The sequence below is a fragment of the Bacillus sp. AFS088145 genome, assembly GCF_002564465.1.
In the GTDB taxonomy this organism is placed as follows: Bacteria; Bacillota; Bacilli; order Bacillales; family Bacillaceae_G; genus Gottfriedia.
In genome coordinates this window covers 288,356-346,026 of sequence record NZ_NUUX01000021.1, presented here as the reverse complement: position 1 = coordinate 346,026, position 57,671 = coordinate 288,356, and the positions used below count along the sequence as shown (strand labels likewise).

Sequence of the window (57,671 nt, the reverse complement as noted above, 5' to 3'; positions counted from 1 at the left end):
AATTTTATTTTTAGCCACTCGGGCTTTCTCAAATATTCTTCTTTTTTTGATGCCATTTGAAATTCCTCCAACGTTTATTCGTTTACGACATATTTCATTTTCTCTTCCAATAGTTTATATATTACTACATTTTTCGCGGATATGAAAAACTTTCGTTTGATTATCCCTATTATCCCTATAATTTCCATTTATGAAAGTCGCTCCTTTAACCAAACTATAGATGTAAATCAATTTAAAGGATGATGGATTTGAAAAAAATAATTGTACTTTTTTGTATGGTGGTTATCTTCATAATGCCATCATTTACAAATGCAGAAGAAATTGATCAAGCTCAGCTTAATAAAGAACGAATGGCCTTATATAAAAAAGGTGAAACGTTAACTTTTATCCCTTGGTATTACTTTGCAGCTATAGATACTTATGAACGAAATGTACGGAGTGTAAGGAACGATATACCAAAACGCGAAAATGGGGTCCTTTCGATCTATATCAAACCAGAGGATTGGAGCGGCCTATCAAATCCGGTTAAGAAAGACACATACGCTCCTACTATCCATTTATTTAGCGGCATTGGTTTAGATGGGAATAATGATGGAAAAGCTTCATTAGATGATGATGAGGATATTCTGTACACTTTCATTCATCGATTACATTTCTATGGCCCATCCAGGCAGTATATTCGAATGATGCTATGGGATTACTACCAAAGAGCAATAACTGTTGATATTATCGATGAATACGCTAGTTTGTATCAATATTACGGAAAATTAAATATAGAAGGTAATGCCTTCCCATTACCAATTCGCAGTACACATAGTTATCGTAGTACATGGGGTGCACCTCGAAGCTTTGGTGGACGAAGAGTTCATGAAGGTACTGATATTTTTGCAAATTATGGTACTCCTGTAAGGTCTACATGCTATGGAGTTATTGAGACAAAGGGCTGGAATCGAATTGGAGGATGGAGAATCGGAATTCGAGACTTATATAATAATTATCATTACTACGCTCATCTAGGTGGCTTTAACAAAGACCTTCAAAGAGGGCAAGTAGTAGAGCCAGGAACACTTATTGGCTATGTTGGAAGTACTGGATATGGACCTCCAGGGACATCTGGAAAATTCCCTCCACATTTGCACTATGGTATTTACAAAGACAATGGTTATTCAGAGTGGTCTTTTGATCCTTATCCAAAATTACGTCTTTGGGAGCGTCAGGATAGAAACAAATAAAGAAATCTCACCGATTGGCAAATTTCAGGTAAATTGAAACCAGTAATGAGAAAAAGCAGACTAATCCTAGTATACTAAGTTAGTCTGCTCTATTTTAAATTTATTTTTTTCCTTTTGTGTTTGATGGAATTAGCCTGAGTATTTGGAGTAAATGGAATATAACTTGGAACTTCCCCATCGATAATTTCTGTAGCAATTGGGACTTCTACTTTCACCTTTGTTGATTTTGTACTAAACGGGATAATTACATTCATATTTACTTCTACATTCATAATAATTTCGACTACAGAATTATCAAATCCAAATGGCTTAACTTCTTGTGTAACATTAGCCACTGCATCACCGACTACAGAAAAGCGAACTGGTATAGTAGGTCCAAGTTTCCCTAAAAGTACTGTATTAGTAACGACCCCAATCGGTACTTTTAAATAAAGCCCCTCATGATTCGCCTTCATTTTCTTCATTTCTGCTTTTGATAAAGATAAAAATGATAAATCCCCATTTTCAACTCTCCGTATATTTTCTTCAACATGCTGAGTAGTAGAACCAATTATTTTATTGATTAAATATGTATTCGTACTTATTATCGCCTTACCATTCTCATCAACATCCCGAATTATAATATCCTGCCCTTGCAGTTCCTTAGATGCCGATTCATACGCTTCATTGATTACTAAAGAAGCAATTCGTCTTGTTTGTTTCTCAGAATATTTTAAGATCGTTGGAGTGAAAATTTTATCAATTTCCCAAAAAGCATATAAGGAAAAAAATAATAGAACAATACAAATAACTACATATTTATTTGGAAATATATTACGAATTGTTTGTGTTATTTGAGTTGAATCAGTTTTAAATCCGCCGAAAGATTTTCTTTTTGAAACAAAGTATTTATTTTTTGGAACACGTCTGTACTTAAATCTCTTCATCGTATCCATGCCCCCTTACTAATGGGTATGCATGTCAATGCCTGTTCATTCTAATGGATTTGCACAATTCAAAATCGCTTTTTTTATTATTTGATCACACTCGATAATCTCTAATTTCAACTCATTATATAAATTCACTTCATAAGGAATACTTAATTTCCTTCTGTTTTCCTCAATTATCAGCACAACTGGACGATCTGTAGAAGCATCATTTTGACTAAAAACGATTCCCTGTCTACCATCACTCAATTTTACGTGTAATCCCGTTGGATAAATGGTTAGTAGATCGCTAAATATGCTGATTAATTTCGCATCGTATAATTTATCACTACCACTCATTAATAAAGTTAAACCTTCATGCGGGAGCATAGCTTGTCGATATACTCGATTTGAAGTAACAGCATCAAAAAAGTCGGCAATCCCAATAATCTTTGAGAAAAGATGCATTTCCTCACCAAATAAACCTTTTGGATAGCCGCTCCCATTGATCCTTTCATGATGCTGTAATGCACAGTCCGCAACAATTGGATGAATAGAAGGTACTTGTCGTATCATATCGTATCCAGCAATTGTATGTTGTTTAATGAATGCATATTCATCTTCAGTTAAACGGTCCTGTTTATTTAAAATCTTTTTTGGTATGGCCATCTTCCCGACATCATGTAAAAGTGCACCCAATCCAAGTAAATTAAGTTGGATTTTACTTAAATCTAATGCCGTTCCAATTCCTAAAGAATACATAGCCACATTTAGAGAATGCGTAAAGAGATACTCATCAAATAGTAATACATCAATCAATAAAGATAAAACATCCTTCTGTTGCCATAATTCGTATTGCAGTGATTTTATAATTTCTTTAAACCTAGATGAGTTTTTTTCTAAAGATAGCCCTCTTAAATAAAAATCTTCGCTAGTTAATTTAACAAAAGCATCTTCTATTTTTTTTGAGTTTTCAATGCGAAGTTCGTCTGAAATAATTGTCATTCCCTTTAAATGTTCTGATGATTGAGCATGTACTAAGACAAATGGAATAGCTAATTTATGTATTTGATTAATCATCTCTTCTGTTAAAGGAATATTTGCATTAACGATCATTTTTCCATGTTCATTATAAACCGGTTTTCTTAAGATCGTACCTGGAACAAGCGTTGATGCTTCAACAACTCTCATTGTTTTCTCCTTGACCAATTTTTTAATTAAATATATGGCTCTTCATACCAGTTAATACGTTGTAATAATCAATTTTTTTAGACTTCATTTACAAAGAAGCCACTAAAAAAATTTAGTGGCTTTTTTTATATCATCTTTAATAATGCGTCTCTTCCAATCATTCCTTTTTGAATACCTAACTTTTCTGCTTCAACAGTAATGGATTCTAAAGGCGCATTTAATAATTCTTCTATTGTTTTTACACCAACTGCTCGACCTGCAATAATTTGACGATCGCGCAATCTTTCATTTAATAAAGCTACATCTAATGCTCCGCACATAATATATCCGTTATCATTCATAACGACTAATAATGTAGTTTTTGGAAGTAAAACTGTAACAGCATTAAATATATGAGAATCTATTTTAATTGGGCTTAAATTGATCAAGTTCAACGCTCCTTTCTCATTCTAAAATATGAGAAAAAAACAAAAGTGTAACCTGTCTAATCTTGATAAATTTTATACATCTTTTAAAGCCGAAAATAACACATCACGTATAAATTCAGGCATAAAAAATCTTTTATGACTAGCATCTCGAATTGTAGGAATTAAATGACCAAACGTAAATAAATCCAAAGTTCCGATCGCATACATTCGATTTAAATCTAACATTTCACCATTAATAAATAGATCCTCTTTTTTTAAATGCTTTTTCTTATCTTTATTAACAATCGTGATTCCATCGTAAACCATTTTTCCAATTACTTTCCCTCTAAATCCAAAACCTTTCATCTTTAGATGAGTCAGTTCTTTTTCTTCACAACGATTTAAAACAATTAGTAATTCCTCACCAGACAAATTAACGACACAAGGATTAATAGGATGTGGGCAAATCCGATGAATGTCCCCCTTAGTAACAAGTCCATTGTTTAAACCTTCAAGTAAAATACCGGAATTTAGTATACTGATATCTGATTTAGTCCATCGGCGAAGTGCATTTGCTAATAATTTCAGTAATGGACTTTCTTTAAACCAATTTACACCCATGTTACTCGGTAGTTGTGTCACTGGTTCATTTAAAATTTCTTTACTTAATCTCATTAAATTAGCCAACATCATTTTCGTCATTTCATCTTGGTAATATGTTGGGACTGTATGTACTTCAGTAACTGAAGCTTCAGTATTTATAATGCTTTTCGTCTCTTTATTTACAGTAATTAATACCTCACCTAAATAGTTACCGTGTTTTCCTGTTCCACAAAGTAAAGTTTCACCAACATACTCCCCATTTGGAAATAAATGATGAGTATGTGCGCCTAAGATAATATCAACTCCTGAAAATTGTTCAGCGATTCTCTGATCGTCTCTCATACCTAAATGAGAAAGTATAATGACAATGTCTGATTGCGCTTTGACAATTGGCAATATGTTATTTAACATTTCAAACGGATCATTTATACTCCAACCTAGCGTTTCATAAAATACAGGATAAGCGACTGTTAAACCAATTACTCCTAGCTTTACTCCATTTTTTTCATATATTTCAAATGGCTTGCTAAAACTCTCGGTACCTTCATCTGAAATGTTTAAATTACCAACTAATACATCAAACTTTGCATCCTCGTAAAGGTTTAACAACTCACCTTTTGATAAGGTAATTCCTTCATTATTTCCTATTGTAATTGCATCAAACTTTGCATCATTTAAAAGTTCCACATTACCTTTTCCTAAAGTGGCCTCCGAAATTGGATGAAATCGATCAACGAAATCTCCAATATCAAAAGTAAGTGTGACCTCACCTTTTTCTTTAGCTAACTCTCTTTTAGACATCAACAAACCGACAATTGTTGGCCACGTTTCAAAATGGCTATGAATGTCATTTGTATGGAACAACCGAATATTTATAGTTTGATTTGTTTCCATTGTTCCACCATCCTTTTTTAAATATTTTCTATAATTAATTTTATGCCATAAAATAACACAACTAACCTTAAAATTAATGCGATTGTTTCAGTTTTTAATTTTTGATTAATATATGCCCCAATTTTTCCACCAAACCATGCACCAGGAATAAGTAGAAGAATGTAATAGAAATTTACTTCTCCTAATGTTATGTATGAAATCGAGCTTCCAAGAGTTGTAAACATAACGACAAACATTGAAGTCGCAACAGCTAACTGAGGTGGAAAACCAAATAAAAACGCCATCATTGGTACTAACAATATGCCTCCACCAATTCCAAATAACCCTGAGATGATCCCGATACAAATAGACAAAGAAATCGCTAATGGAAGACTATAGCTATATGTAAATGCCTCGCCTTCATCATTTGTATATGTTCGTATAATCCCTTTATGTACTTCCTTTGATTTTTTATTTAATTTTGAAGAAACAAATAGAAAGACTGATATACAGATTAAAAATATACCAAAAAATAAAGTAAACCGCTCTGTATTTAAAAGCGAATTGATGTATGTACCTAGTAAGCTACCAGGAACACTACCTATTAAAAATAAAATACCACTCTTATAATCGATTCGTTTTTGCTTATGATACGAAAGGGTGGATGAAAGCGATGAAAACACAATTGTAATCAGTGAAGTTCCAACTGCAACATGAATTGGTACAGTCGAAAAAGCGGATAAAAAGTGATCAATATTCAGTAGCATTGGAACAATAATAATTCCTCCGCCTAAACCAATCAATGATCCGACTGTTCCTGCAGCAAGCCCTATACTAATGAGTATAAGAATTTGTAGAATGATATCCAACCTAAATTTCTCTCCTTTTTAAATACACTAAAAATCTATTTTCTCTTTAGTTTACATAATATTTTAACATAAAAAAACTCGGAATTCCCCGAGTATAATTAATACCTTTTTATAAACACTGGCTATTATTTTAATATACTTAAATTTACAATCCAAGGTCCTACGTCAGTTTTGTATCTTTTTGCCATCACTCTTGTAATTTGAGTTATATGGGTTAGATCATGTACGACGAAAGTGGATAATAATTCTCTTAATTTAACAGGGCCCAAGTCAGGATGAATCCCTTCTAATTCTAGATGATTATTAGGGTCCACTAATAATTGTAGCTTTTTAATATTTTCCGTTCTTAAATTCTTAAATTCAAGCAGTCTTTCTTCTATTGATTTCTCTTGTTTTTCTTTTAAATGCGAAAAACGATCGAATGGCGGGAAATGATTGTTTCCTTCTTTATCAAGCATGCAGTTCAACCTTGGAATCCAATTTGTTTTTTCACACTCAATTAGATGGTCGATTACTTCAGAAGCATTCCAGGTTCCCTCACCTTCATTACACTGTAACCAAGATTCTGATAATCCAGTTAAAAAAGACTCTAATAATTCCGGTGTTCTTTCTAAAATTTCAATAGCTTCTTTAAGATTAAAATTCATAAAAAAACCTCCCCTTTGATACAGAACATGGACTTACAAGTTAAATTCTACCACAAATAGAACGATCTTATTTTATAAAAACCTTTATTTATCTGAACAATTGGGGAGGTTTAACGTAGAAGGATTTTTACCAAAAATACTGATTCACAAAAAAATTAATTCCGGCGCTATTGCATTAGGCGCAATATCGTTTACAATGGACACACTTCCTAGTTCACCACAAATTCAAAACATTATTCCAACAACCTTATTTCAAAACAAAGCATTCGGTCGATAGCCCAATTCATTTACAGATTATTTAGTCTCAGTCATACTTTTTCAACTCTGAACATCAATCTTAATAAAAAAAAAGAGACGAATTTCAAAACTTCGTCTCGACTAAATACTCTATTTTTCAATTAAACTATCTCTAATTTGATTAAAAATGGTCAAAATGTCTAGGAGTAATTTTTTGCATCTCGTCCAATTTAATCCATCTGATCCTTCTATCACTTTATCAGTGTACTGGGAACATAATAATCGCACCTAAACAGATCGCCAAAATACGGATTAGGTACATAGGTACTGAGAACAACCAGAACTGTGGAAGCTTATATTTACCCATACCTAAAATCATAGCTGGCATACCATCAATAGGCATGTACCCGCCGTTCCATCCAGATATTACAACTGCAGCTGCGGCAGCAACAGGATTAAGTCCTAAACTAATGCTGGTTGAAATAGCGACTGGCGCAAAGATGAAAACAGAACCCATATTTGAAACAGTAAAAGTAGAACAAGTACTAGTTAAAAGTGCGAAGATAAAGATGAGAACGAATGGATTGATATCAGTACCCAATGAATGCGCCACGGCTTTTCCAATCATAGCTGTAAATCCAGAGTTAGCTAGAGCGTCAGCAACGCCGATCACACCAGCCATCTTAAGGATTACAGGTGCACCCATATTATCTCGAACTTCTTTGAAATCAAGTACGTTGATTATAAGTAAGAATGCTCCTGCAAGACCAGGGATTACATAGGCAGCATTACCCAATACGTTCATAAGCATCATACCAATAACACTTAAGATAAATGCAGTGATGGTGCTGTATTCTTTCCATGCAGGCATAGCCACAACCCCAGCAGCAATCTCACTCTTACTCTTAGCATCTACCTCATCATATTCAGAAGCTTCCGTAATTGGATGATCAGGTAGAAGACGGTAAGCAACAAAGCTCCATACCAAGAAACCAAGTGTTAGGATGAAATTCACTACTGCAAATTTCGACATCGAAAGCCCACCGGTATAACCTGCTGTTCCCAGTACGCTGACAGTAACACCATACAAGAGTGCTACATTGAAAGGAATCAAAGGATGGTTAGTAGCAAACCCTTAAGGCATCATCAATTTTGGATGTAGGCATTTTTTTATTGTAAGGTATAGTAGATATCAATGATAGAATCAGTACATAGTAACCAGTGAAACCGGTACCTGCTAAACTGGCACCAAGCATTACTACCAAGAGCAAAAGAGCATAGTTCTTATACCCGCCCCTATTTACCAAAGCGAGCATAGAGGACTGAACCTTACCAATCTAGTCTTCATTAATCCCGCCATAACAACCATAAAACCGGCGACCATGATAACGCTTGGGTTCACGAAACCTGCGAAAGCCTCCTGAACAGTAGACAGACCGGTGACTACTAGCAGAAGGGATGATCATTTATGCTCATGGCCTCAAACATACAATTTCGATTTTGTTGCATGAATTAGGAGCCAGCCTTAAATATGTATTATATTACCAAAACAACAACAACAGCGGATAATTATTAAATATTACTAAAAAAAGAAGACGAACTTTAAAAGTTCGCCTTCACTAAAAACTCTATTAACCAATAGAACCTTCCATCTCGAATTTAATCAGACGGTTCATTTCAACTGCGTATTCCATTGGTAATTCTTTTGTAAATGGCTCAATGAAGCCCATTACGATCATTTCTGTAGCTTCTTGCTCAGAAATACCACGGCTCATTAAGTAGAATAATTGCTCTTCAGATACTTTTGAAACTTTTGCTTCGTGCTCAAGAGAAATATTGTCGTTTAAAATTTCGTTGTATGGAATTGTATCAGAAGTTGATGCATTATCCATAATTAACGTATCACACTCAATATTTGAACGTGATCCAGTTGCTTTACGACCGAAGTGTACGATACCACGGTACGTTACTTTACCACCATGTTTAGAAATAGATTTCGAAACAATTGTAGAAGAAGTATTTGGAGCTAAGTGAATCATTTTAGCACCAGCATCTTGGTGTTGTCCTTTACCAGCAATTGCAATAGAAAGTGTAAGGCCACGAGCACCTTCACCTTTAAGGATAACTGCTGGGTATTTCATTGTTAATTTTGAACCAATGTTTCCATCGATCCATTCCATTGTTGCGTTCGCTTCACAAACGGCACGTTTCGTAACTAGGTTGAATACGTTATTCGCCCAGTTCTGAATTGTTGTATATCGGCAGTATGCATCCTTCTTAATGATGATTTCTACTACTGCAGAGTGAAGTGAGTTTGTTGTATATACAGGAGCTGTACATCCTTCAACGTAATGTACGTGTGCACCTTCGTCAGCGATGATTAATGTACGTTCAAATTGACCCATATTTTCAGAGTTAATACGGAAATACGCTTGAAGTGGCGTATCAACTTTAACACCTTTTGGTACGTAGATGAATGAGCCACCAGACCAAACTGCTGAGTTTAATGCAGAGAATTTGTTATCTGTTGGTGGAATTACTTTACCAAAGTGTTCTTTGAAGATGTCTTCGTGTTCACGTAATGCAGTATCTGTATCAGTAAACAGAATTCCAAGGTCCGTTAAGTCTTGTTTCATACTATGATAAACTACTTCAGATTCGTACTGAGCAGAAACACCCGCTAAATACTTTTGTTCAGCTTCAGGAATACCTAATTTATCAAATGTGTTTTTAATTTCTTCAGGCACTTCATCCCAAGACTTTTCTGTTTTCTCTGATGGCTTTACATAATAAGTAATTTCATCAAAGCGTAAATCAGACATGTCTCCACCCCATTGAGGCATTGGCATATCATAAAAATGTTGTAAAGATTTTAAACGGAAATCTAACATCCATTGTGGTTCATTTTTCATGCGTGAAATTTCTTCAACGATTTCTTTTGTTAATCCACGTTCAGAACGGAAAATCGATACGTCACGATCATGAAAACCATATTTATAATCACTAATATCTGGCAAATTAGTAGACATTATTCTTGCTCCCTTCTAATAGAAGAGGAGGATTAAAGCTCAGAAGTTATTCTGATTTTAACCCCTTCTCCATCGCTTTCCATGCAAGTGTTGCACATTTAATTCGTGCTGGAAACTTTGAAACACCTTGAAGTGCTTCAATATCATCTAAATCGATTGATTCATCATATTCTTTTCCAAGCATCATATCTGAAAATATTTGAGCAAGCTGTAGGGCTTCCTCTATTTTTTTACCTTTAATTGCGTGAGTCATCATTGAAGCTGACGCCATTGAAATTGAACATCCTTCACCGTCAAAACGAGCATCTGATACAATTCCATCATCAACCTTTAAACGAAGTTCAATGCGATCACCACAAGTAGGGTTATTCATGTTTATTGTTACATCGTTTTCTGATATTGCCCCTACCCCTTTGTTACGAGGGTTTTTATAATGGTCCATTATCACGCGACGATATAATGCATCTAAATCAATGTTTCGATTAATAGACATCGCTGAAATACTCCTTCGTTTTAACTAATCCTCTTACAAAAGCATCTACATCTTCTTTTGTATTATACAGATAGAAACTTGCACGAGCAGTAGCAGATACCTTTAACCATCTCATTAATGGCTGAGCACAATGATGGCCAGCTCGAACAGCAATTCCTTCTACATCTAATACAGTTGCAACATCATGTGGATGAACATCTTCCACATTAAACGTTACTAGCCCTGCACGATGCTTCGGACCATAGATTGTTACTCCTTTTACAGTAGATAACTGTTCAAGTGCATAATTCGCAATCTCATGTTCATGCTTTTCGATATTATCCATACCGATTTCAGTTAAGAAATCAATAGCAGCGCCTAAACCAACTGCACCAGCAATGATTGGAGTACCACCTTCAAATTTCCATGGCAGTTCTTTCCAAGTAGAATCTTGTAAGTCAACGAAATCAATCATTTCCCCACCAAATTCAATAGGTTCCATGTTTTCAAGAAGATGTTTTTTACCATAAAGTACACCAATACCAGTAGGAGCACACATTTTATGACCAGAAAATGCATAAAAATCGCAATCCAAGTCTTGAACGTCGACCTTCATATGTGGAGTACTTTGTGCACCATCAACAAGCATGATTGCTCCATTTTGATGAGCAATTGCTGCAATCTCTTTAACAGGGTTAATTGAACCAAGTACATTTGAAACGTACATAATCGCAACTATTTTTGTATATGAGTTAATTGTAGCTTTTGCTTGCTCAATGCTGATTGAACCATCTTCTTCTAATGGTATATATTTTAATGTTGCGCCAGTAGCTTTAGCAACCTGTTGCCAAGGAATGATGTTACTGTGATGTTCCATATAAGAAATCACAATTTCATCTCCAGCTTTTAAGTTCGTTCTTCCGTAACTTGCAGCAACTGTATTAATTGCAGTAGTTGTACCTCTAGTAAAAATAATCTCTTCAATTGATGATGCATTAATAAATTTACGTACTTTATCACGAGCTCCCTCGTATGCATCAGTAGCTTTTGTTCCTAGAGTGTGTACACCTCTATGAACGTTAGAATTATATTCTTTATAGTAGTTAGCAACAGCTTCTATTACTTGAACAGGTTTTTGTGAAGTTGCAGCACTATCCAGATATACTAAAGGATGTCCATTTACTTCTTGATTTAATATCGGAAAGGCTTCACGGATTGCTTTAACATCCATTACTTAACCTTCCTCTCAATTACATCAACAAGCATTTTTTTAACTTCCTCAATTGGTAATTCCGAAACTACAGGTGCTAAGAATCCGTGAATAACTAAGCGCTCTGCTTCTTTCTTCGGAATACCGCGACTCATTAAGTAGTACAGTTGAGTAGGATCTACTTTACCAACAGAAGCAGCGTGACCTGCCATAACATCATTTTCATCAATTAATAGAATTGGGTTCGCATCTCCACGAGCTTTTTCACTAAGCATTAATACACGTGAAGTTTGTTGTGCATTAGACTTAGAAGCGCCGTGTTCAATTTTCCCAATACCATTAAAGATTGAAGTAGCAGAGTCTATTGATACACCATGTTTTAAGATCCAACCTTCAGATCCTTTACCAAAGTGAGTAATATTTGTTGTAAAGTTTTGAGTTTGCTCACCACGGCCTACAGTAACCATTTTCATGTCGCCGAAAGAACCGTCTCCTACTAGGTTTGTAACATTTTCGAAAACTGAGTTTCCATCGTTCATAAGGCCAAGTGCCCACTCGATTTTGCTATCGCGACCAGCGTGACCACGACGAACAACATAAGCAGTAACACCTTTTGCTAAAGTATCAACAGCACCATAACGAACTTTTGCATTATCTAATGTAATTACTTCTGTAATAACGTTAACAACAGCCGCATCTAAATCAGCAGATGTAGAAACATAGTTTTCAACATAAGTAACTTCACTGAATGCATCTGCAACAACTAAAACGTGGTTATATGCAGGTACGTTTTCACCATCTACAACAAAAATAGATTGGATTGGTTTTTCTAATACAACATTTTTAGGAATGTATAAGAAAGCTCCACCATTTACTAATGCTGCATGTAAAGCGATTAATTTATTTTCATCGACTTTTACAGCCTCTGTCATAAAATATTTTTTCACAAGATCTTCGTGATCTTTAATTGCCGTGTGTAAATCTACGAATACTACACCTTTTTCTTTTGCTTCAGAAGAAAGAGAGTGGTATACAGCAGAACCATTATATTGTACATAAACTGATTGATCAGTGTCTTCATTCATTAAAGATGTTACTGACTCTGGTAATTGATCTTTTGTAGGAACATTTCCAGCTGTAACATTAAATTCTTTTCCAAAGAAATCCCATTTAGAGATATTTGTTTTATCTGGCTTTGGAAGAGAAAGTGATTCAGCTTTTGCTAGTGCATTTAAACGGAACTCTGTGAAATATGCAGGTTCATTTAGCAGTGCAGAAAGCTGCTTAACTGTTTCTTGACTAAATGGAATTGTAGTACCAGTTGTCATGAGAATCCCTCCTATCCGATTAAGCTTCTTGCCCAACAGTCTCGTCTTCGATACCTAACTCTTGTTTAATCCAGTCATATCCTTCAGCTTCTAAACGAGCAGCTAATTCAGGACCACCTGATTTTACAATACGACCTTGCATCATTACGTGAACGAAGTCAGGAGTAATGTAGTTTAATAAGCGTTGGTAGTGAGTGATGATTAAGCAACCAAACTCTTCTCCACGCATTTCGTTAACACCTTTAGAAACTACTTTTAATGCATCGATATCTAAACCTGAGTCAATTTCGTCAAGAATAGCAATTTTAGGTTGGATCATCATCATTTGAAGAATCTCATTACGTTTTTTCTCTCCACCTGAGAAACCTTCATTTAAGTAACGTTGAGCCATTTCTGGATCCATTTCTAAGAATTCCATGTTTTTATCTAATGTACGGATAAATTTCATTAATGAAATTTCATCGCCTTCTTCGCGACGTGCATTCACTGCAGAACGTAAGAAATCTGCGTTTGTTACACCACTAATTTCACTTGGGTATTGCATAGCAAGGAAAAGACCAGCTTGAGCGCGCTCATCAACTTCCATTTCTAATACATCGTTGCCGTCAAGCTCAATGCTACCACCGATTACTTCATATTTAGGATGACCCATAATAGCAGAAGATAAAGTTGATTTACCTGTACCATTTGGTCCCATGATTGCGTGAATTTCTCCACCTTTTACTTCAAGGTTTACACCTTTTAAGATTTGCTTTCCTTCAATTGCTACTTGAAGGTCTTTTATTTTTAATGTAGAAGCTCCCATTTTACACCCTCCATAATATTACATAAAAATTCTATAAAATAGAAAATGGCTATTTTAAGTTCATTCTCATTTTATTCTCATTCTAATCTTAAAGCAATTAAAAAGTATTTTCAAGCTGTGCACTATTTTACCAAAAAAGTTTTATTACGTGTAACTTTTTTTCGCAAAAAAAGAATAAATAGAGATACTATATATATATAGGAAATAAAAATCTAATATCACAACTAAAAAAGAGGGGAATTTAATGTCTAAAACAACTAAGCTTTCATCAGATCAACAAAAATTTGCGATTAATCAACTACAAACGTATTTCTTACAAGAAAGAGACGAAGAATTAAGTGAATTAAGTTCAATATTGCTATTAGACTTTATATCACAAAAACTTGGACCTATGTTTTACAATAAGGGAGTTGAAGACTCACAAAGATTTATGTCCGAACGAGTTGAAGATCTTTATGCTTTATTATTAAAGGAACAGATTGAAGATTAAGTTGTTTTAGTAAACTTCTTTGCTTTTAGTTTTTACCGACCTTTAGCACACACTTTATTAATCGTACATACTCAATTTTAGATTATTCAATATTTATATAGTTGTTCAACTTATTCTTATATTGTTAAAACAAATGAATGACTCTACCATTATTTACGAAAAAGCTCTGTTTCATTATCAAATTATCAAATAAATAAAGAAAAGAACCTTTTGCATAATAATGAAGGTTCTTTTCTTTACGTTGTTCAAAAACAATCTTGTCAATTAATTACCAAATTTTGTAAAAGGAGCCCTCGTGGTTGATTTCCACTACAGGATGCTCGCTTTCCATTTGGCGAGACCTGAAGCCTCCTCGGCAAAGCCTGCGGGGTCTCAGGCTTCCCGCATATCCCATAGGAGTCGAGCATCCCTCCGTTCTAATCAACTTGTCCATCAAAGTAAAGTCTGCAATAAAAACCTAATCAAATTGCCTTTACTTAGAGTAAAATAAAGTTTATTAGTCAGTTTGTATGTCAATTAAGGTCGAACATCAACTTATAAACTAATCATTTGAAATTTTTTTTCTAAAATTTACTTTTAACTTCTGAAAAAAACACTAATTTATTGGGATATTAAAAATGTAAAATCATTAATAAATCCTGAAAAATGAATTTTAACATCAATAACTTCTACATATTTTAAAACATAAGAAAAACGAATTGATTATTGATAAACCTGCACAGGTATAAAGACTTCAGGCATGCCAGCAGCATATGCAGCTACTTCATATTCTTTAAAGATTAATTTAATTCCTGCATGGTCAAATGCCCATAATCGATTTTTGTCACTTAAGTCAATTTCGTTAGGAGATTTTATTAATACATATCCTTTATATTTCTTTTGTAATTGCTGATAAGCATATTCTTGGACGGATTTTGTATTTTCATTTATTAATTTAGATAGTGGAACTACATCACCAGTTTTCACGTCAAAATTAAATGTAGTACCCATTGTCATCCCATGTGCCCCACCTGTATATGAATACTCATTGTAAATAGCACTTAATTTATCAAGATTGTTATATAGTACTTTATAAGTAAAAACATATTCATAAGGTCTCCACGGCCCTTGGCTAGCTTCCCATTTTGCCTTAGCTTCCTTCTCGTCTTCTAATAGCTTCAAACGATTATTATTCGATAAATCAGCACCTTGTTTTAATATACTATTGATCTTTTGCTGTGCGGTTGAATTAGATGCTCCACTTATTTGTGGATACTTAATCGGTGCATCATTTAGTTTTTGTTCAGTAATTTTAATATGTCGCGGTAATGGGTTTTCATTGATTTGATCTTTATTATCCGCATTAACAAATTTAATAGTTCCCAAATTAATACTGCTAGTCATTATGATTAATAAGAAATAATATAGAAACTTTTTCACTAGACTCCTCCTATTTTCTTTATCAAAAAATAGTATGAGTATCTTTTAAATTATTTATGAAATATTTTATAAGAGTCTAGATTCTTACAATCAATTAACAGACTGTCCTCAACTCATTTTGTTAACTATTTTAAATAAGTTCATTGCTATTTTAAAAGTGCTTGGTTTTACCTTTTGACTATTAGAAAACACTATTACATATGTTTTTGAAACTGGATCAAAGAAATTCATACAATTAATTCCTGGAACTACCCCATGATTATATAAATATTTCCCTTTATTATAAATTCCGAATGCATAATGATTTTGATACGGTTTAATAAATTGAGTAAAACTTTTACCCAAAATAAGTTTATTTGAGATTAGTGCCTCGTCCATTTTTTGTAATCCTGAAACCGTTGAATAAATATCTCCGCAGCCTAGTAAATAGTTAAAATTTGGGATTTGTAATTGCTTCGGATCATTTTTAGATTGAATTAATGAATAACCTAGTGCACGATTCCTTATTTTATAAAAATCATTTCCTTGTCCAACTTCAGTCATATTCGCTTTATCGAAAATATGTGTTTTTATATATTCTCCATAAGAAATTCCAGTTACTTTTTCAATTACGTAAGCAAGTAAAACATAATTTGTGTCATTGTAATCCCATTTGTTCAACGGTTTATAGTGAGCATTTGATTTAACTATTTTCTTTATTAAATTAGTTGATGAAATTGGATTAAATAACTCTTTTTGCTTCTTAATCCCTGAAGTATGTGAAATTAAATGAAATAATGTTAATTTTGACCCATTTGGAAAGTCCGGTATATATTTTGAAATCGGATCATTAAATGATATTTTGCCTTCTTCTTTTAATTGCATTAAAAGCGTTGAAACAAAAAATTTAGAAATTGAGCCAACTGGATAATACGTATTCGATGTATTCAGTAATTGATTTGAGATATCTCGATAACCGTATCCACTATTAAGAATATTTTCTTTATTTTTCCTTACAAGAACAACTCCGTTAAAATGAATTTGATGTAAGTAGCGGTCAATCTCTCTAGCATTATTATTTTGATCATTCGTAATATCAACTTTATTCATCGTAGAGTGATTTGAAACTGTCACTGTAGAGTGATTCGAAATTGTCACTTTCGACTGGTCTTTATTCCAGATAAAACTACAATAAGGAGATATTATTAAAACAGTTAAGAAACTAGGTATCAATAACAAATAAATTTTCTTCATTAATTCACCAATCTCCCATATTGATGGGCCAAGAGGATTTTCCTATATTCCCTTTTTCCCATTTTTTTTACGTTCCCCTAATCACTATTCATTCTATATGAACCAATCACTTTTAGATTTGAACTAAAAACAATCGTTCACTTTACTAACTTATCCTAATTGTATTAACAATCTTGTCCATTAATCATTATAATTTAATTAAAAAAATTTTACTTAATCTTTAATAACTTATTATCTGTTTGTAATTTTAAAAGGTGTTTGGTTAATTTTTCATCTTTTTTTCGGTGTTATAATACGTCTAGCTAAAAATTAAGAAAGGTGAAAACAATTGGGTAAAATCCATATTTTCCGTTCAAAGACTTTAAGATTTTTATTTTATACTGCGTTTTATTTATCAATTTTACTTGCACTACTCTACTTATATGGATTTAAAGATTCATTTACAGGGACTTTTATATATAACGATTTTTAGGACGTGAACTGATGAATTCAATTATTGAACAAATAGATTATTGGGCAATTAACACCCCAGACACTATCGCATTTCAAAATAGTGATTATTCGTTAACATATAAAACTTTAAAGCAACAATCAGATGCGATTGCTAGCTGGATGATTAGAAATAATTTTACGAATAAGCCCATTATTGTGTATGGACATATGCAGGCAGAAATGATTTCTATTTTCCTAGGAAGTGTAAAAGCAGGTTGTGCTTATATTCCCGTTGATGAGTCTATTCCGTTTGAAAGACTCAAAAAAATGATTACAAATTCTGGAGCAACTTTATTAATTACACCAAAAGAAATTACTTTAGAGTTTGAATCCATTAAAATCATAAATTTTGGAGAACTACAGAAGATTATCGATTCTACAAATCTAGTCAAATCTTTAACTGATTTCAATGTGAAAGACGATGAAACATTTTATATAATCTATACTTCTGGTAGTACTGGAGATCCAAAAGGTGTACAAATTACTGAAAAAAACTTACGTAGTTTTACCGATTGGATATTGAAGGATTTTAATATACAAAAAGGACAACGCTTTTTAAATCAAGCTCCTTTCTCTTTTGATTTATCAGTAATGGATTTATATCCATCTTTATTATCGGGTGGCACACTCATCGCTGTTGAAAAATCTTTGATTGAGCGACCAAAAGCATTATTCGAATATTTAATGGAAAGTGATATCGAGGTTTGGACTTCTACACCTTCATTCATAGAGATGTGTATGATGAATCCAAATTTCAGCGAATTGTTACTACCAAACTTAAAGACTTTTCTTTTCTGTGGTGAAGTACTATCGAATAATAGTGCTAAACAGCTATTATCTAGATTTCCTAAAGCAGAGATTTATAATACTTACGGTCCAACAGAAGGAACGGTTGCTGTAACATTCGTCCAGATTAATGAGGAAGTCATAAACCAATATTCCCCATTACCGATTGGAACACCGAAAGACGATACAATTATCTACATTATGGATGAATTGGGGAACCCACTTCCAGATGGAGAAACAGGGGAAATTATTATAGCTGGTCCAAGCGTTAGTAAAGGATATCTTAATAATCAGTTAAAAACTGATGCAGCCTACTATCAAATAAATGGCATGCGCGCCTATAAAACAGGTGATTCTGGTTACTTTGATCACGGACTATTATTTTATAAAGGTAGGATCGATTTCCAAGTAAAACTACACGGTTATCGAATTGAAATTGAGGACATTGAAAATAACATTAGAAGATTACCATTAGTCCATTCTGCAGTTATTTTACCAGAGATGAAGGATGGTAAGTGTATAGATTTACATTGCTTAGTAGTCATTAAAGAACACGATTTCGAAAAGGAATATCATTTAACACGTTTTTTAAAACAAGAATTAAACAAATATATGCCGACTTATATGATTCCAAGAAAATTTAGTTATTTACAAACTTTACCAATGACGACGAACGGAAAAGTTGATCGAAAAAAATTATTGGAGCAAACTTACCAATGATTCCATACAGTAGTTTTACCTTTTTCGGTGTTTTATTTGTTCTGCTAATCCCAGCAGTCATATTAGGTTTTTTAGGAAGAAGATCAACTAACTACACGACATTTCTTTCTTTTGTGTTTTTATTATTAGTCTTTTCCTCTTCTAAAATACAAACCTTTTATCTAGTTGCTTATATACTTTGGGTAGTTATTTTAATAAAAGGTTATAGTGTTTATCGGAAGAATGCAAACCATTCAACTGTTTATTACTTATGTGTTTTGCTATCAATTTTACCTTTATTGATTGTAAAGGTTTCACCGATTTTTGAAAGTACTACACTTGTAGGCTTTTTAGGAATTTCCTATTTAACATTTAAAGCAACACAAGTTATTATTGAAATTCGCGACAACAGTATAAAGGAAATAAAGATTGTTGATTTCTTGAAGTTTTTATTATTTTTTCCAACGATCTCTTCAGGACCAATTGATCGTTTTAGAAGATTTCAACAGGATTGTCAAAAAAAGCTGACGTCTATTGAATACAAGGAGTATTTTCAAATAGGTGTTCATAAAATTTTTATTGGTTTTCTCTATAAATATATAATTGGTTATTTAATTAACGTTCATATACTTGAAACAAAGTTTACACTCGGGCATACATTTGTCTCAAATCTAACGTATATGTATGCATATAGTCTGTACTTATTTTTTGATTTTGCTGGTTATAGTGCATTTGCAATTGGCGTTAGTTATTTAGTAGGCATTAAAACACCCGAAAACTTTAATATGCCATTCATTAGTCGGAATATAAAAGACTTTTGGAATCGCTGGCATATGAGCCTATCATTTTGGTTTCGTGACTATGTATATATGAGAATGGTATTCTTACTGACTAAGAAAAAAATGATTAAAAATAGAAGAAATATTTCTTATATCAGTTACACTACCTTATTTTTACTAATGGGTGCATGGCACGGGATCCAAATAAATTACCTACTTTATGGTTTATACCAAGCCATATTGATGTGTAGTTTTGATTGGTTTGAACAATTCAATAAGAAAAAAAAGATTTGGAAAAATAATAAATTAACACATGTATTAGCGGTTATTATTACATTCCATTTTATTTGTTTCGGATTTTTAATATTTTCAGGACATCTAGTTAACTAAAGGAGAATTAGTATAATGGAAAATTTAAGAGCAGAAGTTTTAAAAATTTTAGCAGATTTATGTAATACAGATGAAGTGATTGAAAACCCAGATATTTTGATTTTTGAAGAAGGATTATTAGATTCATTTGGAACAGTTAGCTTATTAGTTGAAATCGAAGAACAAATCGGTATCAACGTGACGATTTCTGACTTCGATCGCGAGGAGTGGGCAACGCCAAATAAAATCATTTCGATTTTAGAGGCTAGAAAATGAAAAAAGTTCAATTTTTTGGGATGATAACAGCTATTTTCATTTTTTTACTAGCTTTGTATCTTCCAAATTCTTTTTACGAACTATTTATTACAAAAGAACGATTAAATAATACAGCAGCATCTTTAAACCCTGAAACATTTCAAGGGACCCTGCTTCAAGATAAAATGTTAAAAGACCCAAAATTCCTACCTATTTTTGGGTCTTCAGAACTTGCCAGAAGAGACCCTTTCCATCCTTCTAGATTTTTTATGGGAGAAAAAAATGAATTTACTCCCTATCTAATTGGTCGAGGGGGGTCACAAAGTCTCGTTCATTTTCTTGACTTAGCATCTTTAGGTGATGGAATAAAAAATAGAAAAATTGTGTTTGTTTTATCTCCACAGTGGTTTATTCCACATGGCATTGACGATACTCATTTTTCACCTAATTATTCTGCGCTTCAAACTTATTCATTCGTTTTTAATAATTCAATTGATATTTCAGTAAAGAGACAAATTGCAAAGAGACTTTTAACGCTATCAATTATAAAAAAAGACTCTTTATTAGTTACCCAATTAAATGCTTTTATTTCAAATAGCAAAAAAATTAAGTTCAAGGCTATGGCTGAAAAACCGTTAGCTTACACATATTTAAAAATACTTGAAAAGAAAGATCTTTTTGATACCGTTATAATGGATCCAGATAAAAACTTCCGATTAAAAAAATCAAAATATGAAGATTTATCCTGGGATCGGGTAGCTCAAGTTGCCGATAAAATTGGCAAACGCGAGTCAACTTCTAACCATTTCGGTATAATTAATAAATACTATATAAAGCACATTCAAAATCGTCTTCCAGCTTTAAAAAATTATAAACGAAATAGTAACTATGGTGTATCACCAGAATATGATGACCTTCAAATGGTATTAGCATTATTAAAAAAAGAGCACACAAAAGCGTTGTTTATTTCTGTTCCAGTAAATGGACCATGGTATGATTACGCTGGATTCCCTAAAGAAGGTAGAGACGTTTATTACAAAAAAGTAAAAAAACAAATTGAAGATGCTGGATTCCAAGTAGCTGATTTTTCTTCACATGAATACGATGAGTTTTTCCTAAAAGATACAATTCACTTAGGCTGGAAGGGCTGGGTATATGTAGATCAATCTTTAAATAAGTTTTATTCAGTAAAACGTACTCCCCCTACCGCAAGTTTAAATCATAGATATCAATGAAAAAAGCAGACTGTTGTCTGCTTTTTTTTCTAGCTGTTGAAAAACAACCATGTCAATAAATTATCAAATTTTCGTAAAAGGAGTCGAGCACCCCTTTCGTTCCAATCAACTAATTCATCAAAAAAAGTCTGTAATAAAAAACTATTCAAATATCCTTTACTTAGCGTAATCTAACAGCTGTATATTAATCAGTTTGTGGATCAATTAATATCAAACATTAATTTAAAAACTAAAAAAATAGCAATTGTTTTTCTAAAAATTAACTCGTAATATTTTTCAACCAAAGTACGGTGTACGTTTTCCCTATTGATCATTTTATATTTCAATACTCTGTGAAAAAAGCTGACTAGTGTCTTTTTTAAGTTGCTGACAGACCTTAAAAATAAATATATTCTTTAAACTGCCAAATACTAAATTAAACAAAAACTTGAAACTTCATTTATAATAAAAACATTAACATTCAATTATTAAACTGTTGAAAGAAGGTTTCTAATTTGGCACATATCTTGGTAGCGGGTAAAATCCCAGAAAAAGCTGAGCAATTATTAAAAGATCATCATGTCATTGTTTATGAAAATGAGCAATTAGTTACAGAAGATGAATTGTGTGAACTTGTTGGTGGAGTAGATGCAATTTTAAGTTTACTATCCACTCCGATCACAAAAAGAGTAATTGATGCTGCTAAAAATGTAAAAATTATTGCTAATTACGGAGCAGGATTTAATAATATCGATGTAGATTATGCAACTAGTAAGGGGATTCATGTTACAAACACTCCACTTGTTTCTACAGACGCAACTGCTGAGTTAACTTTAGGAATTCTCTTAGCTGTTTCCAGAAGAATAGTCGAAGGAGACGAACTTTGCCGTACAAAAGGTTTTGAAGGATGGGCTCCATTATTCTTTAGAGGAACAGAAGTATCAGGAAAAACTTTAGGTATTTTTGGTTTTGGAAATATCGGACAAGCAGTAGCTAAACGAGCTAGGGCGTTTAATATGAATATTATTTATCATCAACCAAGAAGATTAAGTAATGAACTTGAACAAGAATTAAATGCCACATACGTATCAATGGATGAATTATTACAGACTTCTGACTATATTACCCTTCATTGCCCTTACAAACCTGAGCTACACCATTTATTTGGAAAAGAAGAGTTTTACAAGATGAAAGATACTGCGTTTTTTATCAATGCAGCTAGAGGCCCTTTAGCGAACGAAAAGGAATTAGTAGACGCATTAAAAGATGGTGTTATTGCGGGTGCGGCTCTAGATGTATTTGAATTCGAACCAAAAATAACAGAAGAACTAAAATCACTTACAAATGTTGTATTAACACCTCATATTGGTAATGCAACATTTGAAACTCGTGATGCTATGTCTGAAATAGCAGCTGAAAATATTATTGAGGTTATGACTGAACGACCACCAATCTCACCTGTAAATCAAATCCTTGTGAAGAATTAAAAATAAAAAGGGGCTGTTTCATAAGTTAGATTCACTATCTTATGAACAACCCTTTTTTTATTATTAAAATTCATTTACGAGTACTTTGGTGTGGGAAGTATTTTCGTTCATTTGTTGTTTATAATCGATCTTTTTATAAATAATTAGCATATTTTTATTCGATTTAGAAAGGACTGGTCGTCTTTGCTAAACTTCCACATACAAGACTATATAATTGTACAATTTTTAGGGTCGCAATACCTTTACTGTCATAGGTAATTTTCTATTTTATTTGCGATTCCTTGGGATTTAATTGCAAATTCGCTAACTTTATTTGCGATTATCCAAATTTAATTGCAGTTTTGCCAATTTTATTTGCGATTTTTAAAATTCTTCTGCAGTGTATAGATTTTCAATAAAAAAAGAGGGTTCCCATAAAAGCACTTGGGATACCCTCTCTTTTCTTATTATTGACTTACAGGTACTACAGCACCTTTATATTTTTTAATGATGAAATCTTGAATTTCTTTAGAGTGTAATACTTTTACAAGCTCTTTGATTTCTTTTTTATCTTTATCACCTTTACGAACAGCGATAATGTTTACATAAGGAGATTCTTTACCTTCTAAAGCAATAGCATCCTTCATTGGGTTTAATCCAGCATCAATCGCGTAGTTTGTGTTAATTAACACTGCATCGCCTTCATTGTTTTGATACACTTTTGGAAGCATCCCAGCGTCTACATCAGCTTGGAATTTTAAGTGTTTAGGATTCTCAGCAATGTCTTTAATTTGAGCTGTAGTTGGATCTACTCCAGCTTTAAGTTTAATCAAACCTTCATGTTGTAATAAGCTTAACATACGACCATGGTCAGCTACTGAGCTACTCATGATAATTTTAGCTCCATCTGGAAGATCATCTAAGCTCTTATATTTTTTAGAGTAAACTCCGATAGGCTCGATGTGGATCCCGCCAGCGTTTTCAAATTTATAACCATTTTCTTTCATTTGAGATTCTAAGTATGGAATGTGTTGGAAATAGTTTGCATCTAATTCTTTTGAAGCTAGTGCTTTATTTGGTAATACATAATCTTGGAATTTAACAATTTTTAAGTTAATTCCTTCTTTTTTAAGGATTGGTTTAGCTTGTTCTAAAATAACTGCGTGAGGTACATTTGATGCACCAACCACTAATTCTTTATTTTTATCTTCTCCACCTTTATTACATGCTGCTAAAGATAATGCTAATACACCTGCTCCTAATAATCCTACGATTTTTTTGAATTTCACTGTCATTTCCTCCCTTATATGATTAAGCTCTTTTATCTATTTTTGTTGTAATTAAATCACCAATAAATTGAAGAATGAAAACGATTAATAAAATAATGACTGTCGCAACAAGAGTTACTTGGTTATTAGAGCGTTGGTATCCTTCCATAAATGCTAAGTTACCAAGTCCACCACCACCTACTACACCAGCCATTGCTGTATAACCAACAATTGCGATTGTCGTAACTGTTAAACCTGAAATAATTGCTGGTAATGCTTCTGGAATCAATACTTTTAGAATGATTGTAAAAGTACTAGCTCCCATTGATCTTGCAGCTTCGATTACACCTTTATCAATTTCACGTAATCCGATTTCGACCATCCTTGCATAGAATGGTGCAGCACCGATAATTAATGCAGGTAATGCTGCTTTTGCTCCAAGCATAGAGCCAAGTATAAAAATCGTAAATGGAATTAATAAAATAATTAAAATGATAAACGGTATTGAACGAAAAATATTTACAAACGCTGCTAGGATTGTATTAAAAAATTTATTTTCAAGAAGTTGATCTTTACTAGTTAAAAATAAGAATAAACCTATTATTAGTCCAAAAATGAACGTTGCAAGCGCAGCTATTACTGTCATGAATAATGTTTCTTGAGAAGCTAAAAGCATTGCATCCCAATCAACATTTGGAAAAAGTTGTGTCATCTTATGCTACCTCCACTTCAACTTGTTTTGATTCTAAGTAAGCAATCGCCTCTTTGATGTTATTTATGTCTCCAACAAGTTGAATCTTCATGGTCCCATAAGAGCCTTCAGCAGTTTGAACAATTTTTCCTTGCAAAATGTTAATCTCAATATCAAAGTGCTTAACTACTTCCGAAATATGCGGCTGATCTGCTTGACCATTCTTAAAGGTTAGCTTATAAGTATTATCCTTCCCATCACCTTGAGATATTACTTCACCTTCATCATTGCCTTTGATTTGCGTCACAAATTTCTTTGTAATTGCTTGTTTAGGACGAGTAAATACATCAACAACATGGCCTTCTTCTACTACATTTCCATTTTCCATTACAGCTACTCGTTGGCATATCTTTTGAATAACATGCATTTCATGAGTAATCAGGATGATGGTAATACCAAGCTGTTTATTAATATTAGTCAGTAAAGCTAATATCGAATCTGTTGTTTCTGGATCTAATGCCGAGGTCGCTTCATCACATAAAAGTACATCTGGGTTATTAGCAAGTGCTCTTGCAATTCCGACACGTTGCTTTTGACCTCCACTAAGTTCAGAAGGATAAGCATTTTCTCTACCTTCAAGTCCTACAAGTTTAATTAATTCTTTCGCACGATCAATGCTTTCCTTTTTTGGAACTTTAGCAATTTCAAGTGGGAAAAGTATATTTTCTAATACAGTTCTCGACCACAATAAATTAAAATGCTGAAAAATCATTCCTATTTTTTGTCTTGCTTTTCTTAACTGACTGGATGAGCATTTAGAGATCGATTGACCATTAATAATCACTTCACCTGATGTAGGGGACTCAAGTCCATTTAGCATACGTAATAACGTACTTTTCCCTGCGCCGCTATATCCGATCATGCCAAAAATTTCACCTACTTCAATAGTTAACGAAACATTTTGTACTGCGGTAACTGTGCCCTTTTTACCTTTGTATGTTTTACTTACATTATTTATTTGAATCATACACTTGATCTCCTTTCGAAACATTCTAACAACTTATCTTTCAATTTTTTGTAAGTAGGTATCTTTTTAGTCGCATAAAACAAAAAAACCTTTCAACTCACATGAGCAGAAAGGTTTAATATACAAAAAGTATTCCTTTCTCTCATCTCTCAAAGCATATGCTTTGCAGGAATTAGCACCATTTCAATGACGAACATTGACGGTTGCTGGGTTTCACAGGGCACGGTCCCTCCACCTCTCTGGATAAGAGTTAATCTTACGATCTATTAAGTTGTTTCACGTAATTTCTTTAACGTAAGTCCAATTCTACAAAGTTAGACACTAGTTGTCAACAATTTTCTAAAAGTTTTTTGTCGTTTTCAACACTTGTATATTGAAAAATCGTTTCCATTAGTAGTAATAACCGATAGTTCCCTTCAAAAGAAGCATCATTCAGTTTTAATAAAAGCCCTAACCTTTGCGAACCTGAATTTAGATATTCCCATCCATCTTTTGAAAAATTAACTCTAAGTTGTGGAATCGAACGATCAATTACCTCGATAAAAGGAGCCTTTTTACTTAACTTTATATAAACTTTTTCATTTAGACAGTTAAATTCTACAATTCTTTCTTCAATCGGCAAAATGATTTGTAAATATTCCTTTTTTATAAATAAGTTTCTTGCCTGTCCAATCCACTCCTTGATTTCCATAATAAACACCTCTCCCGAATTCTTTAATCTTATTTTCTCATAGATAAGAGGTGTATTCTTTATATTTCGCTCGACATTTACCTTGATAAAAATCTATATTTTAATTTTATTTCTACAGCATTCAACTCATTTCCCGAGAAATATGTCTAAAATCAGGAACTATTTTTAGGCATATAAAAAGAGTGCAACAAACAGTATGCACTCATCGTTTAATATATAAATTATATTTTTTTAACAATTCATGTAAATAAGGTACAGATTGAAAAGCGTAAATTTTTTGTTTCATTTCCCCATTCTCAAAAATAAGTAAACAAGGTACACTTTCAACCTTCCAGTTTTGAGCTTCTTCCACGATTTCATTAATATTTACCTTACTAATAGGTAAATTTGGCAGAATCTCATTTACTACTTCTAGCATTTTAGATGCTACTTGGCATGTACCACACATTGCGGTATAGATATAAATAACTGTCGTCTCTTTTGATTGAATTCTTTGCATTATTTCATTCTTTGTCCATTGCTGCATGATCATTATTCCTCTTTAATTTGTACGTAAATAATCTGTAAATACTAAAATATCGGCCCCTAATAATACACTAGCTAAATGTTGACTCGGAGCTGTTGCCACTTCTCGATAACTTCTATCAATGTACAGATGCTCTGCTTGTGGAAATTCTCTTTTTAACAGTCTTCTAAGCTTTTCACCGGCCTCATCTGCATCTACTAACACATAAATTTCTCTTAAATCTAACATTTCAGCAAGCTCATCTAGCTTTGAAGTACCAACTGTACCATTCGTACAGATAATATCTACAGGCTCCTTTATAATCGTCTGTATTTTTCTCTTATCAGTAGTACCTTCGACAATGATAACTTTTCTTTGATCTTCAATATTCACTGGGCATCACCTAATGTATAGGACTCAAAAACTTTTGACTAAAAATCTTTTGTATATAGTATATTCGATTTCCCCTTAGTTGTTTCCTTTTTTTCCCTAAATGAAAATGTCCCTTTAAATTATGTTTTATGTAAATAAGTTAAGCTTTATTACATTAATTATACACGTAAAATAAAAAAGCGCCCAAATTGGACGCTTAATGTTAGATAATTAATCTTGATTGATCATTTCTTCGTATTGACCAGCAGTCATTAACTCATCAAGTTGAGAAGCGTTTGTAGCTTCAACAACAACCATCCATGCTTTTTCGTATGGAGATTCGTTTACGAATTCAGGATTTTCATCTAGATCAGAGTTTACTTCAATTACTTTACCACTGATTGGAGCATATAGTTCAGATACTGTTTTTACAGACTCAACGCTACCGAATGGCTCATTAATAGTAAGTTCATCGCCTACTTCTGGTAGCTCAACAAATACGATATCTCCAAGCTCTGATTGAGCGAAATGAGTAATACCGATATAGTATTTATTACCTTCAACTTTTACCCACTCATGTTCTTCTGAATAACGTAGTTCATTTGGAATTGACATTGTGAAATCCTCCTCTGATTAATTACCTTAAATTATATAGTTATTTTATAACCAAACCTTTTCAAATACTTCTTCATTAAAACCAACTGTCGCTTGATCTCCATTAAAAAGTAGAGGTCTTTTTATTAATTTACCATCTGAACTTAGAAGTTCTAATAGCTCGTCCTCAGTTTTTGTTGGAATAACATCCTTCAATCCAAGCTCACGATATTTAACGCCACTTGTATTAAATAATTTATTTATAGAAATTCCACTTGCTTTATAAAGATCAGCAAGTAACTCCTTTGAAGGTGGATTTAATGTAATATCAATTGCTTCAACCGGAATATTATGTTCTTTAAGCCAAGAAGCGGCTTTTCGACAAGTTCCACATTTTGGATATGTATAAAAAATGATACTCATTTTAGCAACTCCTCCCAAACTCTATTTTATCACAGGGAATATGCGAGTTAAAATAGTTCCGTTCGAAAATTCTGTAATAAGTTAGTTCCAACAACATTATAGCAATATTCATTATACTAAACCAGTAGAATATTCGTGTTTTTCGACATATTCATACAAATAGCATAATTTTTTTAAAAAAATCAAAGTAATTTCCTAAATCATTCGATTAACCTCTTAAGTAGTACTCAACTTATACTAGTATGGCACAAGTCATGGCAAAATTATCCTTATCCATTTAAGAATAACTAGAAAAATATAAAGTTAAATGGAATTGTTAAGAATGCAAAAAAACCGGGTAAAATCCCCGGTCATTCTTTCGTTATCAAATATTTTATCTCTATGAACAAGGAATCGTGTTAGCGTACTGAATAAGCTTTAATTAAAGTTTGTTCAATCTGACTACCTTTATCATCCCTTGCCTTAATGCGTAAAGAAACAAAACCAGAATTTGGATTTTTCACCCATACTTTATAGTGGCCATCTTCTCTACTTTCGGCTTTTGTTTTGCTCCATGTTTTACCGTCATCAGTTGAAACCTCAACCTCGACTCCACGAAGGTTTGGAGTAGTATTAGATTGAGTTACAAATGATAAATCGAAGTGATCAGTATTACCACCGTGAGCTTTGTTCTCAGCATCTAAGTCAAAGTTATATTTCGGCCATAATAATGCTAGATTTTCTTTTCCGTTTGCAGGTCGCTGAGATTTGAATGTCCAAGCTGTATTTGTCGTTGTAGCCAGTGGGAACCATGCTGGATAAGCAGTGTCCATTGTAATCTTAAAGGTTGCTGGGTTAGGGCTAACCGGGATCTTTGTTGACTGTGAGAATCTTGCTTTTTCTAAAAGAAGTACTCCGTCTTGATAAAGCCTCACTGCCGCTTTGTCTTCAGCATTTGCCATATATGCCACACGAATTCCAGCTATTATCTTACTTTTGGGTTGTAGTATCCTATTGTGAATTTCAACAATGGCAGAAGGTTTTGTACTATGCAAAAAATTTGGAGCAAACGGCTGGAGAAGGAAAATACTATGCAGATGGCCTCTCGCTTCAAGCGTTTGCTTTAACAAGATTAGGTGGCCCACTAAATGAAATAATAGAACTAATAGATTAATCTGCTAAAGTAAGTGATTACTATGAAGATGTTGCCAAAGGAAATCGTTATAGAACTTATTTAAAATATGGAAGATTAGAGTATTTGGACGAATACCTCTCCTGGGCTGAAATCAGAGAAGACTTTTATATAAGTTTCACCTATATACTTGAAGTATTAGTAAAACTAGAACGTACAGCAAAGGTTGAACAACTGCTAAATCGCTATCAACATATATTTGAAGAATTTCCTACTAAGAATGAAGTATTTAAAGTAGAAATGTATTTGCATTACCTTTACGCCCTTGCCTTATATCGTTGTGCACGAAATGAACTGGAAGAGGGTCTTGATGAACTATTAAATGTAGCAAATAAAGCTTATGAATTAGGGTTTTTAAAAAGATTTAAAGAATGCATCCAGTTTTACTGGGAGCATAGAGATTATATTAACACTGAACATGAAAAAAAGTATATGGAGTTACTTAATAAAGCTTGATGAATAAAGACACGTAAAAAAATGCCACGAATTAGAAGTGGCCCTTATAATTTAGCAGGTTATTTCAATTAGGCAGCATGTTGGGCATGAACCCGGTATTTTACTGGGCTCTTGCCTTATTATTTTAGCCATAAAAAATGCACCTCCAAATATTAGACAGTGTCTAACATTTTAGGTGCATTTCAAACTGATCAGCAGTTATTGTTTATTAAACAGTATAACGCTCTTCATCTAATACATTAGCAGCAATTTCACGTTTCTTCGCAATGACATTAATTGGCGTATGACGTGTAAATTTACGAAGTGCTGAAGTCATCATTCTTAATGTATCACCAGACTCAACAGCAACAAGTGTTTCCTTTGTGTGAGCTTCGATTTCATTAAATGCTTCTTGGCAGAATACTTGAGTATAAAGTAATTTTTGGTTTGATTTTTGTAACCCTACTTTATTAATTGCTTTTTCAGTGCGTAGAACTGTCGATTCCATTGCGTAAATATTACTTACGATATCTGCAATATTTACTAGAATCTCTTGCTCATTACTTAATGCTTTACCGAATTTTTGAACTGCTAATCCAGCAATCATGATCGCAATTTTCTTCGCATTACGAACTAAATATTTTTCTTGCTCTAAAGGAGCATCTCCCACTTCTTCAGGCATTAACATCATTAATTCTTCTTGAATTTGTTGAGCTTGTTGAAGTAAAGGAAGCTCTCCGCTCATTGCTTTTCGAAGGTAAGTGCTTGGTACAATTAAACGATTAATTTCGTTTGTTCCTTCAAAGATTCGGTTAATACGAGAATCACGGTAAATACGCTCAATTTCATATTCAGCCATGAAGCCATATCCACCGTGGATTTGTACTCCTTCGTCAGCTACATAGTCTAATACTTCTGAACAGAAGAATTTATTTAATGAACATTCAATCGCATACTCTGCTACAGCTGCTGCTACTGCTTTTGGATCTTTTGCTTGCTCCTCAGTTAATTGACTAAAGCGATCCTCGAAAAGTCCTACAGTACGATATGCTGAACTTTCACTTGCATAGATTTTTGTAGCCATACTTGCTAATTTTTCTTGAATTAAACTAAATTTTGCAATTGGTGTTTTGAATTGTTGGCGTTGGTTAGCATACGTTGCAGATAATTCTAAAGCACGTTTTGATCCACCAACTGTACCTACAGCTAATTTATAACGACCAATATTTAAAATATTAAATGCAATAACATGACCTTTTCCAATTTCACCTAGAAGGTTTTCTACAGGAACTTTTACATCTTCTAATATCAATGTACGAGTTGAAGATGATTTAATACCCATTTTCTTTTCTTCTGGACCAGTCGAAACACCTTCATAATCTCTCTCAACGATAAATGCTGAGAAGTGCTCTCCATCAATTTTTGCATATACAACAAATACATCTGCAAAAGCAGAGTTTGTAATCCATTGTTTCTCACCATTTAAAATGTAATGAGTTCCTTCAGCATTTAATTTAGCAACAGTTTTTGCTCCTAATGCATCTGAACCTGAACCTGGCTCAGTTAATGCATAAGCTGCAAATTTCTCACCTGATGCTAATCCTGGTAAATAACGTTGTTTTTGATCGTGATTTCCAAATAATACGATCGGAAGTGTACCGATCCCTACGTGCGCACCTTGAGAAAGTGAGAATCCTCCACCACGTGAAATTTTTTCTGTAATTAATGCTGAGCTAATTTTATCTAGTGCGATTCCACCATACTCTTCTGGCACATCTGCAGCTAATAATCCTAGCTCACCAGCTTGTTTTAATAATCTTACAGTACGGTCAAATTCGTGTTGCTCTAAATATTCCAATTCAGGTAAAACTTCATTAACTACAAAATCTTCAGTTGTTTTTGCAATTAATTTATGCTCATCTGTAAAATCCTCTGGAGTAAAAACTTTATCAAAAGTCACTTCTGTTGTTAAAAAGCTTCCGCCTTTAAGTAAGTTTCCGATTGTTTTTTCCATCAAAAATTCCTCCTATTTTCTATTTACTAGTTTGAAGACATGATTCTAACAATCTATATTCGTTCATCTATTAAACTAATTCAAATACTCCGGCAGCACCCATTCCGCCACCAACGCACATCGTTACAATCCCGAACTGCTCTCCACGACGCTTCATCTCATGTAATAAGGATAAAGTTAGTTTAGTACCAGTACAACCAAGTGGATGCCCTAATGCAATCGCCCCACCGTTTACGTTTACACGTTCTTCATCAAGACCTAAGTGACGAATAATTTGAATTGATTGAGAAGCGAATGCTTCATTTAATTCAAATATTCCAATGTCAGATAAGCTTAATCCTGCTAATTTAAGCGCTTTTGGAATTGCTTCAACAGGTCCAATTCCCATAACCTCAGGAGCTACTCCAGCGACTGCAAAAGAACGGAATTTTAATAATGGACTTAGTCCTTCAGCTTCTGCTTTTTCACGGTCCATTACTAATACTGCCGCAGCTCCATCACTTGTTTGTGAAGAGTTTCCAGCCGTTACTGAACCTCTTACATTAAATGCTGGTCTTAATTTTGCTAATACTTCAGAAGATGTGCCTTCACGAACACCCTCATCTTGAGAGAAAGTAAAATTCTTTTCTTCTAATTTATTGTTTGCGTTAACCGAACGTAGCGTTACATCAACTGGAACGATTTCGTCTACAAAACGCCCTTCTTTAATAGCCGCTGCTGCGCGCTGATGACTACGCACCGCAAAAGCATCTTGATCTTCTCTTGAAATACCATAACGATTGGCAACTTGCTCAGCAGTATGCCCCATACCCATATAATACTCTGGTGCATTTTCTACTAATCTACTATTTAAACGAGCAACATGCCCTCCCATTGGAAGTAAACTCATTGATTCTGCTCCGCCTGCAATAATAGCTTCAGAATGACCTAACATAATTCGTTCACTTGCATAAGCAATACTTTGTAGACCTGAAGAACAATAACGGTTCACTGTAATTCCTGGAACTGAATGCGGTAATCCAGCTAGTGCCCCAATATTACGCGCCATGTTGAATCCTTGCTCAGCTTCCGGCGATGAGCAACCAAAAATTATATCATCAATTGGACCATCGTAATTTCCCGCACGCTTTAATGTTTCTTTTACAACTAATGCCCCTAAATCATCTGGACGAACTGTTGCTAGTGATCCTTTTTTCGCTTTACCTACAGGCGTTCTCGCACCCGCTACAATAACAGCTTCTCTCATGTTCTTCCCTCCATCTTTAGATTAATTACGTAACGGTTTTCCTTTTACAAGCATGTGTTGCATACGTGCTTGAGATTTCATTTCAGAAATTAAACTTAAAAATGCTTCACGTTCAATATTTAATAAATACTCCTCGTCTACTAACGTTCCGAATGGTACTTTTCCACCTGCAATTACATACGCTAATTTCTTAGCAATTGTTAAATCATGTTCACTAATATAGCCAGAATAGTACATTGAGTTTGCACCGGCTAATAAAGTTGCATAACCAGACTCACCAACTACTGGAACTTTTTCACGAATCGGAGCGCTATAACCTGCTTCATATAACTCAAGTACTCGTTGTTTTGCTTCATAAATTAAGTGATCTGCATTAAATACTTTGCGATCATCATGATTTAAAAATCCATTTTCAAATGCTTCTTGAGCAGAAGTCGATACTTTCGCCATTGCAACTGTCTCAAACACACGATTTGCAAGACCTTGCAAGTCAAACTCAACACCTTCTGGGAACTGTTTAAATTGTTTAATATAAAGCTCTTTACTACCGCCCCCGCCTGGAATTAAGCCTACTCCAACTTCAACTAAGCCCATATAAGTTTCAGAAGATGCAACTACGCTAGCAGCTGGTAAACAAATTTCAGCACCGCCACCTAGTGTCATACCGTAAGGAGCTACAACTACCGGCTTATCCGAGTACTTAATTTTCATCATTGCTTGTTGGAATCCTTTAACAACCATTTCAATTTCAAAATAGTTGTCATCTTGCGCTTCCATTAAAATCATTGCTAAATTAGCACCAACACAGAAGTTTTTAGCTTGGTTACCAATAACTAAGCCTTTATAATTTTTTGAAACTTCATCAACTGCGAAGTTAATCATTTGTGTAATATCCATACCAATTGCATTGCTCTTTGAATGGAATTCTAAACATGCAACTCCATCTCCAAGGTCAATTAAACTCGCACCTGAATTTTGTTTAATCATTCGACCTTGTTCTTTTAAAACACTTAATTTAACTTCTTTATCATTTCTTACTAACTCTTCAAATTGGCCATTATAATAGAAGCTAGTAACTCCATTGTCTTGCTTATAAAATGTTTCGTTACCACTATCGATCATATTCTTAACCCAATTCGGTACAGTTAGGCCTTCGCTTTCCATTCGTACGACTGATTTAGATACACCAATTGCATCCCAAATTTCAAATGGTCCTAAATCCCAACCAAATCCCCACTTCATTGCTTGGTCAATTCCGACGATGTTATCAGAAATTTCACCAGACAATTCAGCTGAATAGACTAATACCGGGCTAATAATGCTCCATAAGAAATTACCTGCACGATCATCAGCGTATACAAGCGCTTTCAACTTATTCGCTAAACCTTTAACTTGTTTGATGCTTTCAGTTGAAGCTGTTTTTAAGCTTTTTCTTTCTCCATATTCAAATGTGCTTGGATCTAATTCTAAGATTTCTTTACCTTGCTTTAAGAAGAATCCTTGCCCAGACTTACTTCCAAGCCAATTACGATTAGCCATTTCCTTCATAAATTCTGGAACTTTAAATACTTCCTTCTCTTCGCCTTCTACTAGCTCATAAACATTGTTTGCAACATGGATAAATGTATCTAATCCAACTACGTCCAATGTACGGAATGTAGCACTAGAAGGGCGTCCAATCATTGGACCAGTAATTGAATCAACTTCTCCAACACTGTATCCGCCCTTTAGCATTTCTTGTACAGTTACAAGTAATCCGTAAGTTCCGATACGGTTTCCAATAAAGTTTGGAGTATCTTTTGCTAATACAACACCTTTACCTAAAACGTCTTCTCCAAAACTTTTCATAAATGTAAGTACTTCTTCAGATGTATGTTTAGTAGGAATAACTTCTAATAATTTTAAATAACGTGGTGGGTTAAAAAAGTGAGTGCCTAAGAAATGTTTCTTGAAGTCATCTGAACAGTCTTCAGACATTGCTTCAATTGAAATACCAGATGTATTTGAGCTCACGATTGAGCCTGGTTTGCGGTATGCATCTACCTTTGCTAATACTTGTTTTTTAATTGCTAAATTTTCAACAACTACTTCAATAATCCAGTCGACTTCGCTTAAACGACTCATGTCATCTTCAAAGTTACCTGCTTGAATTAACGTTAAGTTTTTCTTAGATGCAAGAGGAGCTGGCTTTTGTTTCAATAATTTCTGAATAGCCGTTTGACTAAATCGATTACGAAATTCTTTGGAGTCAGTAGAAAGACCTTTTGCAGCATCTTCCTCAGATAGTTCTCTTGGAACAATATCAAGTAGTAATGTTGGAATACCTATGTTTGCCAAGTGTGCAGCGATACCAGATCCCATCACACCAGAGCCGAGTACAGCGGCTTTTTTAATTTTTTGGATCATATGCATTTCTCCTCCTCATATCTTTGAATGAATACTCATTCACTTTCTGGATAAAACAATCCATTATCAATGAGCCCTCTTCTTCCACTATATGATAAATTCTTATTTTTCGCAATAAACAAAAAGTTCAAATTAATAAAATTTTATTTCCGATCTAAATTCCTCTCTCTGCTTTTTTTATCACACTCCATTTTTTACTAATAAGTTTATTTAAATAGGTTAGTCTAAGAAATGGAGGTGATAAGATATGAAACGTGAAAGAAATCCATCAAAAGGTGGAGTTAGTGCAGCAAGTGTTCAAGGTAATGCAAGTCACGGAGATCAAAGAGAAGAAAAAGGTAGACAAAGTAACAATCAGCAGTACGGTAAAAAAAATATGGGTCAGTAAGCTTTTTCCACTCAATTTTAATAGCAAAACTAGGACCTTGCTGACTAAAGCAATAATATGAATAATGTTGTTTTACTAATAACTACTTATCACAAAAAAATCCTGTATAAAGAGAAAAAGGCTGACTAAAAAGGATCCTCACTCAATCCTTTTTAGTTAGCCTCTTTAATTTTCAAATTATTTACTGAACATACCTTTTAATACGAATGCAACGTTTGCAGGACGTTCTGCAAGACGACGCATGAAGTATCCGTACCAGTCAGTACCATAAGGAACATAAACTCGCATATTATATCCTTCTTTAACAAGCTCTAATTGACGCTCTGTGCGAATTCCGTATAACATTTGGAACTCAAATTGATCATTTGGAATATTATGTTCTTTTACTAATTGTTTTGTATACTCAATCATTGCTTCATCATGTGAAGCGATTGCAGTAAAGTTACCGTTTAATAAGTGCATTTTAATGATTTTTTTGAAGTTTTCATCCACATCTTTTTTCTCTGGGAATGCTACTTCAGCCGGCTCTTTATAAGCACCTTTTACAAGACGTAAGTTTGGTTTTAAACTGTTTAAATCTGCAATGTCATTTTCAGTTCTGTATAAATAAGCTTGGATAACTGTTCCGATATTGTCGTACTCAGATTTTAATTGCTTAAAGATACGAATTGTTTTTTCACAACGAGTGAAATCTTCCATATCGATTGTAACGAATACACCACTCTTTTTAGCTGCCTCTAAAATACGACGCATGTTTGATAAAACTAACTCGTCAGAAATATCAAGACCCATAGAAGTCATTTTAAGAGAACATTGTGAATTTAATTTTTCTTTTCCAATCGCTTCAATTGCTTCGATACAGTGATCAGCCATTTCATTTGCTTCTTCAACCGTGTCAACGAATTCCCCAAGATAATCAATTGTTACTTTTAAATTCTTTTTATTTAAGTCCTTAATAACTTTTGTAGCTAAATCGATTGTTTCGCCTGCAACAAAACGTCCTGCACCAAATCTTAGGCCATATTTTTTAGCCATTTTAGTCAAAAACTTATTTTTAGACATAAATAAAAAAGCATTCTTCATAACTTGTTCCATTACTCTACCCCCAAAATTAAACTTTACTTTTCTCTATATATATTACTAATGTATCATCTATTGAAATTTGTTAAAACAATTATTTAATAATTTGTCGAATTTTGTTTATTGAAAAATGTATGCCCTTACTTAATATTATATTATCATAATTTATATATATCGTCATCTTTGAAAATTATGGATAAATATTATTGCTTATTTTTGTTAGCCATCGCTTCTCTATGCTGGTCATTTAACGTTTTTATCTCTTTTATTAAATTAACAACTTCATCTTTAGCTTGAGGATATGTATCATTCCAATGTTTTACTAATGCGGGCATTGATTTTGATATGTATGTATACATAACCCACTTTTCCACTTTTGCTTGTTTTTCTTCTGACCAATCTCCTAATAACAATTCCGTATATTTTTTTAGTAGCGCATCAAATTTTGCTTCAAATTCATTTTCCAAACGAAATCACCTCTCCATTTATTAGTAAGTTTTCAAAATCTATTTTAAATTTTTCCTTTTACCTAAACTTGTTTACTATGAAATTATATTATATCTTCAACCAGTTTTACGGTGATTATTTAAAAATGTAAAGTAAAAATAATAAATAGTATATAACTTGTTCAATTTCATAATTTGTTCATAACTTCACAATCTTATCGGCATTTTTTGTTTGTATACTATGTATGTGTTAATCAAAGAGCGTATAGGGAGTGAAACCATTTGGAACGAGATAGTATCCAATATTGTATTGATTTAGCTCTTAAAAAAAAGAAAATACTAGACCAAAGCTTAATTAAATATTTAACTCGTGCTGCCTTAGCATCTATTTATATAAGCTTTATTCTCATTGTCTGTTTAAAATTAGCCGAATTATTTAGATTACAAAATTCACCATTTTCATCTGTGGCTTATCCACTAGTTTTCTCTACAGCATTAATTATGATTATTTATGGTGGTGGAGAGTTATTTACTAGTAATACGATGTATTTTACGTTTTCAACTTTAGCTAAAAAAACTACAAAATTAGATTTAGTAAAAAACTGGATTGTATGTTACTCTGGCAATATTATTGGAGCATTTATTTTTGCGATTATTTATTTTTTAACAGGTTTGGCAAAAGATTTTCCTGCCGATCATTTTTTAACAGGTGTAGTTGACCATAAAATTCACGCATCATTTTTCCACTTATTTTTTAAAGGTATTTTATGTAATTGGCTTGTCTGTCTTGCTTGCTTTTTACCAACAAGGTTTAAAGATGATTTAGCAAAAATGTTACTGATCTTTTTATTAGTATTTGCTTTCTTCTTCTCTGGTTATGAACACAGTATCGCAAATATAGCTGTCTTCACATTATCCTATATTATGCCTCATAATGTAGCCTTTACATTTGGTGATGTACTGCATAATTTAATTCCAGTTACACTTGGAAATATGATTGGTGGTTCAGTTGGAGTCGGAATGGCATATTACTTCTTGAATAATGAACAAAAAGTAGAAGTAAAAGAATTAAAACGTGCTTCATAAAACGAATCTACCTGTCTTCTTTTTTTTGAGGACAGGTTTTTTCGTGCAAATCTAATTTTATTATGGTAATAATGATTTTATAATGAAAATTTTTCCTTTTTTGGTGGTGTAAAATTTGAAATACAATCATTTTGTTCGGTTTATCATGTTCATTTCATTACTTTGTTTTCTTTTATTATCATATGGCTTCGTGAAAGGTGCTTATTCAGTTTTAAATCCTCAAAAGAGCAAACTAATCGTGAATAATAATGCACAGAAAAATAATCAAAATGACAGTGTTCACAAAAATAATAAACTGAAGATTGTTGCATTAGGAGATTCACTTACTCGTGGTGTCGGCGATGATGAAGGAACAGGTTATGTAGGAAGATTAAAAACCATTCTACAAAAAGAGTATAAACAACCAACAACGATCACGAATTTAGCTGTTAGTGGTGCAAAAACATCAAATTTACTTAATGATTTAAAGAAAAAAAATATACAAGAAACGATTGGCTCCGCAGACATAATCGTTCTTTCCATAGGAAGTAATGATTTATTTCCTGGCGCTAATCAATTAAACGAACAATTTTTAAAGACATATCGACCAGATGAAAAAACGTTTAAAAATAATCTACAATCAATTTTTAAACTAATACGTCAAAAAAATACTACAGCATCTATTTATGCGTTTGGATATTATAATCCATTTCATAATGTTCAAGGATTAGATGCATCGTCAAGCTTTGTATCTAGATGGAACAATCTACTTGAATTATCGGTACTTCAAACTACTAATGCATACGTCATTCCAACATTCGATTTATTTTTTAACGAAGAAAAGAAATATTTGTACACTGACCATTTTCATCCGAACAAAGACGGTTATATTGAAATGGCCAATCGCTTAACTAGTAAAATAGGAAGTCAGCTTCGAGGTGAGTCGAATGAATAAAGTGCTTAAATTAGAGGGTATTACAAAGAGTATAAAAGGAAAAGTATTAGTCGATAAAGTTTCATTTGAAGTTTATGAAGGTGAAGTATTTGGCTTTCTAGGTCCAAATGGGGCTGGAAAAACAACAACTATTCGAATGCTAGTGGGGCTAATCAAACCAACAAAAGGAACAATTGAAATTGCTGGTTATCCAGTTAAAACTCATTTCAAAGAAGCAATGCGACAAATTGGATGTATTGTAGAGAATCCCGAATTATACGGTTATTTAACTGGATGGGAAAATCTAAATCAATTTGCGAGAATGTTAGGAATTAAAGATGAGAAAAAAATAAGCGAAGTCGTAAATTTAGTAAAATTAACAGATCGGATTCATGAAAAGGTTAAAACGTATTCACTCGGAATGAAACAAAGATTGGGGATTGCTCAAGCATTACTTGGAGGCCCTAAACTTCTTATTCTAGATGAACCTACTAATGGATTAGACCCATCCGGTATTCGTGAATTACGTGAATTTATTCATATGCTTGTAAAAGAGCAAAATATAAGTGTTTTTATTTCAAGTCATTTATTAAGTGAAATCGAAATGATTTGTGATCGCGTAGGAATTATAAATAAAGGGAAAATGGTTAGAGTTTCAACAGTAAAAGAATTAGTAAAGGAAGCTGCTGAAAGAGTTGAATGGCGAGTTTCTCCAATACAGAAAGGGCTAGATTTATTAAAAAAGGATTCTACGATTCAAGATATCATAGTAAAGGATGAGCTTATACTATGCCGAATGTCTCCTCTTAAAATAAATGAGATCATTCAACAATTCGTAGCACAAAATATACAAGTGAATGGCGTTAAAACAATGTCTGAAACATTGGAAGATCTATTTATGGAAATGACTGGAGGCGAAGTTCGTGGCTGAACTAATTAGACTCGTCTTTAACGAAATTGAAAAAATGGTTCGGAAAAGAAGAATACTTGTTATCTTTTTTATTTTAGCAGTGTTAATCCCTATTTTTGTTTATGCTCAACTGCAGCAAACTGAAGAAACAATTAAAAGACTTGGTACTGATAATTGGAAGGTAGCACTTCAACAAAAAATAGTCGACCAGCAAAATAGATTAAATTCATCAGGAATACCTGAAGAATGGAAAAGTTGGTTAAAGGTTCAAATTGATCAAGAGCAATATTATTTGGATAACGACATAAATCCTACTACACCTGGTGCACCTACATTTATACGAAAATTAATTGAACAAAGTATTGGGTGGCTACTTCTCCCTTTATTAGTCATGGTCATCACAATCGATATTATATCTGGTGAGCGAAGTGACGGTACGATAAAATTACTATTAACCCGTCCCATCAAAAGATGGAAGGTCTTACTTAGTAAATACATATCCATTTGTTTATTAATCTCTTTTCTTCTCGTTCTATATGGCGTATTAGCATATGTCGTTTCAGGATTTGTTTTCAGTTTTAAAGGCTGGTCAGTACCTGTGTTAACAGGATTTATCATTAAAAATAACCAGCTACTAACGGATTCAGTTCAACTGATTCCTCAATGGCAATACATCATTATGGCATTTGGACTTGCTTGGTTTGTCTGTATTATCATTGGAACTCTTTCATTTATGGTATCCGTATTAGTTCGAACGACACCAGCTGCAATGGGTATTATGCTAGCCGCTTTAATAACAGGAAGCGTTCTAAGCGGACTAGCTACATCATGGTCAGGAGCAAAATACTTCTTTAGTGTAAACCTTGGCCTAACTGACTACTTAGCCGGTCAACTCCCTTCCATTGAGGGATTAAACATGCACTTCTCTATTATGAATTTATCAATATGGGGAATATCAGCATTACTAATCTCTTTCATCGTATTTATTAAGCAAGATATGAATTAAATTGAATGGGGATCGAAAAAATTCAAACTCTTTTCCGATCCCCCGTTCCTGTTTTATCCGCCTTAATCCTTTCCTGCTCTCCCTGACCTTAATGGCTCAACATGAATGTGTGTATATTGAATTCCATGTTGTTCACTTAAGATCATTTCGATTTGGTCAGTGATGCCGTGACTTTTACTCACATCTATTCCGCCGTCTACTTCAATGACTACATCTGCGATTGTTGTATTTCCGTACATTCTTGCTCTTAAATCTACAACTTTATGTACACCTGGTACTTTATCAACCGTTTCAGTAAAGAGATTCATTTCTTCTGGATCGAATCCATCTGTTAATAGAAGGGTTGCATCATAAAAAATCTCCCATGCTGTTTTGCAAATAATCGCACCTACTAAAATGGCCGCGATCGGATCGATAATAGGAAAACCAATCGAAGCACCTAGAACACCAATCGTCGTTCCAAAACTAACTAATGCATCAGAAAAATTATCTTTTGCTGATGCCTCAAGCCCTTTACTCTTCGTTCTCTTGGCAACTTTATTATTATAAAAGTAAATGCCAAACATAAAAATTCCTGAAGCAAATGCCACTACAGCTGCTAGTCTATTCGGAGTCTCATATTCTCCAACGAAAAGTGATCGAATATTTTCAATAATAACCTGTAATCCAACCGACATCATAATAAAAGACGCGATTAAAGTAGCTATTTGTTCTGCTCTTGAATGTCCATACGGATGATCTAAATCTCTCGGTTTTCTTGCGATTCTTATTCCGATAAATACAGCCAAAGTCGCACCAATATCAGTTACATTGTTAAGTCCATCAGCTAAAAGAGCACTAGAATTTGTATAAAAACTAACAAGTACTTTTACAGTCGCAAGAACTAAGTAGGAAATAACACTTAAAAAAGCAGCAAAGTCTAATTGCTTTTGAAGATTTTTCTCCATGAACTCACCCCGCTCTAATAAAAAATCATATGGCTTTATCATACCCATAATGCAATTTTTCCACTTTAAGTAAAAAAAAAACAGAATCGAATAATCGAATCTGTTTTTCCTATCATAACAATTTAATTAAAGTGGCTTTGGATTATAGCTTGATCCAGTTAAATCTGTTAAGTCACAAACCGTTTGCCATAATTCAGGATAAAATTCAAATCGTACAGCACGTTCTAATGCTTCTGCTGGAACTCCTTTTAAGCTCTTTGTATTCATACCAATCATGCGACGAACAAGTTGAATATGCAGTCTGCGGAATGATTGGAATCTTTCATCAAAGCAAGTTAATTCTTGCATTAATTGGAATAACTCAAAGTTTTTAGCTGCATCTTGATGTAATTGAACAGGTGTAAGTAAATTTTCATCTAATAAATCTTTAAAAGGCTGCCAAAGTGTTGGACCTAATTTTAAGATTTCATTAAATCCTGGAGAATCTTGACCGCTACCTCTTCCTAACGCTAAACGAATAATATGATAGTCACTTGGACTTACTAGTTTAACCATATCAAAAACTGCTGGTAAATGTACTAGGTGATTATTAATGCGTTGTAAGTGATGTGTTGCTTTTGTAACCTCTTTTGCACGCATATGTTTATCTGCAAAATGAATTGATTGGATGATTAATTTAAAATGTAACTCAGCAATTTGGTGAACCGTTTGAAACGTTAATTCATCTGGACAAAATAATTCTTCGTCAGGTTTTTGTAAACTTAATAATTCTTCTGTTCGAATATACTTCTCGTAATCTGTCAGTTTTTTTTGCTCTTGTGTCATATCCCTTTTCCCCCTAAACTAATTTACGTAAAACTGCTCGTACTGGACTACCATCTGCATCTGTTAATGGTAGCGGTAATGCAATAAGCTCATACTCACCTGGAGTTACATTTCTTAAATCAATCGATTCGAGAATATGAATACCTGCATGATGAAGAGCATGATGTGCTTCTAGTTCCTTACTATCAAGTGGGTCTACTGAAGGTACATCTACTCCAACTAATTTAACGCCTTTTTCATGTAAAAACTCTGCTGCATCCTTTTCAATATGTGGAATTCTCTCTGGGAAAACGCTATCATTTTTCCATGAATTTGTTTTAATTAATAAACGTTCTACACCATCGAATTGAAAAGCTTCTAAATCCGACTTCTTAATACTATCTACTTCAATCAGCTCGATTACTTTTGCAATTCCTACATATAAATTAGGATCTAAATCTATGACTCTCTTACCATTTTCATCAAAATGAAATGGCGCATCAATATGCGTTCCTGTATGAGTACTTAAAGTTAACTTCCCAACATTAACAGAGCCACTTTCCTCTTTTGTCCAACTCAATTGGAATGAAAAATTCGTATCACCTGGCCATACAGGCATACCATCTTCAAGTCTTCTTGAAATATCAATTAATGTCATTTTACACAACTCCTAAGCGATGATTTCTCGTTCATTCTTAAACTGTTCATATTGTTTCTCAACCATGATTTTCTTTAAGATCTGTACACTATTCCAAACATCTACATAAGAAGTATAAAATGCAATTGGTGCTAATCTGATTACGTTTGGTGCTCTAAAGTCTGGAACAATCCCATTTAACTTTAATGCTTTACAAATCCTTGCAGCATCATCGTGTTCAAGACAAACATGTCCACCACGATCTGAATCCTCGAGTGGATTACCAATTGTAAAACCAAAGTCATTTAATTCTTCATTGATTAAGCTCATTAAATAAGCTGTACTGTGTAAAGACTTTTCGCGAATTCTCTCAATTGTAGCTTCTTTATACAATTCAAGTGAACCAGCAAGCGGTGCCATGCTTAAAATATGCGGGGTACCGATTTGATAAGCACCAACTGTATCAGACGGAACAAATTCATGCTTCATATCGAACTGCTTTTCTTTATTTGAACCGAACCAACCAGCTAATCCAGGCATAGTCCCAAAATGTTTTTCGTGAACGAATAAGCTTCCCACTCCACCTGGACCACTATTTAAATACTTATAATTACACCAATAAGCAAAGTCCACATTCCATTCATGGAACTGATGAGGGATTGCGCCAACAGAATGACATCCATCAAAGCCAATAATGATTCCACGCTCATGTGCAGCTTTTGTTAATCTCTCTATATCGAATAATTGTCCGCTTCGGTATAAAACAGTTGGAAGAATAATTAAGGCAATTTCATCAGTCATTGCTTCTATAATATCTTCTTCTCTAATTGTTCGACCATCACGGCTTTTAACTTGAATTAAGTGAGTTGCTGGATCAAAGCCCTTTAATTTTAATTGACTTTGAATAGCATAAATATCTGACGGAAAGTTTAATTCATCCGCTAATATTTTCGTTTTTTGACCATTTGGGTGATAAAAAGATGCAATTAATTGATGAAGATTTGTAGTTGTTGAACCAGTTACAATTACTTCATTCTCTTTTGCTCCGACTAATGGTGCACTTAATGCTCCCAATTTTTCTGCAAAATAATACCATGGATGATCGCCCTGCATCCACCCATCGATTGCAAGTGTCTTCCATGAATCTAATAAATCTAGTAAACTTTGTTCTGCTCTTTTTGAAAGCAGTCCTAGCGAATTTCCATCTAAATAGATAGTATTGGGTTGTAAGTAAAACTCATCTCGATAATTTGATAATGAATCTTTTTGATCTAGAAATTCTGCAAATTCTTTTGTTGGTTGAAACATCCCCTTGTTTTACCCCCTTGCAAGAAATAACCTACTATATTAAAGGTATTGCGATTAATAATATATGTCAATATTTTCTGAATATAATATTTAATAAAAAAAGTGTCAACAATCCAAAATATTCCTATCTTAGATTTCGACACAATTTATTCTTCTATTTAAATGCTTTTCCCTACAAATGTAAGTCCCGTTTCTTAAACGAAACATACGTGACAATTGTTAATATAATGATTAATCCGATCGAAATAGTTGTATAAATACCGTTAAATCCTCCACCATACATAATATCTTTCGCTTCAAAGTACTTAAACGGTGTAAAATATTTCAAGCCTTCAATCCGATCGTTCAAATCAATTGCAATTGATATGATAAATGTGATTAGTAGAATAGCAGTCGCATAAGAGGCAGCCTTTTTAGAATTTTTACAAACTGCAGCGATAGCAGAACCAATTACTAAAAATAATAGCTGTAAAATAAACATCCCAGCCATTACCACTGCTATATCACCATTTACATTCTCACCTTTACTATACTTACCTACTATTAGTACACTGGATATCCACGTAATACCGTTAAAAATAAGAATGTTTACTAGAGCACTCATTAATTTAGAAGTTATGATCTTAATTCTAGAAATAGGTTTTACAAATAAAAACTCTGCTGTTTTATCTCGCTCTTCTTTAGCAATTATATTAGCGCCTAGCATTGCCGCGTGAATCGTTGCCATTAAATATAAATATAAAACTAAGATGCCAAAATATCCGCTTGCCTTTGATAAATCTAGTGCTCCAGAGCCCATTATAGCTTGAAGAGATTTCGGCATTTGATTAAAAAGATCGGTTATTTGGCCATTGGAAGCTGTAGCTTTATATTTTGCCATTCCACTACCTACTAAAAAAACAATTCCGATACACCAAAAAATAATCGATTTACGATATGTCTTCATTTCTCTTAAAAATAAATTCATTTCCACCCTCCCTTTCCTATAAGTTATACCGCGTGAATATCTCTTTTCTTATAAATCATGTAGCTTGCAATGATTGAAACAATAATAATTCCAAGCGACAAAATTAAAAATTGTGATTCAAATTTTGAATGAGCAATGATATATTTCGGTTCAAAATATTTAAAAGGTGATAGAAAACGTTTGGCATTGCTTTCGTCCGTAGCTACTACCATACCAACTACGAAAAATCCAAAAACAATCGCAAGAGAAATTGATAGTACCGCTTTGATTTTTGGAAATACAACTGATATTAAAATACCTATTCCAAAAAATAGTAACTGTGTAATAAACAGCGATACAGAGAGTAATATAATTGACTTACTACTATAATCAGCAGTTTTTACATGCTGAGCCATCATAATAGTTGCAACTAGATAGAATACATTTGTAATCGCTAATGAAACAATACCTGCAAAAATCTTTGAAGTCATAACTTTTGTTCTAGTTACCGGTTTTGTTAAAAGAAAATCGGCTGTTTTTTCACGTACTTCTTTTGAAATAATTGAAGTCCCTAAAACCATCGCTTGAATCGCTCCACATAGGGAAATATAAATAAATACATAGGAATAAAATCCTAAAATATTCCCAAAACTCTCTATTTCAAGTCCAAGTGCTTTTCTTACCCCTTCAGGATAACCCTCTAACACTTTTGAGAATTCTACATAGTCCTTTGCAATAGCTGGGAATAAAGACAAGAAAAAAACGACGATTGCCATTAAAGAAGCCGTCCAAATGAGGGTGGATTTCCGATAAGCTTTTAATTCGTGTAAAAAAATATTCATTGCTTATTAGGCCTCCTTTTCATAATAATGCAAGAAAATTTCCTCCAGGTCAGGCTCTTCAATCCATAAATTTTCAATTTCGATTTCCGCTATTTTCTTTAAAACTATATTTATATTGCCTTTAAAAATAAAGCTAATTGTTTTCCCTTTTGCCTCAATATTATTTACCCCCGGCATATTAAAGTAATTTGGATCCAGTCTATTTTGGATATCTATTTTAAATCGTTTGTAATTGTTTTCTTGTAATGTGCTTATTTTTTCTACTGTCACAATCTTACCTTCCTTAATAATTGCAACTCGATCACATAAGCGTTGAACTTCACTTAAAATGTGAGATGAAAATAAAATCGTTGCTCCTTTTTTGTTTTCCTCCTCTAATAAGTCAAAAAATCTTTGTTGCATTAAAGGATCAAGACCACTTGTCGGTTCATCCAATATGATTAACTTCGGTTCATGAAGTAATCCTTGGACAATCCCTACCTTCTTTTTATTACCTAAAGACAAATCATCAATTTTCTTCGTTAAATCGAGGTCCATTACTTCCGCTAATTCTTTTATTCGCTTCGTGCAATCTTTTTTATAAAAACTAGCAGAGTATTTTAGCAAATCCATCACTTTCATATTGTCATAGTAAAAAACTTCAGATGGCAAATAACCGATTTCTTTTTTTATTTCTGGAGCAAACTGTATACAGTCCTTTCCAAATATTTTAGCACTACCGCTCGTAGGATAAATTAACGAAAGTAAAGTTCGAATTGTAGTTGATTTACCTGCACCATTTGGACCAATGAATCCGAATATTTCTCCCTCTTCTATATTGAAGCTTATATCTGTGATTCCCCTTGAATTGCCATAGGTCTTCGTTAAATTATTAATTTCAATCGCGTACATAGATGAACCTCCCGCTTTGTTTTGAAATATTCCATCGTGATTATTACAAAACTAGTATATACCTCAATTCTAAAAAAGAGAATATGTTTTGAAATAATTTTAATAAAACATTTCAAAACATGATATACTATTGTATAGATAATGACGGAGGTATCGATTTTGGACGGATATAAAAAACGAACTCTGCAGAAGATGGAGAGCATTGAAAAAAGTACAACTAAATTATTATCATTACCTTTAAATGATATAAAAATAGCAGATATTGCAAAATTAGCGAATGTATCACAAGTATCAATTTACAATTATTATGGTAGTAAAGAAGCCCTACTAAAAGCTACAATTATTCGATTAATGAATCATCAATACGAAGAAACAAAACAAATGCTTTCAAGTGATATTCCATTTAATGAAAAAATTAAGGAATTATTTATACGTAAGAAAAACGGTCTTGATATAATTAATCTTGAAATGTTTACAGCATTAATGAAAAAAGACCCTGAACTTCAAGAATTAGTTTTAGATTTTACAATGAACAAATCATTCAAATTGCTAACCTCGCTAATCGATGAAGGTCGTTCACTAGGTTTAGTTCGAAATGAGGTTCAAAACAAAACATTACTAATCTATATCCAAGTCTTAAGCCAAGCTTTTTTAAATATGGACCAAACAACCTCACAATATATCCAACAAAAAGAAGTAGTAGATGAAATTATGAATATATTCTTATATGGATTACTGAAACAAGAGGACTAAAATAGAATAGTTATAAAAAAGGCATCTTTGCTTGGGCAAAGATGCTTTTCTATTTGGAATATTATTCTAGTTAAACTTATCCATAGTTTTGTATTATCTTACCCTTTTTGTTCATAGAATGAATTACTTATATTTATTTTAAACTCTTGGAGGAGTATATGCGCAAATCTATTCTATGGCTTAAAGAAAATTGCGATGAAATTAAACGAGGCCTAATCGGTGGATTTACCATTTTCAGTCTAGCAGTTATTTTCTTCACAACTGATTCATCAGTAGAATACAACCAAAACGCATGTCTAAAATGGGAGTATAACAAATCTGCACAAGTCAACGTTTGCTCGATTTACAAAACATCTACTACTAACACTATTCCATACGGCTCAATGCTGAAGGAAAGATAAGAATAGGGAAAAAGGATAAGGCATGTACCTTATCCTTTTTTCTATTGCCCAGCAACATCCCTCTTCTTAAAGAGTTCGCCAGCAGTAACAAGAAATATCATAATATAAATGACCAATACTGCTATAGAAAATTCAATTCTCATGCCGTTTTCTATATTGATCCCCTTTGTGTAAACCGTTAAATCAGTATGCATAAATGGTAAGAACTTAGACCAGCTTTTTGCTTTTAATAATGTTGCGATCACATCTGAAGTTGCTAGTAGGATTATGCTTATTAACAAAGAAATACTGCTTGTCCTTAGAATAGTTGATAAGAAATAAGCAACTGCAACAAAGAACAAGTATGGTAGTAGATCAATTAAGTAATCGTTTAGTAAACTTGGTAAAATACCTTGCTCTACTACATGGTTATTTACATATTGTAATACCGGTTGTGCACTAAACTTTAAGCCGTTTAATGCACTACCTATAATAAATGAGTAGATGATGATTGCAAAAGAAAAGATGAAATATAATATTACCAAACTTAAAAATTTTGCATAATAGATCATTCGTCTTGTTGATGGTTTAACGAGCAAGAAATTAATCGTTTTCCATTGATGCTCTTTTGACATCATATTACTTGCAAAATAAATAAGAAGAATTCCTATAAACTTTGTGACGACCGCACCTTTTTTCACAAAGTCCAACACAGTATGTTGTTGAATTGGTGAAATATTATGTACAAGACGATACTTATTGATCTCATATGTTTCTTTTTGCTCTTTTGCAAATGCTGGTAAGTCTGAAGAGTTTTGTTCTGCTAAAACTTCTTCTATTTTTTTATTATCTATTTTTAATTCTGTTCGCCAATTTTCAGCCTTAGCTACACCACTTACTTTTTCTACATAATCCCATCTTCCTAGAACAATAATCGGGATAAATAGTAAAATTAACGTTATAATAAATGATTTTTGAACGAATATTTTACGTAATTCGTTCTCTATTAATCGTATAAAATTACTCAATGACATTTCCTCCTGTCAATTGAATGAACAAATCTTCTAACCTTTCTTTTTTGCGAGTTACATAATAAATCTCTATTCCTGCCAGTACCAACTCTTTCATTAATGCAGGAATCTCTTCCTTATCAATTTCAAAAATAATTGATTGATCATTAATAATGTCAAAATTGTACTTGCTATCTCTGTTTGTAAAGCTACTTTCAAAAGCTTTCGTACTTTTTACAACTATTTCTATAAATAACTTCTCACCACTTTTATCATTCAAATCAATTGATTCAACAAATTGACCATTTTGAATAATAATTGAGCGATCACAAATCAATTCTATTTCAGATAATAGATGACTAGAAAGTAGGATTGCTGTTTGTTCGACCTCAGCAATCTGTTTTAAATAATCACGGATTTCTCTTACCCCAGCCGGATCCAATCCATTAGTTGGCTCATCTAAAATTAAAATTGAAGGATTATGTAATAATGCTTGAGCAATTCCTAATCTTTGCTTCATCCCTAAGGAATAGGTTGAAAACTTTTTATGTATGGCATTCGAAAGTCCAAGTAAATCAATAACCTCAAGAACTCTCTCCTTTGAAACACCTTCTAACATTCGAGCAAAATACATTAGATTTTTATACCCACTATAAAAAGGGTAAAATGCAGGAGTTTCAATCATTGCTCCGATATGTTTGATCGATTCTTTAAAGTTCTCCTTAATTGAATTGCCTTGGATATAGATCTCACCACTCGTTATACTCATAAGTCCAACAATCATTCGCATTGTCGTAGTTTTTCCTGAACCATTTGGCCCAAGTAAGCCTAAAACTTCACCTTTATATAATTCAAAACTAATATCTTTAATAATCTCTTGATTACTAATCGTCTTATTTACGCTTTTTAGCTCAAGAACAATATCTCGATTCATCTTGAGGCCTCCTATATATGCAATAATCTCTTACTAACAATAATGTTTTCCCCTTCCTTTTCTCAATAATTAATGCTATTCTCATGGAAGGAATTGAAAGGAGAACTTTATGAAAAGAATACCATATTACTTAGTATTTGGCTCATTTATCCCATATTTATTAATCTTTGCTTTACCTTTTTTACCTGTTTCTGGGAGCTTAAAAGCTGGTCTGATCGCTCTATTAGTTATTCTTGGAGAAGGAATGTTTTGGATTGGTGGAGTATTTGTAGGTAAAGATGTTATGACGAACTATCGTAAAAAATTGAGCCCAGCAAAATGGTTTAAAAATAGAAGAAAGCAAGAAAATTGACTGATAAAGGGATGCTCTCATAAAGAGCCCTTTTTTTTTGCAAAATATTGGTTGTGGATAGAATGCAACATCATGTTAACTTTGTTGATAAAGCTGTGAACAATGTCTATAAAGTAGTGATTTTTATTCATAAAGTCATTGGATTCAAATTCAGGTGGACTTTATATGTTGATAACTAATGAATTCAGACTGAAAAGTACGAATTTATATCGAACATTGTGGATAAAGTTGTGAACTTCGTTGATCTAGAATCCCTCTAAATCTGCAAGAATTTGATTAAAACTCATAATAAAACGCAAAAAACCCACAAAATTGTGGGTAGACAAAGTACAAAAAACATAAATTACTTGCCTTCTAATTGCTTCCATTTATTTTGCATAACAGGTGGCTCATAGTTTTGCATTAGTTTTAATAGGTTGTCTGCATTTTCTGCAACAACAAATAATGAAAGTGTATTTTCGTTCATAAATCCTTCTTTTATAGCATGTTTAAGTAAATCTAACACAGGGCTAAAGAAGTTATCAACATTTAATAAACCGATTGGCTTATTGTGGATTCCAATTTGTGCCCAACAAATAATTTCAAATAATTCATCGAAAGTACCAATTCCGCCCGGCAATGCAATAAACCCATCGGACATCTCGTTCATTAAAGCTTTACGCTCATGCATTGATTCTGTCTCAATGAATTGCGTTAGCCCTTTATGGGCAACCTCTCCACGAAATAATCCACCAGGCATAATGCCAATGACATTTCCACCTTGTTTTAATACTTCATTTGCGATTTCTGCCATAATCCCTAGTCTTGATCCACCATATATTAAATCTATATTATTACTAGCAAATAAGGTACCTAGTTTTTTTGCTTGAAGACTAAATGACTCTCTATTCCCAAGATTTGAACCAGCATAAACACAAATTTTCTTCATAAAATGTCACTTCCTTCGATGTATTTTACTTTATTTTAACATATCTTTCGATTAGGATTGTAAAGATAAAGTTAACTAATTATTTTTTAGGAGTTGAAAAAATGAATTTAGGTACCATTGGAACAAGCTGGATTACAGAAAGTTTTATCGAAGCTTCAAAGGATAGTAAATTGCTTAATTTAACTGCGATCTATTCTAGAAATGAAGAAACTGCAAGAGCATTTGCTACAAAGCACAACGCTCCTAAGTTTTTTACGAATATTGAAGAGTTAGCAACAAGCTCTGATATTGACGTAGTATACATAGCATCACCGAACTCATTGCACTATGAACAAAGCATTTTACTATTAAAGAATAAAAAACATGTCATTTGTGAAAAACCAATTTTCTCAACAATTAATGAATTAGATCATGCCTTTAAAGTTGCAGAAGAAAATGGAGTTTATTTATTTGAAGCAATTCGTAACTTCCACTCACCAAACTTTACAGCTTTAAAAGAAGGTCTAGAAAAAATCGGCCAAATTAGAAGTGCTAATCTGCATTATTTACAATATTCTTCTAAATATGATGCATTCCTTAGAGGTGAGAATCCCAATGTTTTCTCTCCCGAATTTTCTGGTGGAGCATTAGTGGATTTAGGTGTTTATCCAATTTATGTAGTGATTGGTTTATTCGGAAAACCAGCCTCAGCAAATTATACATCTGTTAAACTGCGTACCGGTATTGATGGTAGTGGAACATTAGTGTTAAATTATGAAAACTTCACTTGTAGCATCCAATGCTCTAAAGTCTCTCAATCATATATTGAAAGTGAAATTACTGGTGAAATTGGAACTTTAGTTCTTGATAAACCATCTCCAATTTCAAAAATTACTTTGATTAACCATAAATCTAAGCAAAGAGAGTCATTGGAAGTTAGCCAAGTACTAAATGATATGCTTTATGAAATCCAAAATATTACTAGCATAATAAAAGAATCAAATCAAACAGAATATGAAAACTTAAAAGAGCTTAGCAAGCTAGTGTTAACAGTAACTGAATCTGCAAGAAAGCAAGGCGGAATTGTTTTTGGAGTTGAAAATAAAGAAAACTAGCCGATTGGCGAGCCTTAGGTGAAGACAGAGGCGCAGTTGCACTTATACTTAATTCCTAAAATTGGCAACTAACGTCGAGTTTTCTTCTGCGCTGCCAATTTATACTTTCTAGTGAAATTAGTAAAAATACCAGTTATCCACTTAGGTGGATACTGGTATTTTTTCTGAAGTTTTTTTCGATTAATTATGTAAGAGCTGATTAAAAAAATTAATCAGCCAATTATTTTTTATTATACAACAACCCATCCAACCCCTGGCACAAAGTACCATCTTCTACCATTCAGAATATAATACCCTCCAGACCAATAACCTCCATGTCCAGGAAATCCATGTCCCGGCCCGTATCCTGGTCCATGTCCTGGCCCGTATCCTGGTCCATGTCCTGGTCCATATCCTGGTCCATGTCCTGGTCCATATCCTGGTCCGTATCCTGGCCCATGTCCTTGTCCTTGACCTGGTCCATATCCTGGCCCATGTCCTTGTCCATATCCTGGCCCATGTCCCTGTCCTTGACCTGGTCCGTATCCTGGCCCATGTCCTTGTCCTTGACCTGGTCCATATCCTGGTCCATGTCCTTGACCTTGACCCGGTCCATGTCCTGGTTGAGCATATCCTGGTCCAGGATATCGACTATATAATTCATCAAAAACCATGTACTCACCACCTAAATAGAATCATATCCCTATAACTTATTAATTCTGATAAAGGTATGAGCAAGTACTAAGACATTTAATTAACTTTATTTATTTAATTGATGTTTTTGCCTATGAGTTTATATTAATCCTATATTTTAATTACTTACGATAATTTCTTATTCAATACATTCTTCAAGTTCTTTATATAAAGCAATACTTTTTAAGTCTAATTCTTCAAGTTCTCTATGATAATTCTGTAAAATGGTTAGATCATTTTCAAGCAACATTTGTTTATTGATTTCACTGACTGCTTCTTCTAAAGAATAGATTTCATTTTCAATGTCTTCGATCGTTCGCATTTTTGTTTTTATTTTTATCGGTTTAGCATGCGAATTTGTTTTAATTACTTTTTCTTTTTCTCTATTATTTCGATAGATTATCATTTTTTCTTTTGCAATTTGGTATTCATCAATAAATTCGAAAAGCCCACCATTGTCTAGCCAATAAATTTTTGAAAATAGCTTATTTATGAAATAACGGTCATGCGAGACAGAAAGAATGGTTCCTTTGAATTTTTCAAGAGCGTCTTCTAATACTTCTCTAGATTCAATATCTAAATGATTAGTAGGCTCATCTACGATTAATAAATTAATATCTTGATACATAAGTTGAGCCAATCTTAATCTCATTCTCTCTCCACCACTAAGTTGACTTACTTTGCGATAGACCATAAAGCCATAAAATAAAAAGCCAGCTAATATATTACGTGCTTCACCTTCTGTAACATGTACTTCCTCTCTGAATTCCTGAAGTACGGTGTGGTCCAAATGGACTGGTTCGTAATGTTGTGATAAATAACCGATCTTTACGTTACTACCCAGTTTAATTTTTCCTTCCTCGATTGATGACTGACCTAAAATCATCTTCAATAAAGTTGATTTACCTGTCCCGTTATCTCCTACAATAACTGCTCTTTCACCAAAGTATAATGAAAAGTTAAGTTGATTAAATAAAACTTTTTCTGAAAAGGATTTTGAAAGATTTTCTGCAACAATTACATCTTTTCCACTTCGGCCAGATTCCTCTAACTGAAATGCCATTTTCTTTTTTTGTAAGACCGGTCGTTTTAATCTCTCAATTCGTTCTAGCGCTTTTTCCATACTTCTAGCTCTTCTATGCAAACCAGCATTCGGTGGATTTGCTTGATTAGCCCACTCTCTTAAGCGCTTAATCGTTTCTTTCATTTTTTGTATTTTCTTTTGCTGCTCTTCATAAGCCTGGAATTCTTTTAGTAATCTTTCTTCTTTTTGAATAACATATTGTGAATAATTCGTATGGTAGACGTTAATTTCACCATCTTCTAATTCTAAAATATGATTGACTACCTCATCTAAAAAATAGCGATCATGCGAGATGACAATAATCGTTCCTTCATACTCCTTTAAGTATGAACCTAACCATTCAATAGCTGATAAATCTAAGTGATTCGTTGGTTCATCAAGTAATAGTAAATCAGGTTGTTGTAAAAGGACAATCCCTAATCCAATTTTTGTTTTTTCACCACCGCTTAAAGAAGCAAATTGTTTAGTAAGTAAGTCAGTGATTCCTAATCCATTAGCAATTTTCGCAAGTGAAGCCTCCATCTCATAACCACCGTTATTACTAAACTTCTCTTGTAATGATCCATAACTTACTAGCAATTGTTCTAAAGTACGTTCATCTACCGTATTAGACATTTTTATTTCTAATTGCTTCATTTCATTTTCTATTTTTCGTAATTCTTCAAAAACCGTTAATAAAACATCCCTACTAGTCATCTCATCTGGAAAAACAGGGATTTGAGCTAAGTATCCTGTTTTTAATCCTTTTTTAAAATGAAGTAAACCAGTATCAGGTGATTCTATACCCGTTAAAAGTTTAAAAATACTAGTTTTACCACTTCCATTTGCTCCAACTAAACCTACACGGCTACCTTGATGTATTTGAAATGATAAATCCGTAAAAAGTGAATTTCCACCAAACATTTTTGAAATTTTATCTATACTACATGCAATCATAATAATTCTCCTTCTATTTTCCGTACCAATCCATAGAAAAAAGCCATAGATTAATGAACCCATCCATGGCTTTAATAATGATTTAAATAGAAGTGTGTAATCACACGATTATTTTATCAATTGAAGTCGTAGGAAAGAGTACGTTTTCGTTTTATTTGAGTTGTTAAATTGTTAAAAATAGACAGACCTATCCCGTTAACAGCTAAGAACGCAAATTTTGCACGACAATAATATAAAAATTCTATCATTTGTGCGCAAACCATTTGAAAACGTAACATCTTTTCTACACCTCCTTTTCGAACTTAAATTTATTTAAATTATAAAATATTTTAACTTTTAGCACAATACCTATTCTATTTGGCTATACTTAAAACTGTGAGTTATTGTTCGCAATTCATACATAAATATTCAAAAGAAAGAGGAGAAAAAATGAAAAATATTTTACCTCATATTTACGTTGAAAACTGTAAAGAAGAACTGGAATACTACAAACAAATCTTTGGAGGAGAAATAAAAAACACACAAACCGGCGATGGTATGGAAATGTTTAAAGGGCACGAAGGAAAATACATACACGCTGAATTACATATCAATGAAAACTGTATAATTTATTTTGCAGATGCTTTTAGGTCATTAATAAAAGGTGATAATGTTTGGACAACGCTAGACATGAGTTCTGAAGATGAAATTAATTCAATTTATGAAAAGTTATCAAAAGACGGTGAAATTCATATGGAGCTTCAAGACACATTTTGGAATTCTAGATTTGCAGTTGTAAAAGATAAAAATGGATTTACTTGGGAGTTAAATTATTCTAAGTAAGTGTAACCGGAAAAATAAAAGCGAAGAACTTTAGTTCTTCGCTTTTCCTATTTTTCAAATCTGAGTTAGGATGATTGGCTCGCCTTTTGTTACAACAATGGTATGTTCGCATTGGGCAACTAAACTCTTGTCTGGCGTCACAAATGTCCAGCCATCTCCTGACTCGATAATGTGGTCAGCATTTGCAGAGATAAATGGCTCTACTGCTAATACAAGGCCTTCTTTTAATAAGGCTTTATCCATTGGGTCGAAATAACTTAAAATATGTTGTGGGCTTTCGTGTAGGCTTTTTCCAATTCCGTGACCTGTTAGATTTTCAATTACATTTAAACCATTTTTACTTGCTTCATTATATACTGCTCTTCCAATTTGGTTTTGCTTTGAACCTGCTTTTGTTTTTTTCATTGCAGCCCAAAATGCATCTTCTGCAACTTTACAAAGCTTCTCTTTTAGTAAATCACCTTTTCCAACTACAAAAGAGATTCCAGTGTCTGCATAGTATCCGTCTAATGCTGCTGACACATCGACATTAACTAAATCGCCATCTTGAAGTATTCTGTCTCCTGGAATTCCATGTGCTACTTCTTCATTAACACTAATACAAGTTGTGCCAGGAAAATCATACTCTTTTTGTGGAGCTGAAGTTGCA

The 57,671-nt window shown here is 33.2% G+C and carries 63 protein-coding genes and 1 riboswitch (2 of these 64 running past the window's edge); of the genes, 20 read left to right on the top strand and 43 right to left on the bottom strand.

Going from position 1 to position 57,671, the window contains the following annotated elements; translation table 11 throughout:
• Positions 1-56, bottom strand: partial view of a lipoyl synthase gene (lipA, locus tag COI44_RS14790; RefSeq protein ID WP_069034823.1) — the start only. 829 nt of this gene lie to the left of the window's left edge; the window shows 56 of its 885 coding nt (coding positions 1-56); the start codon lies at positions 54-56; the stop codon falls past the left edge of the window.
• Positions 57-242: 186 nt separating this feature from the next.
• On the opposite strand from lipA, the gene COI44_RS14785 reads away from it, so the two are divergent.
• Positions 243-1,232, top strand: a complete 990-nt coding sequence (locus COI44_RS14785) for a M23 family metallopeptidase (protein WP_098428634.1) — start codon at positions 243-245, stop codon at positions 1,230-1,232.
• Positions 1,233-1,321: 89 nt separating this feature from the next.
• On the opposite strand, the gene yunB is transcribed toward COI44_RS14785, so the two are convergent.
• The 12 genes from yunB to sufC all read right to left on the bottom strand — a co-directional run bounded on the left by yunB (position 1,322) and on the right by sufC (position 13,808).
• Positions 1,322-2,158 carry a sporulation protein YunB gene (gene yunB / locus COI44_RS14780; RefSeq protein ID WP_179887134.1) on the bottom strand — a complete coding sequence of 279 codons (837 nt, stop codon included), beginning with the start codon at positions 2,156-2,158 and terminating at the stop codon, positions 1,322-1,324.
• Positions 2,159-2,203: 45 nt separating this feature from the next.
• Positions 2,204-3,328, bottom strand: coding sequence for an HD-GYP domain-containing protein (locus COI44_RS14775; protein WP_098428632.1), 1,125 nt, complete (start codon positions 3,326-3,328; stop codon positions 2,204-2,206).
• A 125-nt stretch (positions 3,329-3,453) separates the two neighbouring features.
• The gene (locus COI44_RS14770) at positions 3,454-3,756 is read right to left on the bottom strand and encodes a YunC family protein (protein ID WP_098428631.1); all 303 of its coding nucleotides are present in this window, start codon (positions 3,754-3,756) and stop codon (positions 3,454-3,456) included.
• A 72-nt stretch (positions 3,757-3,828) separates the two neighbouring features.
• Positions 3,829-5,232, bottom strand: coding sequence for a bifunctional metallophosphatase/5'-nucleotidase (locus COI44_RS14765; protein WP_098428630.1), 1,404 nt, complete (start codon positions 5,230-5,232; stop codon positions 3,829-3,831).
• A 17-nt stretch (positions 5,233-5,249) separates the two neighbouring features.
• Entirely contained in the window at positions 5,250-6,071 is an 822-nt protein-coding gene (locus COI44_RS14760; protein ID WP_098428676.1) for a sulfite exporter TauE/SafE family protein, read from the bottom strand.
• A gap of 134 nt (positions 6,072-6,205) precedes the next feature.
• Complete coding sequence (locus COI44_RS14755) at positions 6,206-6,727, bottom strand: DinB family protein (RefSeq protein ID WP_098428629.1); 522 nt, start codon at positions 6,725-6,727, stop codon at positions 6,206-6,208.
• Positions 6,728-7,223: 496 nt separating this feature from the next.
• Positions 7,224-8,054 carry an SLC13 family permease gene (locus COI44_RS24650; protein WP_353616016.1) on the bottom strand — a complete coding sequence of 277 codons (831 nt, stop codon included), beginning with the start codon at positions 8,052-8,054 and terminating at the stop codon, positions 7,224-7,226.
• Between the two features lie 541 nt (positions 8,055-8,595).
• Positions 8,596-9,993 carry a Fe-S cluster assembly protein SufB gene (gene sufB, locus COI44_RS14745; protein WP_098428628.1) on the bottom strand — a complete coding sequence of 466 codons (1,398 nt, stop codon included), beginning with the start codon at positions 9,991-9,993 and terminating at the stop codon, positions 8,596-8,598.
• Between the two features lie 46 nt (positions 9,994-10,039).
• Entirely contained in the window at positions 10,040-10,486 is a 447-nt protein-coding gene (gene sufU, locus COI44_RS14740) for a Fe-S cluster assembly sulfur transfer protein SufU (RefSeq protein WP_098428627.1), read from the bottom strand.
• Positions 10,476-11,696, bottom strand: a complete 1,221-nt coding sequence (locus tag COI44_RS14735; protein WP_098428626.1) for a cysteine desulfurase — start codon at positions 11,694-11,696, stop codon at positions 10,476-10,478. Before COI44_RS14735 ends, sufU begins: the two co-directional genes overlap by 11 nt.
• Complete coding sequence (sufD, locus tag COI44_RS14730) at positions 11,696-13,003, bottom strand: Fe-S cluster assembly protein SufD (RefSeq protein ID WP_098428625.1); 1,308 nt, start codon at positions 13,001-13,003, stop codon at positions 11,696-11,698. Before sufD ends, COI44_RS14735 begins: the two co-directional genes overlap by 1 nt.
• 19 nt (positions 13,004-13,022) lie before the next feature.
• Entirely contained in the window at positions 13,023-13,808 is a 786-nt protein-coding gene (gene sufC / locus COI44_RS14725; RefSeq protein ID WP_091023520.1) for a Fe-S cluster assembly ATPase SufC, read from the bottom strand.
• Positions 13,809-14,052: 244 nt separating this feature from the next.
• Between sufC and COI44_RS14720 the strand changes: the two genes are divergently transcribed.
• Entirely contained in the window at positions 14,053-14,298 is a 246-nt protein-coding gene (locus tag COI44_RS14720; protein WP_098428624.1) for a DUF2164 family protein, read from the top strand.
• A 702-nt stretch (positions 14,299-15,000) separates the two neighbouring features.
• Here COI44_RS14720 and COI44_RS14715 read toward each other — a convergent pair.
• Together COI44_RS14715 and COI44_RS14710 are read right to left on the bottom strand one after the other, a co-directional pair.
• Positions 15,001-15,717, bottom strand: a complete 717-nt coding sequence (locus COI44_RS14715; RefSeq protein ID WP_098428623.1) for a DUF3298 and DUF4163 domain-containing protein — start codon at positions 15,715-15,717, stop codon at positions 15,001-15,003.
• A 108-nt stretch (positions 15,718-15,825) separates the two neighbouring features.
• A complete protein-coding gene (locus COI44_RS14710) occupies positions 15,826-16,950 on the bottom strand; it encodes a serine hydrolase domain-containing protein (protein ID WP_098428622.1) in 1,125 nt (374 codons plus the stop codon).
• A gap of 343 nt (positions 16,951-17,293) precedes the next feature.
• Here COI44_RS14710 and dltX point away from each other — a divergent pair, with 343 nt between their 5' ends.
• From dltX to COI44_RS14680, 6 genes are all read left to right on the top strand, one after another.
• A complete protein-coding gene (dltX, locus tag COI44_RS14705) occupies positions 17,294-17,422 on the top strand; it encodes a teichoic acid D-Ala incorporation-associated protein DltX (protein WP_483295488.1) in 129 nt (42 codons plus the stop codon).
• 11 nt (positions 17,423-17,433) lie between these two features.
• Positions 17,434-18,948 carry a D-alanine--poly(phosphoribitol) ligase subunit DltA gene (gene dltA / locus COI44_RS14700; protein WP_098428621.1) on the top strand — a complete coding sequence of 505 codons (1,515 nt, stop codon included), beginning with the start codon at positions 17,434-17,436 and terminating at the stop codon, positions 18,946-18,948.
• Positions 18,945-20,096: a D-alanyl-lipoteichoic acid biosynthesis protein DltB gene (gene dltB / locus COI44_RS14695; protein ID WP_098428620.1), complete on the top strand. Its 1,152-nt coding sequence runs from the start codon at positions 18,945-18,947 to the stop codon at positions 20,094-20,096. The genes dltA and dltB overlap by 4 nt, the downstream gene beginning before the upstream one ends.
• A 15-nt stretch (positions 20,097-20,111) precedes the next feature.
• On the top strand, positions 20,112-20,351 hold the full coding sequence (gene dltC, locus COI44_RS14690) for a D-alanine--poly(phosphoribitol) ligase subunit 2 (RefSeq protein WP_098428619.1): 240 nt from the start codon (positions 20,112-20,114) through the stop codon (positions 20,349-20,351).
• On the top strand, positions 20,348-21,565 hold the full coding sequence (gene dltD / locus COI44_RS14685) for a D-alanyl-lipoteichoic acid biosynthesis protein DltD (protein ID WP_098428618.1): 1,218 nt from the start codon (positions 20,348-20,350) through the stop codon (positions 21,563-21,565). Before dltC ends, dltD begins: the two co-directional genes overlap by 4 nt.
• Before the next feature lie 494 nt (positions 21,566-22,059).
• Positions 22,060-23,031, top strand: coding sequence for a 2-hydroxyacid dehydrogenase family protein (locus COI44_RS14680; RefSeq protein ID WP_098428617.1), 972 nt, complete (start codon positions 22,060-22,062; stop codon positions 23,029-23,031).
• A gap of 446 nt (positions 23,032-23,477) precedes the next feature.
• On the opposite strand, the gene metQ is transcribed toward COI44_RS14680, so the two are convergent.
• From metQ to COI44_RS14635, 9 genes are all read right to left on the bottom strand, one after another.
• Positions 23,478-24,299, bottom strand: coding sequence for a methionine ABC transporter substrate-binding lipoprotein MetQ (gene metQ / locus COI44_RS14675; protein ID WP_286163928.1), 822 nt, complete (start codon positions 24,297-24,299; stop codon positions 23,478-23,480).
• 22 nt (positions 24,300-24,321) lie between these two features.
• Positions 24,322-24,990 carry a methionine ABC transporter permease gene (locus tag COI44_RS14670; protein WP_098428615.1) on the bottom strand — a complete coding sequence of 223 codons (669 nt, stop codon included), beginning with the start codon at positions 24,988-24,990 and terminating at the stop codon, positions 24,322-24,324.
• A gap of 1 nt (position 24,991) precedes the next feature.
• Positions 24,992-25,996, bottom strand: coding sequence for a methionine ABC transporter ATP-binding protein (locus COI44_RS14665; RefSeq protein WP_098428614.1), 1,005 nt, complete (start codon positions 25,994-25,996; stop codon positions 24,992-24,994).
• Positions 25,997-26,135: 139 nt separating this feature from the next.
• Positions 26,136-26,246, bottom strand: a riboswitch (SAM riboswitch).
• A gap of 78 nt (positions 26,247-26,324) precedes the next feature.
• Positions 26,325-26,687, bottom strand: coding sequence for a hypothetical protein (locus tag COI44_RS14660; RefSeq protein WP_098428613.1), 363 nt, complete (start codon positions 26,685-26,687; stop codon positions 26,325-26,327).
• A 202-nt stretch (positions 26,688-26,889) separates the two neighbouring features.
• Positions 26,890-27,213 (bottom strand): thioredoxin family protein, encoded by a 324-nt coding sequence (locus tag COI44_RS14655; RefSeq protein WP_056468789.1) that lies wholly within the window; start codon positions 27,211-27,213, stop codon positions 26,890-26,892.
• Between the two features lie 15 nt (positions 27,214-27,228).
• Positions 27,229-27,579 (bottom strand): ribonuclease M5, encoded by a 351-nt coding sequence (locus COI44_RS14650; RefSeq protein WP_088014517.1) that lies wholly within the window; start codon positions 27,577-27,579, stop codon positions 27,229-27,231.
• Positions 27,580-27,795: 216 nt separating this feature from the next.
• Entirely contained in the window at positions 27,796-28,179 is a 384-nt protein-coding gene (gene gcvH / locus COI44_RS14645; RefSeq protein WP_098428612.1) for a glycine cleavage system protein GcvH, read from the bottom strand.
• 45 nt (positions 28,180-28,224) lie between these two features.
• Positions 28,225-28,581, bottom strand: a complete 357-nt coding sequence (locus COI44_RS14640; protein ID WP_098231638.1) for an arsenate reductase family protein — start codon at positions 28,579-28,581, stop codon at positions 28,225-28,227.
• 398 nt (positions 28,582-28,979) lie between these two features.
• The gene (locus tag COI44_RS14635) at positions 28,980-29,531 is read right to left on the bottom strand and encodes a beta propeller repeat protein (protein WP_142329264.1); all 552 of its coding nucleotides are present in this window, start codon (positions 29,529-29,531) and stop codon (positions 28,980-28,982) included.
• A gap of 71 nt (positions 29,532-29,602) precedes the next feature.
• Between COI44_RS14635 and COI44_RS24645 the strand changes: the two genes are divergently transcribed.
• Positions 29,603-29,734 carry a hypothetical protein gene (locus COI44_RS24645; RefSeq protein ID WP_286163927.1) on the top strand — a complete coding sequence of 44 codons (132 nt, stop codon included), beginning with the start codon at positions 29,603-29,605 and terminating at the stop codon, positions 29,732-29,734.
• Between the two features lie 84 nt (positions 29,735-29,818).
• Positions 29,819-30,208 carry a hypothetical protein gene (locus COI44_RS14630; protein ID WP_098428610.1) on the top strand — a complete coding sequence of 130 codons (390 nt, stop codon included), beginning with the start codon at positions 29,819-29,821 and terminating at the stop codon, positions 30,206-30,208.
• 208 nt (positions 30,209-30,416) lie between these two features.
• On the opposite strand, the gene COI44_RS14625 is transcribed toward COI44_RS14630, so the two are convergent.
• The 3 genes from COI44_RS14625 to COI44_RS14615 all read right to left on the bottom strand — a co-directional run bounded on the left by COI44_RS14625 (position 30,417) and on the right by COI44_RS14615 (position 35,850).
• Positions 30,417-32,201, bottom strand: a complete 1,785-nt coding sequence (locus COI44_RS14625; RefSeq protein WP_098428609.1) for an acyl-CoA dehydrogenase family protein — start codon at positions 32,199-32,201, stop codon at positions 30,417-30,419.
• A gap of 70 nt (positions 32,202-32,271) precedes the next feature.
• Entirely contained in the window at positions 32,272-33,447 is a 1,176-nt protein-coding gene (locus tag COI44_RS14620) for an acetyl-CoA C-acetyltransferase (protein ID WP_098428608.1), read from the bottom strand.
• Positions 33,448-33,468: 21 nt separating this feature from the next.
• On the bottom strand, positions 33,469-35,850 hold the full coding sequence (locus COI44_RS14615) for a 3-hydroxyacyl-CoA dehydrogenase/enoyl-CoA hydratase family protein (protein ID WP_098428675.1): 2,382 nt from the start codon (positions 35,848-35,850) through the stop codon (positions 33,469-33,471).
• A gap of 250 nt (positions 35,851-36,100) precedes the next feature.
• Here COI44_RS14615 and COI44_RS14610 point away from each other — a divergent pair, with 250 nt between their 5' ends.
• A complete protein-coding gene (locus COI44_RS14610; protein WP_098232476.1) occupies positions 36,101-36,241 on the top strand; it encodes a YuzL family protein in 141 nt (46 codons plus the stop codon).
• Between the two features lie 177 nt (positions 36,242-36,418).
• On the opposite strand, the gene COI44_RS14605 is transcribed toward COI44_RS14610, so the two are convergent.
• Both COI44_RS14605 and COI44_RS14600 read right to left on the bottom strand, forming a co-directional pair.
• On the bottom strand, positions 36,419-37,336 hold the full coding sequence (locus COI44_RS14605; protein WP_098428607.1) for a proline dehydrogenase family protein: 918 nt from the start codon (positions 37,334-37,336) through the stop codon (positions 36,419-36,421).
• Between the two features lie 188 nt (positions 37,337-37,524).
• Entirely contained in the window at positions 37,525-37,788 is a 264-nt protein-coding gene (locus tag COI44_RS14600; RefSeq protein WP_097976287.1) for a DUF2573 family protein, read from the bottom strand.
• A gap of 261 nt (positions 37,789-38,049) precedes the next feature.
• Here COI44_RS14600 and COI44_RS14595 point away from each other — a divergent pair, with 261 nt between their 5' ends.
• From COI44_RS14595 to COI44_RS14580, 4 genes are all read left to right on the top strand, one after another.
• Positions 38,050-38,853, top strand: coding sequence for a formate/nitrite transporter family protein (locus COI44_RS14595; protein WP_098428606.1), 804 nt, complete (start codon positions 38,050-38,052; stop codon positions 38,851-38,853).
• A 115-nt stretch (positions 38,854-38,968) separates the two neighbouring features.
• Complete coding sequence (locus COI44_RS14590) at positions 38,969-39,787, top strand: GDSL-type esterase/lipase family protein (protein WP_286163926.1); 819 nt, start codon at positions 38,969-38,971, stop codon at positions 39,785-39,787.
• Positions 39,780-40,697, top strand: a complete 918-nt coding sequence (locus COI44_RS14585) for an ABC transporter ATP-binding protein (protein ID WP_098428605.1) — start codon at positions 39,780-39,782, stop codon at positions 40,695-40,697. Before COI44_RS14590 ends, COI44_RS14585 begins: the two co-directional genes overlap by 8 nt.
• A 25-nt stretch (positions 40,698-40,722) precedes the next feature.
• Positions 40,723-41,682, top strand: a complete 960-nt coding sequence (locus COI44_RS14580; protein ID WP_286163934.1) for an ABC transporter permease — start codon at positions 40,723-40,725, stop codon at positions 41,680-41,682.
• A 62-nt stretch (positions 41,683-41,744) separates the two neighbouring features.
• On the opposite strand, the gene COI44_RS14575 is transcribed toward COI44_RS14580, so the two are convergent.
• The 7 genes from COI44_RS14575 to COI44_RS14545 form a co-directional block, all read right to left on the bottom strand.
• The gene (locus tag COI44_RS14575; protein ID WP_098428673.1) at positions 41,745-42,629 is read right to left on the bottom strand and encodes a cation diffusion facilitator family transporter; all 885 of its coding nucleotides are present in this window, start codon (positions 42,627-42,629) and stop codon (positions 41,745-41,747) included.
• Between the two features lie 126 nt (positions 42,630-42,755).
• The gene (locus COI44_RS14570) at positions 42,756-43,454 is read right to left on the bottom strand and encodes a tryptophan 2,3-dioxygenase family protein (RefSeq protein ID WP_098428603.1); all 699 of its coding nucleotides are present in this window, start codon (positions 43,452-43,454) and stop codon (positions 42,756-42,758) included.
• Between the two features lie 13 nt (positions 43,455-43,467).
• Positions 43,468-44,091 carry an arylformamidase gene (kynB, locus tag COI44_RS14565; protein ID WP_097976278.1) on the bottom strand — a complete coding sequence of 208 codons (624 nt, stop codon included), beginning with the start codon at positions 44,089-44,091 and terminating at the stop codon, positions 43,468-43,470.
• A gap of 12 nt (positions 44,092-44,103) precedes the next feature.
• Positions 44,104-45,378 carry a kynureninase gene (gene kynU, locus COI44_RS14560; protein WP_098428602.1) on the bottom strand — a complete coding sequence of 425 codons (1,275 nt, stop codon included), beginning with the start codon at positions 45,376-45,378 and terminating at the stop codon, positions 44,104-44,106.
• A gap of 172 nt (positions 45,379-45,550) precedes the next feature.
• Positions 45,551-46,345, bottom strand: a complete 795-nt coding sequence (locus COI44_RS14555; protein ID WP_098428601.1) for an ABC transporter permease subunit — start codon at positions 46,343-46,345, stop codon at positions 45,551-45,553.
• Between the two features lie 23 nt (positions 46,346-46,368).
• Complete coding sequence (locus COI44_RS14550; protein WP_098428600.1) at positions 46,369-47,166, bottom strand: ABC transporter permease subunit; 798 nt, start codon at positions 47,164-47,166, stop codon at positions 46,369-46,371.
• A 6-nt stretch (positions 47,167-47,172) separates the two neighbouring features.
• Positions 47,173-48,057, bottom strand: a complete 885-nt coding sequence (locus COI44_RS14545) for an ABC transporter ATP-binding protein (RefSeq protein ID WP_098428599.1) — start codon at positions 48,055-48,057, stop codon at positions 47,173-47,175.
• A 159-nt stretch (positions 48,058-48,216) separates the two neighbouring features.
• On the opposite strand from COI44_RS14545, the gene COI44_RS14540 reads away from it, so the two are divergent.
• Complete coding sequence (locus COI44_RS14540) at positions 48,217-48,810, top strand: TetR/AcrR family transcriptional regulator (RefSeq protein ID WP_179887133.1); 594 nt, start codon at positions 48,217-48,219, stop codon at positions 48,808-48,810.
• Between the two features lie 158 nt (positions 48,811-48,968).
• A complete protein-coding gene (locus COI44_RS14535) occupies positions 48,969-49,211 on the top strand; it encodes a hypothetical protein (RefSeq protein WP_098428597.1) in 243 nt (80 codons plus the stop codon).
• A 41-nt stretch (positions 49,212-49,252) separates the two neighbouring features.
• On the opposite strand, the gene COI44_RS14530 is transcribed toward COI44_RS14535, so the two are convergent.
• Positions 49,253-50,218 carry an ABC transporter permease gene (locus COI44_RS14530; RefSeq protein WP_179887132.1) on the bottom strand — a complete coding sequence of 322 codons (966 nt, stop codon included), beginning with the start codon at positions 50,216-50,218 and terminating at the stop codon, positions 49,253-49,255.
• On the bottom strand, positions 50,211-51,134 hold the full coding sequence (locus COI44_RS14525) for an ABC transporter ATP-binding protein (protein ID WP_098428595.1): 924 nt from the start codon (positions 51,132-51,134) through the stop codon (positions 50,211-50,213). Before COI44_RS14525 ends, COI44_RS14530 begins: the two co-directional genes overlap by 8 nt.
• Before the next feature lie 109 nt (positions 51,135-51,243).
• Here COI44_RS14525 and COI44_RS14520 point away from each other — a divergent pair, with 109 nt between their 5' ends.
• Positions 51,244-51,486, top strand: a complete 243-nt coding sequence (locus COI44_RS14520) for a transporter suffix domain-containing protein (RefSeq protein WP_056468839.1) — start codon at positions 51,244-51,246, stop codon at positions 51,484-51,486.
• A 343-nt stretch (positions 51,487-51,829) separates the two neighbouring features.
• Here the strand turns inward: COI44_RS14520 and COI44_RS14515 are convergent, their stop codons facing one another.
• Positions 51,830-52,414 carry an LOG family protein gene (locus tag COI44_RS14515; RefSeq protein WP_098428594.1) on the bottom strand — a complete coding sequence of 195 codons (585 nt, stop codon included), beginning with the start codon at positions 52,412-52,414 and terminating at the stop codon, positions 51,830-51,832.
• Between the two features lie 101 nt (positions 52,415-52,515).
• Between COI44_RS14515 and COI44_RS14510 the strand changes: the two genes are divergently transcribed.
• Positions 52,516-53,508 (top strand): Gfo/Idh/MocA family protein, encoded by a 993-nt coding sequence (locus COI44_RS14510; protein ID WP_098428593.1) that lies wholly within the window; start codon positions 52,516-52,518, stop codon positions 53,506-53,508.
• A gap of 230 nt (positions 53,509-53,738) precedes the next feature.
• Here COI44_RS14510 and COI44_RS14505 read toward each other — a convergent pair whose 3' ends face one another.
• The 3 genes from COI44_RS14505 to COI44_RS24640 all read right to left on the bottom strand — a co-directional run bounded on the left by COI44_RS14505 (position 53,739) and on the right by COI44_RS24640 (position 56,448).
• A complete protein-coding gene (locus COI44_RS14505) occupies positions 53,739-54,161 on the bottom strand; it encodes a hypothetical protein (protein WP_098428592.1) in 423 nt (140 codons plus the stop codon).
• Between the two features lie 158 nt (positions 54,162-54,319).
• Positions 54,320-56,200, bottom strand: coding sequence for a ribosomal protection-like ABC-F family protein (abc-f, locus tag COI44_RS14500; protein WP_098428591.1), 1,881 nt, complete (start codon positions 56,198-56,200; stop codon positions 54,320-54,322).
• 116 nt (positions 56,201-56,316) lie between these two features.
• Positions 56,317-56,448: an RAxF-45 family protein gene (locus COI44_RS24640; RefSeq protein ID WP_286145497.1), complete on the bottom strand. Its 132-nt coding sequence runs from the start codon at positions 56,446-56,448 to the stop codon at positions 56,317-56,319.
• Between the two features lie 181 nt (positions 56,449-56,629).
• On the opposite strand from COI44_RS24640, the gene COI44_RS14495 reads away from it, so the two are divergent.
• On the top strand, positions 56,630-57,022 hold the full coding sequence (locus COI44_RS14495; protein ID WP_098428590.1) for a VOC family protein: 393 nt from the start codon (positions 56,630-56,632) through the stop codon (positions 57,020-57,022).
• Between the two features lie 54 nt (positions 57,023-57,076).
• Here COI44_RS14495 and map read toward each other — a convergent pair whose 3' ends face one another.
• Positions 57,077-57,671 carry the 3' portion of a type I methionyl aminopeptidase gene (gene map, locus COI44_RS14490; RefSeq protein ID WP_098428589.1) on the bottom strand. It continues 152 nt past the right edge of the window, so the window shows 595 of its 747 coding nt (coding positions 153-747); its start codon lies off the right edge, out of view — the gene reads right to left on this strand; its stop codon occupies positions 57,077-57,079.

Bases quoted from the DNA above. Each gene is read 5' to 3' on its own strand.
- COI44_RS14785 (WP_098428634.1), top strand. From the start codon at position 243: ATGGATTTGAAAAAAATAATTGTACTTTTTTGTATGGTGGTTATCTTC.
- yunB (WP_179887134.1), bottom strand. From the start codon at position 2,158: ATGAAGAGATTTAAGTACAGACGTGTTCCAAAAAATAAATACTTTGTT.
- COI44_RS14775 (WP_098428632.1), bottom strand. From the start codon at position 3,328: ATGAGAGTTGTTGAAGCATCAACGCTTGTTCCAGGTACGATCTTAAGA.
- COI44_RS14765 (WP_098428630.1), bottom strand. From the start codon at position 5,232: ATGGAAACAAATCAAACTATAAATATTCGGTTGTTCCATACAAATGAC.
- COI44_RS14755 (WP_098428629.1), bottom strand. From the start codon at position 6,727: ATGAATTTTAATCTTAAAGAAGCTATTGAAATTTTAGAAAGAACACCG.
- sufB (WP_098428628.1), bottom strand. From the start codon at position 9,993: ATGTCTACTAATTTGCCAGATATTAGTGATTATAAATATGGTTTTCAT.
- sufU (WP_098428627.1), bottom strand. From the start codon at position 10,486: ATGTCTATTAATCGAAACATTGATTTAGATGCATTATATCGTCGCGTG.
- COI44_RS14735 (WP_098428626.1), bottom strand. From the start codon at position 11,696: ATGGATGTTAAAGCAATCCGTGAAGCCTTTCCGATATTAAATCAAGAA.
- sufD (WP_098428625.1), bottom strand. From the start codon at position 13,003: ATGACAACTGGTACTACAATTCCATTTAGTCAAGAAACAGTTAAGCAG.
- sufC (WP_091023520.1), bottom strand. From the start codon at position 13,808: ATGGGAGCTTCTACATTAAAAATAAAAGACCTTCAAGTAGCAATTGAA.
- COI44_RS14720 (WP_098428624.1), top strand. From the start codon at position 14,053: ATGTCTAAAACAACTAAGCTTTCATCAGATCAACAAAAATTTGCGATT.
- COI44_RS14710 (WP_098428622.1), bottom strand. From the start codon at position 16,950: ATGAAGAAAATTTATTTGTTATTGATACCTAGTTTCTTAACTGTTTTA.
- dltA (WP_098428621.1), top strand. From the start codon at position 17,434: ATGAATTCAATTATTGAACAAATAGATTATTGGGCAATTAACACCCCA.
- dltB (WP_098428620.1), top strand. From the start codon at position 18,945: ATGATTCCATACAGTAGTTTTACCTTTTTCGGTGTTTTATTTGTTCTG.
- dltC (WP_098428619.1), top strand. From the start codon at position 20,112: ATGGAAAATTTAAGAGCAGAAGTTTTAAAAATTTTAGCAGATTTATGT.
- dltD (WP_098428618.1), top strand. From the start codon at position 20,348: ATGAAAAAAGTTCAATTTTTTGGGATGATAACAGCTATTTTCATTTTT.
- COI44_RS14670 (WP_098428615.1), bottom strand. From the start codon at position 24,990: ATGACACAACTTTTTCCAAATGTTGATTGGGATGCAATGCTTTTAGCT.
- COI44_RS14665 (WP_098428614.1), bottom strand. From the start codon at position 25,996: ATGATTCAAATAAATAATGTAAGTAAAACATACAAAGGTAAAAAGGGC.
- COI44_RS14660 (WP_098428613.1), bottom strand. From the start codon at position 26,687: ATGGAAATCAAGGAGTGGATTGGACAGGCAAGAAACTTATTTATAAAA.
- COI44_RS14655 (WP_056468789.1), bottom strand. From the start codon at position 27,213: ATGCAGCAATGGACAAAGAATGAAATAATGCAAAGAATTCAATCAAAA.
- gcvH (WP_098428612.1), bottom strand. From the start codon at position 28,179: ATGTCAATTCCAAATGAACTACGTTATTCAGAAGAACATGAGTGGGTA.
- COI44_RS14640 (WP_098231638.1), bottom strand. From the start codon at position 28,581: ATGAGTATCATTTTTTATACATATCCAAAATGTGGAACTTGTCGAAAA.
- COI44_RS14625 (WP_098428609.1), bottom strand. From the start codon at position 32,201: ATGGAAAAAACAATCGGAAACTTACTTAAAGGCGGAAGCTTTTTAACA.
- COI44_RS14620 (WP_098428608.1), bottom strand. From the start codon at position 33,447: ATGAGAGAAGCTGTTATTGTAGCGGGTGCGAGAACGCCTGTAGGTAAA.
- COI44_RS14610 (WP_098232476.1), top strand. From the start codon at position 36,101: ATGAAACGTGAAAGAAATCCATCAAAAGGTGGAGTTAGTGCAGCAAGT.
- COI44_RS14605 (WP_098428607.1), bottom strand. From the start codon at position 37,336: ATGGAACAAGTTATGAAGAATGCTTTTTTATTTATGTCTAAAAATAAG.
- COI44_RS14585 (WP_098428605.1), top strand. From the start codon at position 39,780: ATGAATAAAGTGCTTAAATTAGAGGGTATTACAAAGAGTATAAAAGGA.
- COI44_RS14575 (WP_098428673.1), bottom strand. From the start codon at position 42,629: ATGGAGAAAAATCTTCAAAAGCAATTAGACTTTGCTGCTTTTTTAAGT.
- COI44_RS14570 (WP_098428603.1), bottom strand. From the start codon at position 43,454: ATGACACAAGAGCAAAAAAAACTGACAGATTACGAGAAGTATATTCGA.
- kynB (WP_097976278.1), bottom strand. From the start codon at position 44,091: ATGACATTAATTGATATTTCAAGAAGACTTGAAGATGGTATGCCTGTA.
- kynU (WP_098428602.1), bottom strand. From the start codon at position 45,378: ATGTTTCAACCAACAAAAGAATTTGCAGAATTTCTAGATCAAAAAGAT.
- COI44_RS14555 (WP_098428601.1), bottom strand. From the start codon at position 46,345: ATGAATTTATTTTTAAGAGAAATGAAGACATATCGTAAATCGATTATT.
- COI44_RS14550 (WP_098428600.1), bottom strand. From the start codon at position 47,166: ATGAATATTTTTTTACACGAATTAAAAGCTTATCGGAAATCCACCCTC.
- COI44_RS14545 (WP_098428599.1), bottom strand. From the start codon at position 48,057: ATGTACGCGATTGAAATTAATAATTTAACGAAGACCTATGGCAATTCA.
- COI44_RS14535 (WP_098428597.1), top strand. From the start codon at position 48,969: ATGCGCAAATCTATTCTATGGCTTAAAGAAAATTGCGATGAAATTAAA.
- COI44_RS14525 (WP_098428595.1), bottom strand. From the start codon at position 51,134: ATGAATCGAGATATTGTTCTTGAGCTAAAAAGCGTAAATAAGACGATT.
- COI44_RS14520 (WP_056468839.1), top strand. From the start codon at position 51,244: ATGAAAAGAATACCATATTACTTAGTATTTGGCTCATTTATCCCATAT.
- COI44_RS14515 (WP_098428594.1), bottom strand. From the start codon at position 52,414: ATGAAGAAAATTTGTGTTTATGCTGGTTCAAATCTTGGGAATAGAGAG.
- COI44_RS14510 (WP_098428593.1), top strand. From the start codon at position 52,516: ATGAATTTAGGTACCATTGGAACAAGCTGGATTACAGAAAGTTTTATC.
- COI44_RS14505 (WP_098428592.1), bottom strand. From the start codon at position 54,161: ATGGTTTTTGATGAATTATATAGTCGATATCCTGGACCAGGATATGCT.
- abc-f (WP_098428591.1), bottom strand. From the start codon at position 56,200: ATGATTGCATGTAGTATAGATAAAATTTCAAAAATGTTTGGTGGAAAT.
- COI44_RS24640 (WP_286145497.1), bottom strand. From the start codon at position 56,448: ATGATAGAATTTTTATATTATTGTCGTGCAAAATTTGCGTTCTTAGCT.
- COI44_RS14495 (WP_098428590.1), top strand. From the start codon at position 56,630: ATGAAAAATATTTTACCTCATATTTACGTTGAAAACTGTAAAGAAGAA.